Source organism: Pseudomonas arvensis, from assembly GCF_056688935.1.
Genome location: NZ_CP162038.1, coordinates 4,974,533 through 5,030,554 on the forward strand (window position 1 = coordinate 4,974,533; position 56,022 = coordinate 5,030,554).

Annotated in this window: 55 protein-coding genes, 2 tRNA genes and 1 pseudogene (2 of these 58 only partly in view); 28 read left to right on the forward strand and 30 right to left on the reverse strand. The window is 60.7% G+C overall.

Annotated elements, in window-relative coordinates:
* From AB3G88_RS22550 to AB3G88_RS22575, 6 genes and pseudogenes are all read left to right on the forward strand, one after another.
* Nucleotides 1-266 carry the end of a FecR family protein gene (locus AB3G88_RS22550; RefSeq protein WP_480451730.1) on the forward strand. Its footprint begins 703 nt before the window's first position, so the window shows 266 of its 969 coding nt (coding positions 704-969); the start codon falls outside the window, past its left edge; the stop codon is at nt 264-266.
* Nucleotides 267-381: 115 nt separating this feature from the next.
* A complete protein-coding gene (locus AB3G88_RS22555) occupies nt 382-2,946 on the forward strand; it encodes a TonB-dependent receptor (protein ID WP_480451733.1) in 2,565 nt (854 codons plus the stop codon).
* A gap of 136 nt (nt 2,947-3,082) precedes the next feature.
* Nucleotides 3,083-3,691, forward strand: coding sequence for a biliverdin-producing heme oxygenase (locus tag AB3G88_RS22560; protein ID WP_400530332.1), 609 nt, complete (start codon nt 3,083-3,085; stop codon nt 3,689-3,691).
* Between the two features lie 81 nt (nt 3,692-3,772).
* Nucleotides 3,773-4,174 (forward strand): YbaN family protein, encoded by a 402-nt coding sequence (locus AB3G88_RS22565; protein WP_099585544.1) that lies wholly within the window; start codon nt 3,773-3,775, stop codon nt 4,172-4,174.
* Nucleotides 4,175-4,451: 277 nt separating this feature from the next.
* Nucleotides 4,452-5,591: pseudogene (locus tag AB3G88_RS22570) on the forward strand (methyl-accepting chemotaxis protein); the annotation flags it as partial.
* 102 nt (nt 5,592-5,693) lie between these two features.
* Nucleotides 5,694-6,449 (forward strand): methyl-accepting chemotaxis protein, encoded by a 756-nt coding sequence (locus AB3G88_RS22575; RefSeq protein WP_371926541.1) that lies wholly within the window; start codon nt 5,694-5,696, stop codon nt 6,447-6,449.
* A 62-nt stretch (nt 6,450-6,511) separates the two neighbouring features.
* Here the strand turns inward: AB3G88_RS22575 and AB3G88_RS22580 are convergent, their stop codons facing one another.
* Nucleotides 6,512-7,075, reverse strand: a complete 564-nt coding sequence (locus tag AB3G88_RS22580; protein WP_099585546.1) for an NAD(P)H nitroreductase — start codon at nt 7,073-7,075, stop codon at nt 6,512-6,514.
* Between the two features lie 175 nt (nt 7,076-7,250).
* Here AB3G88_RS22580 and AB3G88_RS22585 point away from each other — a divergent pair, with 175 nt between their 5' ends.
* The 3 genes from AB3G88_RS22585 to AB3G88_RS22595 are packed head-to-tail and all read left to right on the forward strand — an operon-like array spanning nt 7,251 to nt 10,838.
* On the forward strand, nt 7,251-8,642 hold the full coding sequence (locus AB3G88_RS22585; RefSeq protein WP_480454468.1) for a di-heme oxidoreductase family protein: 1,392 nt from the start codon (nt 7,251-7,253) through the stop codon (nt 8,640-8,642).
* Between the two features lie 31 nt (nt 8,643-8,673).
* Complete coding sequence (locus tag AB3G88_RS22590) at nt 8,674-9,738, forward strand: imelysin family protein (RefSeq protein WP_112196626.1); 1,065 nt, start codon at nt 8,674-8,676, stop codon at nt 9,736-9,738.
* A 2-nt stretch (nt 9,739-9,740) separates the two neighbouring features.
* The gene (locus AB3G88_RS22595) at nt 9,741-10,838 is read left to right on the forward strand and encodes a DUF1513 domain-containing protein (RefSeq protein ID WP_480454470.1); all 1,098 of its coding nucleotides are present in this window, start codon (nt 9,741-9,743) and stop codon (nt 10,836-10,838) included.
* An 83-nt stretch (nt 10,839-10,921) separates the two neighbouring features.
* Here the strand turns inward: AB3G88_RS22595 and AB3G88_RS22600 are convergent, their stop codons facing one another.
* The 10 genes from AB3G88_RS22600 to AB3G88_RS22645 form a co-directional block, all read right to left on the reverse strand.
* Nucleotides 10,922-11,149 carry a hypothetical protein gene (locus tag AB3G88_RS22600; protein ID WP_099585549.1) on the reverse strand — a complete coding sequence of 76 codons (228 nt, stop codon included), beginning with the start codon at nt 11,147-11,149 and terminating at the stop codon, nt 10,922-10,924.
* Entirely contained in the window at nt 11,146-11,865 is a 720-nt protein-coding gene (locus tag AB3G88_RS22605; protein ID WP_480451736.1) for a lipopolysaccharide kinase InaA family protein, read from the reverse strand. The genes AB3G88_RS22600 and AB3G88_RS22605 overlap by 4 nt, the downstream gene beginning before the upstream one ends.
* 4 nt (nt 11,866-11,869) lie before the next feature.
* Nucleotides 11,870-12,550 carry a class I SAM-dependent methyltransferase gene (locus AB3G88_RS22610; RefSeq protein ID WP_099585551.1) on the reverse strand — a complete coding sequence of 227 codons (681 nt, stop codon included), beginning with the start codon at nt 12,548-12,550 and terminating at the stop codon, nt 11,870-11,872.
* Nucleotides 12,551-12,737: 187 nt separating this feature from the next.
* Entirely contained in the window at nt 12,738-14,018 is a 1,281-nt protein-coding gene (locus AB3G88_RS22615; protein ID WP_480451738.1) for a sensor histidine kinase, read from the reverse strand.
* Nucleotides 14,008-14,691 carry a two-component system response regulator ColR gene (gene colR / locus AB3G88_RS22620; RefSeq protein WP_027605482.1) on the reverse strand — a complete coding sequence of 228 codons (684 nt, stop codon included), beginning with the start codon at nt 14,689-14,691 and terminating at the stop codon, nt 14,008-14,010. Before colR ends, AB3G88_RS22615 begins: the two co-directional genes overlap by 11 nt.
* A gap of 262 nt (nt 14,692-14,953) precedes the next feature.
* Entirely contained in the window at nt 14,954-16,597 is a 1,644-nt protein-coding gene (gene groL / locus AB3G88_RS22625; protein ID WP_099585553.1) for a chaperonin GroEL, read from the reverse strand.
* Nucleotides 16,598-16,647: 50 nt separating this feature from the next.
* Nucleotides 16,648-16,944: a co-chaperone GroES gene (locus AB3G88_RS22630; protein ID WP_003175874.1), complete on the reverse strand. Its 297-nt coding sequence runs from the start codon at nt 16,942-16,944 to the stop codon at nt 16,648-16,650.
* A gap of 247 nt (nt 16,945-17,191) precedes the next feature.
* Complete coding sequence (locus AB3G88_RS22635; protein ID WP_480451741.1) at nt 17,192-17,668, reverse strand: FxsA family protein; 477 nt, start codon at nt 17,666-17,668, stop codon at nt 17,192-17,194.
* 66 nt (nt 17,669-17,734) lie between these two features.
* Nucleotides 17,735-18,466: a HugZ family pyridoxamine 5'-phosphate oxidase gene (locus AB3G88_RS22640; protein ID WP_480451743.1), complete on the reverse strand. Its 732-nt coding sequence runs from the start codon at nt 18,464-18,466 to the stop codon at nt 17,735-17,737.
* Between the two features lie 96 nt (nt 18,467-18,562).
* A complete protein-coding gene (locus tag AB3G88_RS22645) occupies nt 18,563-19,570 on the reverse strand; it encodes a DUF481 domain-containing protein (RefSeq protein WP_099585556.1) in 1,008 nt (335 codons plus the stop codon).
* Nucleotides 19,571-19,763: 193 nt separating this feature from the next.
* Here AB3G88_RS22645 and AB3G88_RS22650 point away from each other — a divergent pair, with 193 nt between their 5' ends.
* The 4 genes from AB3G88_RS22650 to AB3G88_RS22665 all read left to right on the forward strand — a co-directional run bounded on the left by AB3G88_RS22650 (nt 19,764) and on the right by AB3G88_RS22665 (nt 24,549).
* Nucleotides 19,764-20,078 (forward strand): MGMT family protein, encoded by a 315-nt coding sequence (locus tag AB3G88_RS22650; RefSeq protein ID WP_178117154.1) that lies wholly within the window; start codon nt 19,764-19,766, stop codon nt 20,076-20,078.
* Nucleotides 20,079-20,121: 43 nt separating this feature from the next.
* Nucleotides 20,122-21,654, forward strand: a complete 1,533-nt coding sequence (locus AB3G88_RS22655; protein ID WP_099585558.1) for an AmpG family muropeptide MFS transporter — start codon at nt 20,122-20,124, stop codon at nt 21,652-21,654.
* Between the two features lie 205 nt (nt 21,655-21,859).
* Complete coding sequence (locus tag AB3G88_RS22660) at nt 21,860-23,575, forward strand: proline--tRNA ligase (RefSeq protein WP_480451745.1); 1,716 nt, start codon at nt 21,860-21,862, stop codon at nt 23,573-23,575.
* 20 nt (nt 23,576-23,595) lie between these two features.
* A complete protein-coding gene (locus AB3G88_RS22665) occupies nt 23,596-24,549 on the forward strand; it encodes a hypothetical protein (protein WP_099585560.1) in 954 nt (317 codons plus the stop codon).
* A gap of 68 nt (nt 24,550-24,617) precedes the next feature.
* Here AB3G88_RS22665 and dinB read toward each other — a convergent pair whose 3' ends face one another.
* Nucleotides 24,618-25,676, reverse strand: coding sequence for a DNA polymerase IV (dinB, locus tag AB3G88_RS22670; protein ID WP_480451747.1), 1,059 nt, complete (start codon nt 25,674-25,676; stop codon nt 24,618-24,620).
* A 280-nt stretch (nt 25,677-25,956) separates the two neighbouring features.
* On the opposite strand from dinB, the gene AB3G88_RS22675 reads away from it, so the two are divergent.
* From AB3G88_RS22675 to AB3G88_RS22690, 4 genes are all read left to right on the forward strand, one after another.
* Nucleotides 25,957-26,033: transfer RNA gene (locus tag AB3G88_RS22675), tRNA-Met, on the forward strand.
* Between the two features lie 258 nt (nt 26,034-26,291).
* A tRNA-Met gene (locus AB3G88_RS22680) sits at nt 26,292-26,368 on the forward strand.
* 266 nt (nt 26,369-26,634) lie between these two features.
* Entirely contained in the window at nt 26,635-29,277 is a 2,643-nt protein-coding gene (gene mprF / locus AB3G88_RS22685) for a bifunctional lysylphosphatidylglycerol flippase/synthetase MprF (RefSeq protein ID WP_099585562.1), read from the forward strand.
* The gene (locus tag AB3G88_RS22690) at nt 29,277-30,557 is read left to right on the forward strand and encodes a virulence factor family protein (RefSeq protein WP_099585563.1); all 1,281 of its coding nucleotides are present in this window, start codon (nt 29,277-29,279) and stop codon (nt 30,555-30,557) included. The genes mprF and AB3G88_RS22690 overlap by 1 nt, the downstream gene beginning before the upstream one ends.
* Nucleotides 30,558-30,692: 135 nt before the next feature.
* On the opposite strand, the gene recJ is transcribed toward AB3G88_RS22690, so the two are convergent.
* Complete coding sequence (recJ, locus tag AB3G88_RS22695; protein ID WP_480451750.1) at nt 30,693-32,402, reverse strand: single-stranded-DNA-specific exonuclease RecJ; 1,710 nt, start codon at nt 32,400-32,402, stop codon at nt 30,693-30,695.
* A 98-nt stretch (nt 32,403-32,500) separates the two neighbouring features.
* On the reverse strand, nt 32,501-33,043 hold the full coding sequence (locus AB3G88_RS22700; protein ID WP_480451752.1) for a YaeQ family protein: 543 nt from the start codon (nt 33,041-33,043) through the stop codon (nt 32,501-32,503).
* 147 nt (nt 33,044-33,190) lie between these two features.
* Between AB3G88_RS22700 and AB3G88_RS22705 the strand changes: the two genes are divergently transcribed.
* Nucleotides 33,191-34,390, forward strand: coding sequence for a CaiB/BaiF CoA transferase family protein (locus tag AB3G88_RS22705; protein ID WP_480451754.1), 1,200 nt, complete (start codon nt 33,191-33,193; stop codon nt 34,388-34,390).
* Nucleotides 34,391-34,406: 16 nt separating this feature from the next.
* Nucleotides 34,407-35,276 carry a TIGR02285 family protein gene (locus tag AB3G88_RS22710; protein WP_480451756.1) on the forward strand — a complete coding sequence of 290 codons (870 nt, stop codon included), beginning with the start codon at nt 34,407-34,409 and terminating at the stop codon, nt 35,274-35,276.
* Nucleotides 35,277-35,446: 170 nt separating this feature from the next.
* On the opposite strand, the gene AB3G88_RS22715 is transcribed toward AB3G88_RS22710, so the two are convergent.
* A complete protein-coding gene (locus AB3G88_RS22715) occupies nt 35,447-35,731 on the reverse strand; it encodes a DUF3509 domain-containing protein (RefSeq protein WP_099585568.1) in 285 nt (94 codons plus the stop codon).
* Nucleotides 35,732-36,041: 310 nt separating this feature from the next.
* Here AB3G88_RS22715 and AB3G88_RS22720 point away from each other — a divergent pair, with 310 nt between their 5' ends.
* Complete coding sequence (locus AB3G88_RS22720) at nt 36,042-36,245, forward strand: hypothetical protein (protein WP_371929460.1); 204 nt, start codon at nt 36,042-36,044, stop codon at nt 36,243-36,245.
* Between the two features lie 86 nt (nt 36,246-36,331).
* Here AB3G88_RS22720 and thrC read toward each other — a convergent pair whose 3' ends face one another.
* From thrC to ffh, 10 genes are all read right to left on the reverse strand, one after another.
* Nucleotides 36,332-37,741 (reverse strand): threonine synthase, encoded by a 1,410-nt coding sequence (thrC, locus tag AB3G88_RS22725; RefSeq protein WP_480451759.1) that lies wholly within the window; start codon nt 37,739-37,741, stop codon nt 36,332-36,334.
* Between the two features lie 66 nt (nt 37,742-37,807).
* A complete protein-coding gene (locus AB3G88_RS22730) occupies nt 37,808-39,112 on the reverse strand; it encodes a homoserine dehydrogenase (RefSeq protein WP_032890791.1) in 1,305 nt (434 codons plus the stop codon).
* Between the two features lie 129 nt (nt 39,113-39,241).
* A complete protein-coding gene (locus AB3G88_RS22735; RefSeq protein WP_003175893.1) occupies nt 39,242-39,973 on the reverse strand; it encodes a thioredoxin fold domain-containing protein in 732 nt (243 codons plus the stop codon).
* A gap of 144 nt (nt 39,974-40,117) precedes the next feature.
* Complete coding sequence (gene xerD / locus AB3G88_RS22740; RefSeq protein ID WP_158877161.1) at nt 40,118-41,014, reverse strand: site-specific tyrosine recombinase XerD; 897 nt, start codon at nt 41,012-41,014, stop codon at nt 40,118-40,120.
* A 149-nt stretch (nt 41,015-41,163) separates the two neighbouring features.
* A complete protein-coding gene (locus AB3G88_RS22745) occupies nt 41,164-41,577 on the reverse strand; it encodes an acyl-CoA thioesterase (protein WP_099585573.1) in 414 nt (137 codons plus the stop codon).
* 82 nt (nt 41,578-41,659) lie between these two features.
* Nucleotides 41,660-42,010, reverse strand: coding sequence for a 50S ribosomal protein L19 (gene rplS, locus AB3G88_RS22750; RefSeq protein WP_003175895.1), 351 nt, complete (start codon nt 42,008-42,010; stop codon nt 41,660-41,662).
* Nucleotides 42,011-42,055: 45 nt separating this feature from the next.
* Nucleotides 42,056-42,829, reverse strand: coding sequence for a tRNA (guanosine(37)-N1)-methyltransferase TrmD (gene trmD / locus AB3G88_RS22755; RefSeq protein ID WP_024077235.1), 774 nt, complete (start codon nt 42,827-42,829; stop codon nt 42,056-42,058).
* Nucleotides 42,811-43,347 (reverse strand): ribosome maturation factor RimM, encoded by a 537-nt coding sequence (gene rimM / locus AB3G88_RS22760; protein WP_099585574.1) that lies wholly within the window; start codon nt 43,345-43,347, stop codon nt 42,811-42,813. Before rimM ends, trmD begins: the two co-directional genes overlap by 19 nt.
* Nucleotides 43,348-43,352: 5 nt before the next feature.
* Nucleotides 43,353-43,604, reverse strand: coding sequence for a 30S ribosomal protein S16 (gene rpsP, locus AB3G88_RS22765; protein ID WP_003238923.1), 252 nt, complete (start codon nt 43,602-43,604; stop codon nt 43,353-43,355).
* A 250-nt stretch (nt 43,605-43,854) separates the two neighbouring features.
* Nucleotides 43,855-45,231 (reverse strand): signal recognition particle protein, encoded by a 1,377-nt coding sequence (gene ffh / locus AB3G88_RS22770; protein WP_003193965.1) that lies wholly within the window; start codon nt 45,229-45,231, stop codon nt 43,855-43,857.
* A gap of 234 nt (nt 45,232-45,465) precedes the next feature.
* Here ffh and AB3G88_RS22775 point away from each other — a divergent pair, with 234 nt between their 5' ends.
* The 3 genes from AB3G88_RS22775 to AB3G88_RS22785 all read left to right on the forward strand — a co-directional run bounded on the left by AB3G88_RS22775 (nt 45,466) and on the right by AB3G88_RS22785 (nt 49,032).
* On the forward strand, nt 45,466-46,278 hold the full coding sequence (locus AB3G88_RS22775; protein WP_099585575.1) for a cytochrome C assembly family protein: 813 nt from the start codon (nt 45,466-45,468) through the stop codon (nt 46,276-46,278).
* 12 nt (nt 46,279-46,290) lie between these two features.
* Nucleotides 46,291-47,529: a transporter associated domain-containing protein gene (locus tag AB3G88_RS22780; protein ID WP_480451762.1), complete on the forward strand. Its 1,239-nt coding sequence runs from the start codon at nt 46,291-46,293 to the stop codon at nt 47,527-47,529.
* Between the two features lie 192 nt (nt 47,530-47,721).
* The gene (locus AB3G88_RS22785) at nt 47,722-49,032 is read left to right on the forward strand and encodes an MFS transporter (RefSeq protein ID WP_099585577.1); all 1,311 of its coding nucleotides are present in this window, start codon (nt 47,722-47,724) and stop codon (nt 49,030-49,032) included.
* Nucleotides 49,033-49,085: 53 nt separating this feature from the next.
* On the opposite strand, the gene purT is transcribed toward AB3G88_RS22785, so the two are convergent.
* The 5 genes from purT to AB3G88_RS22810 all read right to left on the reverse strand — a co-directional run bounded on the left by purT (nt 49,086) and on the right by AB3G88_RS22810 (nt 52,332).
* Nucleotides 49,086-50,267, reverse strand: coding sequence for a formate-dependent phosphoribosylglycinamide formyltransferase (gene purT / locus AB3G88_RS22790; protein WP_099585578.1), 1,182 nt, complete (start codon nt 50,265-50,267; stop codon nt 49,086-49,088).
* 69 nt (nt 50,268-50,336) lie between these two features.
* Nucleotides 50,337-50,804 (reverse strand): VUT family protein, encoded by a 468-nt coding sequence (locus AB3G88_RS22795; RefSeq protein WP_099585579.1) that lies wholly within the window; start codon nt 50,802-50,804, stop codon nt 50,337-50,339.
* 152 nt (nt 50,805-50,956) lie between these two features.
* Nucleotides 50,957-51,172 (reverse strand): DUF1289 domain-containing protein, encoded by a 216-nt coding sequence (locus AB3G88_RS22800; protein WP_158877165.1) that lies wholly within the window; start codon nt 51,170-51,172, stop codon nt 50,957-50,959.
* The gene (locus AB3G88_RS22805) at nt 51,169-51,693 is read right to left on the reverse strand and encodes a gamma carbonic anhydrase family protein (protein ID WP_099585581.1); all 525 of its coding nucleotides are present in this window, start codon (nt 51,691-51,693) and stop codon (nt 51,169-51,171) included. The genes AB3G88_RS22800 and AB3G88_RS22805 overlap by 4 nt, the downstream gene beginning before the upstream one ends.
* A 36-nt stretch (nt 51,694-51,729) precedes the next feature.
* A complete protein-coding gene (locus tag AB3G88_RS22810) occupies nt 51,730-52,332 on the reverse strand; it encodes a CoA pyrophosphatase (RefSeq protein ID WP_033898592.1) in 603 nt (200 codons plus the stop codon).
* 146 nt (nt 52,333-52,478) lie between these two features.
* Between AB3G88_RS22810 and AB3G88_RS22815 the strand changes: the two genes are divergently transcribed.
* The 5 genes from AB3G88_RS22815 to AB3G88_RS22835 form a co-directional block, all read left to right on the forward strand.
* A complete protein-coding gene (locus tag AB3G88_RS22815) occupies nt 52,479-53,027 on the forward strand; it encodes an NUDIX hydrolase (protein WP_099585582.1) in 549 nt (182 codons plus the stop codon).
* Between the two features lie 28 nt (nt 53,028-53,055).
* Nucleotides 53,056-53,559, forward strand: a complete 504-nt coding sequence (locus tag AB3G88_RS22820) for a L,D-transpeptidase family protein (RefSeq protein ID WP_480451766.1) — start codon at nt 53,056-53,058, stop codon at nt 53,557-53,559.
* 260 nt (nt 53,560-53,819) lie between these two features.
* Complete coding sequence (locus tag AB3G88_RS22825; RefSeq protein ID WP_099585584.1) at nt 53,820-54,578, forward strand: GntR family transcriptional regulator; 759 nt, start codon at nt 53,820-53,822, stop codon at nt 54,576-54,578.
* 10 nt (nt 54,579-54,588) lie between these two features.
* A complete protein-coding gene (gene nagA / locus AB3G88_RS22830) occupies nt 54,589-55,695 on the forward strand; it encodes an N-acetylglucosamine-6-phosphate deacetylase (RefSeq protein WP_099585585.1) in 1,107 nt (368 codons plus the stop codon).
* Nucleotides 55,688-56,022 carry the start of an SIS domain-containing protein gene (locus tag AB3G88_RS22835; RefSeq protein ID WP_480454472.1) on the forward strand. The gene runs 676 nt beyond the window's last position, so 335 of the gene's 1,011 nt are visible here — the first part of the coding sequence; it begins with the start codon at nt 55,688-55,690; its stop codon lies beyond the right edge, outside the window. The genes nagA and AB3G88_RS22835 overlap by 8 nt, the downstream gene beginning before the upstream one ends.

Consider the following 56,022-nt stretch of genomic DNA (forward strand, 5'->3'; position numbering starts at 1 on the left):
TCGGCCAGCCGGCCAAGCTGGATGCCAGCAAGGACCTGGCCTGGGTGCAGGGTCGGCTGATTTTCGAAAACTGCCCGATGAGCGAGGTGCTCGCCGAGTTGCGCCGCTATTACCCAGGCTGGATCGTCAACACCAACGACCAACTCGCCAGCGTCGCGGTCACCGGTAATTACCGGCTCGATCAACCGCTGGACGTGGTGCGCTCCCTGGCGCACATCACCTCGGCCAAGCTGTCGGAATACCCGGCGCTGGTCATCCTGAACTAAATGAGAATTATTTTTACTCGATAACCTTCGGCGGTACGTCTCGTCTTAGCCAATGCAACTGATTCCTATTTGATTCGGTTCGCAACTACAAGATTCGTACCCCGGAGCGCTCTCGATGTCCTCTCGTTTCAACCGCCGGTCTTCTTCGCCCGTCCTGTCCCTGTTGACCGCCGCCATCCTGCTGGCCAGCGCGCCGGTCATGGCCGCCACCGCCGCCGAACCGATTTCGCGCAGCCAGGGCAACTACACCTTCAGCATCGAACAGCAGCCGCTGGTCTCGGCCCTCAACGCCTTTACCGCCGTGACCGGCTGGCAAGTCGGCCTTCCAGCAGAGTTGGGCCAGGGCGTGTCGTCCCCCGGTGCACGCGGCCCGTTGTCGCCGGAAAAAGCCCTGGACCGGCTGTTGGTGGGGACCAACCTGAGCTACCGCAAACTGGGCAGCAACAACATCGTGCTGGAAAAGCGCGCAGCCGGCAGCACCCTCAATCTGCAACAGGTGACCATCAGCGCCACCCGTAACGAGCAGGACGTAAACAGCGTACCAGGCACCGTCAGCGTGCATGAGCGCGAAGAGCTCGACCGCCAGAACGTCAATAACATCCGTGAGCTGGTGCGCTACGAGCCCGGCGTCTCGGTGGGCGGCGCCGGCACCCGTGCAGGTAACGCCGGCTTCAACATCCGCGGCATCGATGGCGACCGTATCCTCACCCAGGTGGACGGCGTGGAAGTGCCGGACAACTTCTTCAACGGCCCCTACGCCAAGACCCGTCGCAACTATGTCGACCCGGAAATCGTCAAACGCGTGGAAATCCTGCGCGGCCCGGCCTCGGCGCTCTACGGCAGCAGCGCCATCGGCGGCGCCGTCAGCTACTTCACCCTCGACCCGGATGACATCATCAAGCCCGGCCAGGACGTCGGCGCGCGCCTGAAGACAGGCTACAGCTCCGCCGACGAAAGCTGGCTGACCTCCGGCACCTTCGCCGGCCGCGTACAGGACTTCGACGGTTTGTTGCACCTGAGCCAGCGCAATGGCCATGAAACCGAATCCTATAACGGCAACAACGCCACCGGCCTGGACCGCACTGGTGCCAACCCGGAAGAAGCGCGCACCACCAATGTCCTGGCGAAACTCGGCTGGAACTATGGCGATGACAACCGTCTGGGCCTGACTTATGAGAAGTACAAGGATGATCGAGACGTCAACCTGAAGAACGCGGTGGGTGGCCCGTTTATCGGTGGCAGAGGCTTTAACCTCTACCGAGACCGTCGGGGTAACGACACAATTACCCGTGAACGTTTCGGTCTGGAAAACACCTTCGCCCTTGAGTCCCCGATTGCTGACCGCATCAAGACCAGCTTCAATTACCAGATCGCCAAGACCGACCAGACCACAGCCGAGATCTATCAGTCTGGGCGTCGCGTATTGCGCACCCGCGACACGCTTTACCAGGAAAAACAGTGGATCTTCGATGCGCAGTTGGACAAAGCGTTCAGCCTCGGTGAAACCGGCCACGAAGTAACCTACGGCACCACGCTCAAGCAACAAAAAGTGACGGGGTCGCGCGAAGGCAGCGCGACCTGCGTGGCCGTCGGCAGTGGCTGCACCGCCATTGGAGCACCCAGCCCAATCGCCACCGACAGTGTGAAGAAATCCAGCGATTTCCCTGACCCGACCATCAACACGTATTCGCTGTTTGCACAGGACCAGATCACCTGGAACAAGTGGACCTTCATGCCCGCAGTACGCTACGACTACACCCAGGTCAAGCCCAAGCTCACCCAGGAATTCCTTAATACGGTGAACCCTACCGGTGCGGATTCTGTCAGCGACAAGGAAAAAACCTGGCACCGCGTAACACCCAAGTTTGGCCTGACCTACGCGCTGACCGATCAATACACCTGGTTCGGCCAATACGCCGAAGGTTTCCGCACGCCGTCCGCCAAGGCGCTGTACGGCCGATTTGAAAACCTGAACCTGGGCTACACCGTCGAACCCAATCCGGACCTCAAGCCGGAAACCAGCAAAGGCATCGAAACCGGTCTTCGTGGCAATTTCGACGAGGGCTCCTTCGAGATCGCAGTGTTCTATAACAAGTACCGCGACTTTATCGACGAAGACAACGCCGTGGTCGGCGGCACTGTCGAGCAGTTCCAGGCCGTCAATATCAAGCGCGCCACCATCAAAGGTGCCGAAGCCAAGGGCCGTCTGAACCTGGACGCATTCGGTGCGCCACACGGCCTGTACACCCAGGGTTCTGTCTCCTACGCCTACGGTCGCAACGACGAAAACGGAGAACCGCTGAACAGCGTCAACCCGCTCAAAGGCGTGTTCGGCCTGGGCTACGACCAAGACAACTACGGCGGCCTGCTGAGCTGGACCCTGGTGAAGAAACAGAATCGCGTTGACAGTTCCACCTTCCACGCTCCGGACGGCGACACCAGCGCCCCCTTCAAAACGCCCGGCTTCGGCGTCATCGACCTGACGGCCTACTACAAAGTCACCAACGACGTGACCCTCAACGGCGGCCTCTACAACCTCACCGACAAGAAGTACTGGAACTGGGACGACGTGCGCAGCTACGACAGCGTCGGCGAAGCCGCGGTGACCGGCCCGGCCAACCTCGACCGCCTGACCCAGCCCGGCCGCAACTTTGCGATCAATGTGATCTGGGACATCTGACGGCAGCCGCCTTGCCGCGCCGGAATTATTCACCGGCGGGGTGAGGATTTTTTACTGTGCCGCGTCTTCTTGTTCGTCTAGTTGATAACAGCTCTCTTTCGGGCACCAAGGCGCTCCCCTTCTCAAGGACTTTTTCATGACCGCTTCTCCTACCGCTGAACGCCCAAGCCTGCGCTCCCAGCGCCTGAACCAGATCACCAACGAGCCACACACCAAGCTCGATGCCCTGGTGAAGGCCCACGCCCCGTTCGAAACCCCGGCCAACTTTGCCCGTTTCGTGGTGGCGCAGTACCTGTTCCAGTCCGAACTGGTGGCCCTGTACAACGATGCCGAACTGATCAAGATCGTCCCTGACCTGGCCGCACGCTGCCGCGCCGAAGCCGCCAAGCTGGACCTCGCCGACCTGGACACCGACGTGCCGGCGCCGGTGGCCGGCGCCGTGAGCAACCCGAGCAAAGCCCAAGCCCTGGGCTGGCTGTTCGTGTCCGAAGGTTCCAAGCTGGGCGCCGCATTCCTGATCAAGCGTGCGGTGGGCCTGGGCCTGAGCGAAACTTTCGGGGCCCGTCACCTGGGTGAGCCGGCCGGTGGTCGTGCTGAAGGCTGGAAGAGCTTTACCCGCACCCTCGACGGCCTGCAATTGAGCGCCGAAGAAGAAGCGGCGGTGGAAAAAGGCGCGGTGGATGCGTTTGTGCGCTTCACCGTGTTGCTGGAACAGGCGTACGCTAGCGCCCCTGAAGTGGCCTGAGCCTGCCAACTTTGTGGGAGGGGCAAGGCCCCTCCTGCATTTCCCCCTCGTTCCAAACTGATTTTCTTTGATACCCGACCCATGACCGGCAAAACCCAATCCACCTCGAAAATCGCGCAGATCCTGTTCGGCCTGCTGGCCTACGTCAGCCTGGGCATTGGGCTGGTGGCGATTGTGATACCGGGTTTGCCCACCACCGAATTCATCCTGCTGGCCGCCTGGGCCGCGACCAAAAGCTCGCCGCGCCTCAGCGCCTGGCTGGAAAACCACCGCCTGTTCGGCCCCATCCTGTTCAACTGGCGCAACGGCAAGATCATTGCCCGCCGGGCCAAAGTCAGCGCCACCGTGAGCATGCTGCTGTGCGCGATCCTGATGCTGGTGATGCTCGACCATGGCTGGCCGATCTACCTGGCGATGGCCGGGATGGGCCTGGGCAACCTGTGGATCTGGTCACGCCCCGAACGGCTCGCACAGCCCGTATAACGCAGCGTGTAGGCATTTTCCTACCGCTCATCGCCTCCCTCTCATGAAACCTCCTACCGCGCCGATGCTCCGGATATAGCGCTGAATGGACTTGGCCGTGCTGTGCATTCCAACAAGTCCATTCGTGAGTGAACCTATGTTCGACACCCTCTCTATCCGCTTGAAAATCGTGCTGCTCTCCGGGCTCTGCCTACTGGGCGTGATTGCGCTGGTGGTCGGCATCAATATCTACACCACCAACCAGAACGATCAGTTGGTCAGCGATTCAAGCTCACGAATGCTCACCGCCAGCGTGGAACAGCTGCTGCAAGCCAAGGCCGCCGAACAGGCCGTGCAATTGCAGAAAACCTTCGGCGACAGCCAGGTGGCGTTGACCGCCCTGGCTGACCAGATCAAAGACCTGCGCAACCTGGGGACCCATCGCGGCCTAGACGCCGGAGCCCTGCGCGAAGAACTCAACCAAAGCGTAAAAACTGCATTCGAGCGCAACAATAAGGTGCTGGGGATCTGGCTGTCGTTCGAGCCCAACGGCCTGGATGGCAAGGACAGCGAATTCATTGATGACAAGGCCCGCGTGTCCAATGAAAAAGGCCGTTTCTCCAGCTACTGGAGCCGGGCCGGTGGCGCAGGCCTGAACACCATCATGGTCGAGGACGACCTCAACAAAACCGCCCTCAACCTCAGCGGCACGCCCTACAACATCTGGTACACCTGCCCACGCGACACCCGCAGCATTTGCCTGCTGGACCCGTATGAAGACACGGTGGCCGGCAAACCCGTGCTGATGACCACTATTTCCCTGCCGCTGATCGTGGACGGCAAGGTCATTGGCATTGTCGGCGTCGACATCGCCCTCACCGCCCTGCAAGCGACTACCGATGCCGCGCAGAAAGACCTGTTCAACGGCGCGGCACACCTGGAAATTCTCTCCAGTACCGGCTTGATCGCCGCCTACAGTGGCGAACCGGCCAAGGTCGGCAAGAACCTGATCGACACCCTTGGCGCCGAAGGCAAGGAAATCGTGCAACTGCTGGCCAGTGACAGCCGCATGATCCGCGAACAGGGCGACACCATCCGGGCCGTGTACCCGGTCAAGCCGATCAGCGATGCCAAGTCCTGGGGCGTGGTGATCGAGCTGCCAAAAGCCGTGATGCTGGCCGATAACGTCAAGCTGCAAGCCGTGCTCGACGATGCCCAGGCCGCTGGCACGCTTAAAGCGTTGCTGGTGGCGGCCGCCGCAGCGCTGCTCGGCCTGCTGCTGATCTGGCTGACCGCCACCGGCGTGACCCGCCCGATCAACAGCGTCGCCGCCATGCTCAAGGACATCGCCAGCGGCGACGGCGACCTTACCCAGCGGCTGGCTTATGCCAAGAAGGACGAACTGGGCGAACTGGTGAACTGGTTCAACCGCTTCCTCGACAAGCTGCAACCGACTATCGCGCAGATCAAGCAAAGCATCACCGAGGCCCGCGGCACAGCGGATCAATCCTCAGCCATCGCCCGTCAGACCAGCGAAGGCATGCAGGTGCAGTTCCGTGAAATCGACCAAGTGGCCACGGCGTCCAACGAAATGAGCGCCACCGCCCACGACGTGGCCAACAGCGCCTCCAATGCCGCCAGCGCGGCACGCGGCGCCGATCAGTCGGCACGTGAAGGCATGCAGATCATTGAAAAGAGTACGCGGGATATCACCACCCTCGCCGAAGAGGTCAGCAAGGCAGTGGGCGAAGTCGAAGCCCTGGCGGTCAACAGCGAGCAGATCGGTTCGGTGCTGGAAGTGATCCGCAGCATCGCCGAGCAGACCAACCTGCTGGCGCTCAACGCGGCGATTGAAGCGGCCCGCGCCGGCGAAACCGGCCGTGGGTTTGCAGTGGTGGCCGATGAAGTGCGCAACCTGGCCAAACGCACCCAGGACTCCGTGGAGGAAATCCGCCTGGTGATCGAGCGCATCCAGAGCGGCACCCGTGGCGTGGTCGCGACCATGCACTCAAGCCAAAGCCAGGCCCAGAGCAATGCCGGGCAGATCCATCACGCCGTGCAGGCGTTGGGCAAGATCAGCGATGCGGTGACGGTGATCAGCGACATGAACCTGCAAATCGCCAGCGCCGCCGAACAACAGAGCGCGGTGGCCGAAGAGGTCAACCGCAATGTCTCGGCGATTCGCACGGTGACCGAAACCCTGACCGGCCAGGCTACCGAATCGGCGGCTATCAGTAGTCAACTGAATGCGTTGGCCAGCCAACAGATGAAACTCATGGATCAGTTCAAGGTTTAAGAAACACCACAGATCAAACGTGGGAGGGGCAAGCCCTCTCCCACATTTGGATCACCTGTGTCTTAAAGACCGGTCCAGGTACTGACAAACTGCGTCAGGTCTTCTTTAGCTGCCGTACGCGGCGGGTTCTGCGGGGTGCCCAGGTAAAGGAAGCCAATCACCTCCTCATCCGCCGTCAGCCCCAAACCTTTGGCCACATGGGCCGAGTACGACAATTCTCCCGTACGCCACACCGCACCAATCCCCTGTGCATACGCCGCCAGCAATATGCCATGGGCCGCACACGCCGCCGCCAGCAGTTGCTCGGACTTGGGCACCTTGAAGTGCTCCTGCAAACGGGCTATCACCACCACCACCAGCGGGGCGCGCAACGGGCCGTTCTGGGCCTTGTCGATGGCGGCTTGCGGGGCGTCGGCGTCTTGCAGGCGTGCGGCCTCGGCCAGCAGCGTACCCATCTGCTCACGGGCGGCGCCTTCTACGGTGAGGAAACGCCAAGGACGCAGTTGACCATGGTCGGGCGCACGCATGGCAGCGGCGAACAGCACGTCGCGCTGCTCCTGGGTCGGTGCCGGCTCCAGCAAACGCGGCACGGAAACACGGTTGAGCAAAGCGTCGAGAGCCTGCATTGGCCACCTCCAGAAAAAAATGTGTGGCCATTCTAGCGGGAATGAATCGGCTACCACCAAACGATAATTGCTCTTATTCATTCCCCCCGGCCCTGTTAAACTTTGTGACCCTGTTTTTCGCCTTCGTTCAGGAAACCTGATGTTCCGTTCGCTTCTTCGTCTGTCTGTAGCATGCATGGCCCTGGGCCTGACTGCGTGCGATGACGCCCCCAGATTCACCAAGGCCGAGCCGGGTGAATCGCGGGCCGGCGGCGCGACGACGGTGAACAAGCGCGACCAGAACGCATTTTCCCTGCCGTCGGCCAACCTGTCGCCGACGCGCCGCCTGGACTTCAGCGTCGGCAACAGCTTCTTTCGCAACCCCTGGGTGATCGCGCCGTCCACCACCACCGCCCGCGATGGTCTCGGCCCGCTGTTCAACACCAACGCCTGCCAGAACTGCCATATCAAGGACGGCCGTGGCCACCCGCCGCTGCCCGATGCGGCCAATGCGGTGTCGATGCTGGTGCGCCTGTCGATTCCCGATGAGCCGATCTACGCCAAGCTCATCGAGCAGGCGGGCGTCGTGCCCGAGCCCGTCTACGGCGGGCAACTGCAAGACATGGCCGTGCCGGGCGTGGCACCGGAAGGCAAGGTGCGGGTCGACTACACGCCGGTCAACGTCACGTTCAAGGACGGCACCGTCGTCGAGTTGCGCAAGCCAAACCTGCAGATCACCCAGCTCGGCTACGGCCCAATGCACCCAGACACCCGCGTCTCGGCGCGCATCGCCCCGCCGATGATCGGCCTGGGCCTGCTCGAAGCGATCAGCGACGCGGATATCCTGCGCAACACCGATCCGAAAACCGCCGATAAAGAAGCCATCGTTGGCCGGGCCAATCAGGTCTGGGATGACGCCCGGCAAAAAACCGTCCTCGGGCGTTTTGGCTGGAAAGCCGGACAACCCAACCTCAATCAACAAAATGTTCACGCGTTTTCTGGTGATATGGGCCTCACCACGTCCCTGAGACCCTTCGATGACTGCACCGACGCCCAAGTGGCCTGCAAACAGGCGCCCAACGGCAATGGCGCCGATGGCGAGCCGGAAGTCAGCGATAACATCCTGCGCCTGGTGCTGTTCTACACCCGCAACCTTGCCGTGCCCGTGCGTCGCAACGTCAAGGAACCGCAGGTGCTGGCCGGGAAAAACCTGTTCTACCAGGCCGGTTGCCAGGGTTGCCATAAGCCGACGTTCACCACCGCCGCGAATGCCGCCGAACCTGAGTTGGCCAACCAAGTGATCCGCCCCTACAGCGATTTGCTGCTGCACGACATGGGCGATGGCCTGGCCGACAACCGCAGCGAATTCAAGGCCGGCGGCCGCGACTGGCGCACGCCGCCATTGTGGGGCATCGGCCTGACGCAAACCGTGAGTGGCCATACCCAGTTCCTGCATGACGGCCGCGCCCGCAACCTGCTCGAAGCCGTGCTCTGGCACGGCGGTGAAGCCCAAGCGGCGCAGCAGCATGTGTTGTCATTTAATGCCGAACAGCGCGCTGCGTTGCTGGCGTTCCTGAATTCTTTATAAGCTTCGCCCCACTTACCGAAGGGAGCTCGACATGTTCCGTCCCAAGTTGTTGTTCACCAGCCTGGCCGCCCTTGCTCTGGGCGCCTGCTCGCCACAAGACCCGCAAGCCGTGACCTCGGCGGCGATCGCCAAACAAGTGATCCTGCCGACCTACAGCCGCTGGGTTGAAGCCGACCGTCAGTTGGCCGTCAGCGCCCTTGCCTACTGCCAGGGCAAGGAGAGCCTGGACACCGCCCGCGCCGACTTCCTCCACGCGCAAAAAGCCTGGGCCGAGTTGCAGCCGCTGCTGATCGGCCCGCTGGCCGAGGGCAACCGTGCCTGGCAAGTGCAGTTCTGGCCGGACAAGAAAAACCTGGTCGGTCGCCAGGTCGAGCAACTGGTCACCAGCCAGCCGCAGATCGACGGCGCCGCACTGGCCAAGTCCAGCGTGGTGGTGCAAGGCCTGTCGGCCTACGAATACATCCTCTACGACGCCAAGACCGACCTCGCCGACGACGCGAACAAAGCCCGTTATTGCCCTCTGTTGGTGGCCATCGGCGACCGCCAGAAAGTCCTGGCCGAAGAGATCCTGGCCAGTTGGAACAGCACCGACGGCATGCTCGCGCAGATGACCAAGTTTCCGAACCAGCGCTACGCTGATTCCCACGAAGCCATCGCCGATCTGCTGCGTGTCCAAGTGACCGCACTGGACAGCCTGAAGAAGAAACTCGGCACGCCCATGGGTCGCCAGACCAAGGGCATCCCGCAGCCGTTCCAGGCTGATGCGTGGCGCAGCCAGTCGTCCCTGCAAAGCCTGGAGGCCAGCCTCGCCGCCGCCCAGACCGTATGGGTCGGCGTCGACAACAAAGGCCTGCGTGGCCTGTTGCCGTCGGATCAAAAGCCATTGGCCGACAAGATCGACGCCGCCTACGCCGCGTCCCTGAAACTGTTCGCCAGCAACCAGCGCACCCTCAACGAACTGTTGAACGATGACGCCGGGCGCCAGCAACTCAACGACATCTACGACAGCCTCAACGTCGTCCACCGTCTGCACGAAGGCGAACTGGCCAAGGCGCTGGGCATTCAACTGGGCTTTAACGCCAACGACGGTGACTGATGATGCTCAGGCGACAGGCTTTGGCGGTTGGCAGCGTGCTGCTCAGCGCACTCACGCTGGGTGGCTGGACGCTGTTCAAGCAAAAAGACAAGGGCCCGCTGCTGCTGTCGGCGCGCGATGATGCAGACGGCAAGCACTACGCCGTGGGTTATCACCTGGACGGCAAGCCAGTGTTTGCCACCCAGGTCGGCCAACGCTGCCACGACATCATCAACCACCCGACGCTGCCGATTGCGCTGTTCGTCGCCCGTCGTCCGGGCACCGAGAGTTACCTGATCGACCTGCGTGATGGCGCGTTGCTGCAAACCATCACCTCGAACGCCAATCGCCACTTCTACGGCCATGCGGTGATCCACAAGAGCGGCGACTGGCTGTACGCCACCGAGAACGACACGTCCGATCCCGGCCGAGGTTTGCTCGGTGTGTATAAGTTCGAAGACGAGCGGCTGGTGCACAGCGGCGAGATTTCTACCCACGGTATCGGCCCGCACCAGGTGTCGTGGATGCCCGATGGCGAAACGCTGATCGTGGCCAACGGCGGCATTCGTACCGAAGCCGAAAGCCGAGTGGAAATGAACCTCAACGCCATGGAGCCAAGCCTGGTGTTGATGCAGCGCGACGGCACGCTGATCAGCAAGGAAACCCTGGCCCAGCAGATGAACAGCGTGCGCCATATGGGCATCGCCAGCGATGGCACCATCCTTACCGGGCAACAGTTCATGGGGCCGTCACAGGAGCGTTCCGAGTTGCTGGCGATCAAGCGGCCGGGTCAGCCGTTCGTGGCGTTCCCGGTGGCGGATGAGCAGTTGCAGGCCATGGGGCATTACACCGCCAGCGTCGCGGTGCACAGCGAGTTGCGCCTGGTGGCATTGACGGCGCCGCGTGGCAATCGCTTCTTTATCTGGGACATGGACAGCGGCGAACTGCGCCTGGACGGGCCGTTGCCCGATTGCGCCGGCGTCGGTGCGGTGGCGGATGGGTTTGTCGTCACATCGGGCCAGGGCCGTTGCCGTTTCTACGATTGCCGCCAGAAGCAGTTGGTCGCGAAACCGTTGGAATTGCCGGCGGGGCTTTGGGATAACCACCTGCATCTGATCTGACTGAAGGCCGCGCCCCGCTGGAATTCATTCGCAAAAAAAAGGGCCTCGCATCGCAAGGCCCTTTCCCGGTGGTTTCAATCGCTTCAACTCTGCGGCCTCATCCCTTGAGACATGCCGAACATGAACAGGAGCAACTCATGATCAGGCTTGGCTGCCGTACTCGCCTTGGCGACACGCGGCAACAGGCATTGCGCCCCGCCCTGCGTCGCACTGAGTACCTGTGTGCGAGGCTGCTCCCATGCGGCCAGGGCCAACGCTGCAACGCCTAACGCCCCCACCAGGAACACACCTCGTGCTATTTCTAGCTTCATTTGGTTAAACCCTTGATAGCGCTGCCAAACGCCGTCTCGTAAAAGTAGCTGAGTTTTGCCCAGTCGCTATCGTTCCACGACGAATGGCGGCGCAGTTGCCGCATGTCATGGGATGCCGCCTGATGAGCGGTCATTCGCTGACGGCACTTCTCAAAGTCCAGCAGTGCCACTTCCACGTTGGCCGAGTCGCCCTCGCCCGTCACACGTACAAAGATATGCTTGATGTACAGGCAACCATGCTGCCAACGCCCCTTGTGCATGCGCGCCAGGGTGCCGGCCAATTCCTTGAGTACGCGCTCGTGAACCCGCTCGCCGTAGCGTTCACGGCCACCGACCCAGTACCAGTTTTCAATTTCGTCGAAACCGTCGAGAGACGCCGTGACCAGCAACGCCTGCCAATGATGCTCGGCATCACGGCGGGCCTCGCAGAACACCAGTTCCGGTACCCGCACATCGAGCAGGCGCAGGCCCTTGAGGGCATCACGCTCGCGCAGCACGGTGGGGCGCCCAAACGGATGCAGCCAACTGCGGTAGATATGGCCGGTCTGGCGCTTGCTATAGAGCAGGCGCCCATTGGCGCTCATCACCCGCTGCACACCGCTTTCACCGCCGCGCCGACGATTGGGTTCTTCAACCCATTCGCCTTGTTGGCGCCAGAAATAGTCAAACCTTTCTTCGGGAGTTACGTGACTGCCTGCTACGCACTCAACTGCCATCCTGTTACCTCTTGCGCAATACATACACACGCCACATGGCGTACAGCGGTATGAAGTCCAGGGACTCCTGGACACGGAAACCGGCTTGCTCAAACTCTGCTTCAACAGTAGCAGCCGGTAACACAAATCTGTTTTGGTAACCTTCCTGCTCACCCTTCTTGCGCCGCTGATCTTCGAGGCGCTTGCGTTTCCAGGCTTTGAAATTGCCATCGACCCACAGCGAAATGATCACGCTGTCGCGGGTAACACGCTGAAACTCCCGCAATATCGCCAGTCGGTGCGCCGGATCACCAATGTGGTGCAACAAGCGCATACAGAAAATGCTGTCGACCGAGTTATCCGGCAAATCGATATCAAAGGCAGATGTCTGCAAGGGTCGTACCCGTTTCACCACATCCGCAGGTTGGGCGACGGTTGCAACCTTCAACATCGATGCCGAATTGTCCGCACCGATAATCACACGGTTGGGTTTTTCCGCCAGCAACGGCCAGAAGCGCCCCGCCCCACAGGGCAAGTCCAGCACCAGGCCAGGCTCACCCGCCATCGCCAGCGCGCCACGGGCCAATTGCTCGTCGCGTTTGTGGGACAACCGGCGGGCCAGATTGTCCTGATGCTTGAGCAAATATTCGTGGGCGTGTTCGTCGTCGTACTTTTCGGAAAATTCGAGCTTGATGGGGTCAGACATCACAGGTCTCCAGTGACTGATGCCTACCACCTTAGGCAGCGAACTGTGATCAACAGGTCAACCGTGTGTGAAAAACTTGTCCTGTCCAATCCCATACATTTCAAGACTTTACAGACACATTCAGTAGCATGGGGCCATCTTCGCCGAATGACGGGAATGTCTGGCAGGATAGCGGCAGGGTGAGCGGTCAGGCCTTGACCTGACTCAACTCGACATGAAAGCGACAGCCATTGGGCTCCATGGTGCTGAGGCTGACGCTCCAGCCCTGGTTCTCGCAGATACGCTGGACCAGTGACAAACCCAACCCCAGGCCTTCACCGCGCTTTTCGCTGCCGCGCACGAACGGCTCGAACATCGCTTCGCGCTTGTCTTCGGGAATGCCGACCCCCGAGTCCTCCACCACAAAACCATTGGGTTCAAGTGTGAGCCGGATAAAACCGTGCTCGGTGTAGTGCAAGGCATTGCGCAACAGGTTGCCCATCACCGCATGCAGGAAGGTGGTGTTGTAACGCGTGTCCAGCGGGTTGCCCGGCTGGTAGATCAGCTCCAGGCCCTTGCGCTCGATTTGCTCACGCCAGATGCCGAGCAAATCGTCCGCCACTTGTGTCAGGGTGACCTGAGGCGACATGGCCGCCTCGTTATGCTGGGCACGGGCCAGCATCAGGAAGGTCTGCACCAGTTCACGCATTTCTTCACAGGCCCGAGCAATACGCAGCACCTGGTTACGCCCGCGCTGGTCGATGGCTGGGTTTTCCAACAGCAGTTCACAGGAGCTGGCCAGCACCATCAAGGGCGTGCGCAATTCGTGGCTTACGTCGCTGGTAAACATTTGCTCACGGGACAGCGCCTGGCGCAGGCGCCCCAGGGTGGCATCGAAGGCCACGGCCAGCTCACCGACTTCATCGGCGGCATAGTCCGGCGCCAGGGGCGGCGCCAGGCCCAGCAACTGGTCGCGATGCCGCACTTGGCGCGCCAGGCGCACCACCGGTGCCATCACTTTGCGCGCCAGCACCCAACCGAGGAACACTGCCAGCGCCAGGCTGAGCACAAAGCCCACCAGCACCACGGCGAACAGCACGCGCTCGCGCTCTTCGAAATCGCTTTGGTCTTGCAGCAGCACATAGCGACGGCCGTCGATCACTTCGACCATGGCGTGGTAGGACAGCGACTCGCGAAACACCTCATGAAAGCCCGGCTCCAGGTGCCGCAGGTCCTTGGGCAACTCGAAATCACCCGGACCACCGCTGAAGTAGAACAACTGGTCCGGCTCCGGCCGGTGGTTCCAGTCCTCGACGCTGTCCATCAACAGCAGCCGCTGCAGGTCACCACCCAAACCCGCCGAAATCAGCTTCTCTTCCACCAGATGCACGGTGGCGACGATGCCCATGGCGAAGGCCCCCGCCACTAACGCGCTCATCAGGGCAAAGGCAATGATGATCCGCTGGGCAAGGCTTTGCTTAAACTCCATCACGACCCTCGGCCAGGCGATAGCCGACGCCGTGCACCGTTTGCAGCAACGGCTTGGCAAAGGGTTTATCGATCACTTGGCGCAATTGGTGGACGTGGCTGCGCAGGCTGTCGCTGTCCGGGCAGTCATCGCCCCACAACGCTTCTTCGAGCACTTCCCGACGCAGCACGTGCGGGCTCTTCTGCATCAGTACCGCCAGCAGCTTGAGGCCGACCGGGTTGAGCTTGAGCAGACGCCCTTCACGGGTGACCTCCAGTGTGTCGAGGTCATAATTCAGGTCGGCCACTTGCAGGGCACGGCGTCCGCCGCCTTGGGCACGGCGCAGCACCGCTTCGATGCGCGCGGCCAGCTCCGACAGGGCAAACGGTTTGAGCAGGTAGTCATCGGCGCCGGACTTGAAGCCCTGCAGCCGGTCATCAAGTTGGTCGCGAGCGGTGAGCATGATCACCGGCGTATCGCGGCGTGCGTCTTCGCGCAGGCGTTTGCAGAGGGTGTAGCCATCGATACCGGGCAGCATGATGTCGAGCACAATCAGGTCGTAGTGCTCGGTGGCCGCCAGGTGCAGGCCCGACAAGCCGTCCTGCGCACAGTCAACGGTGTAGCCCTTCAGCCCCAGGTAATCAGCCAGGTTGGCCAGAATATCGCGGTTGTCTTCAACCAATAAAATTCGCATGGGCAGTGTCTCCGTACGCGGTAACGGCCGTGTTGGCTCGCGCAGCTTAAGGCCAAGTGTGGCCTACGGCTAGGGCGGTGCGACCACTCTATAAGTTTTTTCAACCAACTGGAGGGCTTCACGAGTTTTTCACTATCGCTTCACCCGGCACCCACACGAAGGCTGTCAGGATGTCGTCGCCACGCCTGGCAAAAAACAGGCAAAAAAAGCCCCGCCTGCATCACTGCAGGCGGGGCTTTTAGGTTAGCCGGGTAAGGCTGGCTTACATCATGCCGCCCATGCCACCCATGCCGCCCATGTCTGGCATACCGCCGCCAGCGCCTTCAGCCTTCGGCTTGTCAGCAATCGCAACTTCGGTGGTCAGCAACAGACCAGCAATCGAAGCGGCTGCCTGCAGGGCCGAACGAGTCACCTTGGTTGGATCCAGGATGCCCATTTCGACCATGTCGCCGTATTCGCTGGTTGCAGCGTTGTAACCGTAGTTACCTTTGCCGTTCTTCACTTCGTTGACCACAACACTTGGCTCGTCGCCGCTGTTGGAAGCAATCTGGCGCAGTGGGGATTCAACGGCGCGACGCAGAACAGCGATACCGACGTTCTGGTCAGCGTTGTCGCCTTTCAGGTCAACCAGGGCTTCCAGAGCACGGATCAGCGCGACGCCACCGCCAGGTACCACGCCTTCTTCAACGGCTGCACGGGTTGCGTGCAGGGCGTCTTCAACGCGGGCTTTTTTCTCTTTCATTTCAACTTCGGAACCAGCGCCAACCTTGATCACTGCTACGCCGCCGGACAGCTTGGCCAGACGCTCTTGCAGTTTTTCACGGTCGTAGTCCGAGGAAGTCTCGGCAACCTGGGCGCGGATCTGAGTGATGCGCGACTGGATGTCGCCGTCAACGCCAGCACCGTCAACGATGATGGTGTTTTCCTTGGAGATGGTCACGCGCTTGGCGCTACCCAGGTTTTCCAGGGTGGCGCTTTCCAGGCTCAGGCCGATCTCTTCGGAGATAACGGTACCGCCGGTCAGGACAGCGATGTCCTGCAGCATGGCCTTGCGACGGTCGCCGAAGCCTGGAGCCTTGACGGCTGCAACCTTGACGATGCCACGCATGTTGTTCACAACCAGCGTCGCCAGGGCTTCGCCTTCAACGTCTTCGGAAACGATCAGCAGTGGGCGGCCGGCTTTGGCAACGGCTTCCAGCACTGGCAGCATTTCGCGGATGTTGGAGATCTTTTTGTCGACCAGCAGGATCAGCGGGCTTTCCAGCTCGGCAACCATGGTTTCTGGCTTGTTGACGAAGTACGGGGACAGGTAGCCACGGTCGAACTGCATGCCTTCTACAACCGACAGTTCGTTTTCCAGGCCAGTGCCTTCTTCAACGGTGATCACGCCTTCTTTACCGACTTTTTCCATGGCTTCGGCAATGATGTCGCCGATGGAGCTGTCGGAGTTGGCGGAGATGGTGCCTACCTGAGCGATAGCCTTGGTGTCAGCGCATGGCTTGGACAGGTTTTTCAGCTCGGCAACAACAGCGATGGTCGCCTTGTCGATGCCGCGCTTGAGGTCCATCGGGTTCATGCCGGCAGCGACGGCTTTCAGGCCTTCGTTGACGATCGACTGAGCCAGGACGGTAGCGGTGGTGGTGCCGTCGCCTGCGTCATCGTTGGCACGGGAGGCAACGTCTTTGACCAGCTGCGCGCCCATGTTTTCGAAACGGTCTTCCAGTTCGATTTCTTTTGCTACGGAAACGCCGTCCTTGGTGATGGTCGGAGCGCCGAAGCTCTTCTCGATGATCACGTTACGGCCTTTAGGGCCCAGGGTCGCTTTTACTGCGTCAGCCAGGATGTTGACACCGGTGAGCATTTTTTTACGGGCGGAATCGCCGAATTTAACTTCTTTAGCAGCCATGATCGATATTCCTTAAATACTTTGTAGTAACGGGAAAATGAGCGGGGAAATCAGTCTTCCAGAACAGCGAGAATCTCGTTCTCAGCCATAACCAGCAGGTCTTCGCCATCAACTTTCACAGTGTTGCTGCCGGAGTAAGGGCCGAATACAACCTTGTCACCGACTTTAACGGCCAGCGCACGCACATCACCGTTTTCCAGAGTCTTGCCTGGGCCTGCAGCGACGATCACACCGTGGTTGGCTTTTTCAGCAGCCGAACCTGGCAGAACGATACCGCCAGCGGTTTTCTTTTCTTCTTCGCTGCGACGGATTACGACGCGGTCGTGCAGAGGACGAAGCTTGCTCATTGTCGATCTCTCCTAATTGTGTTTTTCATCGGCCGGTGTCAGTACCGGCAGGTTGTTATCCGGCGGTGCCGGTCGCGCCTCGCCAGGCAAGACGCGGAAGTCTGTCTGGTGTTGCCACCAGAAACCTTGCGGTGACCGTTACATAAGGGCGCGTAAGCTTATTACAAGGGCGCTCGGCGGAATTTTTTTGCAGCTGCCGAGCGATAAAAGCAACACGGCACCCCAGGGTGCCGTGCCAATCAAGCGGTTATTTGCTGTCGCGGTGTTCGAACTCAACTTCGATCACATCACCTTCACGCCCCAACGGCTGGCGCGGAGCCGGGCCGCCACGGGGTTGCAGGTCGTCGGCAAACGCACGCTGGCGGATCGCCGCCTCTTCGGCGCGCTGACGCATCTTGCCGGCCAGCAGCTTGCGGGTGAACGGCAAGAGCAGGAACAGCCCGAGCACATCGCTGACGAAACCCGGCAGGATCAACAGGCCACCGGCCAGGGCCATCATCAGGCCTTCAAGCATGGTCTGGGCCGGCAGTTCGCCGCGGTTCAGGCTTTCACGGGCACGCAGTGCCGTGGCCAGGCCGGCGACGCGCAGCACCAGGACGCCGAGCATCGAGCCAAGAATGATCAGCAACAGGGCCGGGAAAAAACCGATCGCACTGCTGACTTGAACGAATACGAACAGCTCCAACACCGGGAACAGCAGAAAGAGCAATAAAAAAGGGCGCATCAAAAGGTTCCTCAACGCAAGAATGCCTTGCCAGTCCACCTTAGATGACGTCGCCATTATGTGAATTCAAGCGTCAGCCGCGGCTTTTTTCGGCCAGACGTCGGCGTGAGCCAGTGAAACCAAGGCTTCGCGCACTTGTGTCGGCGTGTTGCAAGACTCGGCAAACGGCAGCCAGTGCAAGGATTGGCCGATGCGCAGGTGCATGCCTTCGCTGTCGATGCCGGCCAGTTGCGCGGGCTCGGAAGTCGGCAGGCCGGCAAGCTGAACGTAATGGGTGATAGCCTGGGTGTGATCGCTGTTCATGTGATCGATCATGCTGCGCTCGGCCTTGCCCGCGAATGGATTGGCCAGGTTCAACTGATCGACCCAGTGAATCGCGCCAAAGCCGCCGATGTAACGGTGGCGCACCGGCTTGAGCACCCAGAAGTCAAAGTCATGGGCCTTGTGGTAGTTGGCGGAATCGGGGAAGTAGCGGTAATAGCGTTCGGCGGCGGCTTCGATGGCGGCGCCCTCCTCCAGCTTCTCGGCTTCGGCCAGATAGGTCAGGCGCCCCACTGCCTGCACATCATCGGCCTCGCGTTCGCCGACCAGCAGCGAGCACTTCGGGTCTTTTTGCAGGTTGTGGGTGTGCTGGGCAATACGGCTGATCAGGATCAGCGGGCGGCCCTGCTCGTCCAGGCAGTACGGCACGACCGAGCCGAAGGGGAATCCTGGCATGGCTTTGGATTGTGTGGCGAGAGCCCCACGGTATTCCTTGAGCAACAGCTCTCGGGCGTTCTTGGCAACGTGCGCGCTCAACGTATGACTCCTCGGGTATTCCGCCGCCCACAGCATATGGGAATGGATCTCAACACAAGGTAATCAATATACGCGCAGGTTGCCAGCGGCTCTGTGTTACCAGGCCACGCCGAAGCCTGCGGTGTAGCGGGTCTTGCTCAAGCTGCTTTCCGAATCGCCACTGATGACGTCGCGCTCGGCCTTGAGATTGAGGGAGGCCCATTCGGTGACCTTGTAGCGCAGGCCCATCTCGGCATCCAGGGAATAATCCACAGGCCCGTCGATAGGACGGCCCAATTCACCGGTGGTAAAGAACTCGACTGTCTTGCCCACCAGATAGCGGTTGTAATTCCACTTCATGGCCACCGAGTAGAAATTGTCCTTGCCGCCCGTGGCGTATTCATAGTCGGTGCGGTTGACCAGCGAGCCAAGGGAGAACGCGCCCAGCTCATCATCCCAGAACTGATAGCCCGGGCCGGTACCGACTGTGCGTTGGCGCGCGAGGTCTTCAACCTTGTCGCGCTTGTAGGTCAGGCGCCCCTGCCAGAACCAGTGTTCGGTGAGGAATCGGTCCAGGTCGTATTCCAGGGCCCAGTTGTCCGTGGTGGTGACATCGTCCTGAAACTCGCGGTTGTATTCGCCCTGGCCGGTGTGACGCCATTGGCCATGACGCGCCGTGGTCTTGAAGTCGATGTCGTAGTCGTTGGTGTCGTTTTCGGCACGCTTGTAGTCCAGCGCCAGGTCGACATTACCCTTCCACACCAGGTCTTCGATCACCGGCTTTGGCTTGATGATCTGCTGGATGCTGGCCAGGTCAACGGTCTTCGGCGCCTCGCCATTGGCCAACACCACTTTGCCATCGTCTGCGGCCTTCAGGGATTTCGCCTTTTCGCCGGTGTAGGCGTCCTGCTTGACCAGCAATTCCTGGTCGCTTTCCAGGGTCTTGACCTGCTTCCAGTCCACCGGGATGGCGCCGGCATAGTCAGTCTGGATCAGTAATTTGCCACCGTCGAAGACCTTGATTTTGCCGGTCAGGCGGTCACCGTTTTTCAACCAGACCGTATCGGCAAGCAAGGGCGTGGAGGCACTGAGGACAGCGAGGCACAGCAGGGTTCTGGACAACATAAGCGGATAAGGAGCTCAGGGTTGGCGAAAAGGGGCGGTTATCGTGTTAGATAGCTAGGACTGACTCAAGGTTTTGTGTTGAGTTCAATTCTCATCGCCATGTTTACAGACGTTTCTTACAGATAGACAGACGATTTCAACGGATAGCTGCTCAGTGAACCTCTCTGCCGACACCCCGCAAAGCCCCGCCGAGATGCGCCGCACCGCGCTGTACCTGACCTTGGCGCAAGTCCCCGCCGGCTGCGTGGTGAGCTACGGCGAGCTGGCGCAACTGGCGGGCTTGGGACGCGCCGCCCGCTGGGTGGGACGCACCTTGAGCCAGCTTCCCGAAGGCACCACATTGCCCTGGCACCGCGTGCTGGGTGCCGGTGGTCGGATAAGTCTGCCGGTGGGCAGCGTCTCGGGCGACGAGCAGCGCGCGCGTTTGCGCGATGAGGGCGTGACTGTCCGCAATAATCGCGTGGATATTCAGCGCCATGGCTGGCGCCCGGTAGAGCACAGCGGTTAGAGTGCGCGCTTTGTTTCCGCGAACCTGAGGCAGACTCCAGCCCATGCCCCGTAAAACCTGGCGCGCCGCGCTCGCCGCCTATGCCAGCCCCTCGACGTTAGTCCTGTTGTTGCTCGGCTTTGCCGCCGGCCTGCCTTACATGTTGGTGTTCTCGACGCTTTCGGTGTGGTTGCGCGAGGCCGGTGTGGCCCGCGAGACCATTGGCTACGCGAGCCTGATCGGCCTGGCGTACGCCTTCAAGTGGGTCTGGTCGCCGCTGCTCGACCAATGGCGCCTGCCGCTGCTCGGCAAACTTGGACGACGTCGTTCCTGGTTGGTATTGGCCCAATCGCTGGTGATCCTCGGATTGATTGGCATGGGTTTCTGCGACCCGCAGAAACACTTGTCCTGGCTGATCGCGATTGCCGTCGTCGTTGCCTTCGCGTCCGCCACCCAGGACATCGCGGTCGACGCCTATCGCCTGGAAATCGCCGACGATAGCCGCCAGGCCGCACTGGCCGCCAGCTATATGTCCGGCTACCGCATCGCCGCCCTGCTCGCCACGGCGGGCGCGCTGTTCTTTGCCGAAGGCTTCGGCTCCACCGGTTTCAACTATAAACACTCGGCGTGGACTGGCACCTATGTGCTGTTCGGCGTGCTGATGGTCCCCGCGCTGCTGACCACCCTGTTCATGCGCGAACCGAATGTGCCACTGCGCACCCAGTTGCAGGCCGGGCGCTACAGCTTCATGCATCAACTGATGTCGGTGTTTGTGCTGATCGTGCTGCTGGTGTCCGTACCCGCCATGTTTACCCAGCTGTACAACACCGACTTCGCTAGCGTGCTGTTCCACGACACCAGCGTGTGGGACCTGCTGATGGAAGACCGCGCATTCCTGCGCGCCATTCTCTATATCACCCTCACCGCCCTGTGCCTCTCGACCATGGGCCGTCGCGGCCTGGCGCCCGTGCTCACGCCGGTCAACGACTTTATCCTGCGCTACCGCTGGCAGGCATTGCTGTTGCTCGGACTGATTGCCACCTATCGCATGTCCGACACGGTGATGGGCGTGATGGCCAACGTGTTCTATATCGACCAGGGCTTCACCAAGGACCAGATCGCCGGGGTCAGCAAGATCTTCGGCCTGATCATGACCCTGCTCGGCGCCGGCATGGGCGGCCTGCTGATTGTGCGCTTCGGCATCCTGCCGATCCTGTTCATCGGCGGCGTGGCGTCGGCCGGTACCAACCTGCTGTTCGTGATGCTCGCCGACATGGGCCCGGACCTGCAGATGCTGATCTTCACCATCTCCCTGGATAACTTCAGCTCCGGCCTTGCCACGTCGGCGTTTGTGGCCTATCTGTCGAGCCTGACCAACCTCAAGTTTTCCGCCACCCAATATGCGCTGCTCAGTTCGATCATGCTGCTGCTGCCGCGCCTGATCGGTGGGTATTCGGGGGTGATGGTTGAGAAGTTCGGGTACCACAACTTCTTCCTGATCACCTGCATGCTGGGCGTGCCGACGCTGCTGTTGATTGCGCTGCACTGGTATCAGGAAAATCGGCGGATTCGGTTGAATCCCCCGCAGGAAGACTGACACCAGCCGGACAATGTGCGAGGGGGTTTGCCACCGATGGCAGAGTGTCAGTCAGCTTATACATAGCTGACACACCGCAATCGGGGGCAAGCCCCCTCCCACATTAGCCTGCACACCCCTCTGCATTCTGATGCCTGTACTCCAGCAGTTTGCGCCCGTACAATCCCAAGTCATTTCAAGTCCAAGCAACCGACAACGGCCTACCATGCGTACCAGTCAATATTTGCTCGCCACACAGAAAGAAACGCCTTCCGACGCGGTTGTGATCAGCCATCAGCTGATGCTGCGCGCCGGCATGATCCGCAAACTGGCCTCCGGCCTGTACACCTGGCTGCCCATGGGCTTGAAGGTGATGCGCAAGGTCGAAGCCATCGTTCGTGAAGAAATGAACGCCGCCGGCTCTCTCGAAGTGTTGATGCCGAGCACCCAACCGGCTGAGCTGTGGCAGGAATCCGGGCGCTGGGAAGAGTACGGCCCTGAGTTGCTGCGCTTCAAGGACCGTCACGGCCGCGACTTCTGCGCCGGCCCGACCCACGAAGAAGTGATCACCGACCTGATGCGCAACGAGCTGAGCAGCTACAAGCAGCTGCCGCTGAACCTGTATCAGATCCAGACCAAATTCCGTGATGAAATCCGCCCACGCTTCGGTTTGATGCGCGGCCGCGAATTCATCATGAAGGACGCCTATTCGTTCCACGCTGACCAGGCATCGCTGCAGGCCACCTACGACCGCATGCACCAGGCCTACTGCAACGTGTTCACGCGCCTGGGCCTGAAGTTCCGCGCGGTTGAAGCGGACAACGGCTCCATCGGCGGTGCTGGTTCCCACGAGTTCCACGTACTGGCTGAGTCTGGCGAAGACGATATCGCGTTCAGCAACGGTTCCGACTACGCGGCGAACATCGAGAAAGCCGAAGCCGTGCCACGTGAAACCTCGCGTGCAGCACCGGCTGAAGAGCTGCGCCTGGTGGACACGCCAGAGACCAAGACCATCGCGGCCCTGGTGGAAAAATTCAATCTGCCGATTGAAAAGACCATCAAGACCCTGATCGTGCGCGCCGAGGAAGAAGGCAAGCTGATCGCCCTGGTGATCCGTGGCGACCACGAACTCAACGAAATCAAGGCTGCCCAGCAACCTGGCGTAGCCAGCCCGCTGGTCATGGCCACCGATGACGAACTGCGCAACGCCATTGGCGCCAGCGCCGGCTCCCTCGGCCCGTTGAACCTGCCGCTGCCGATCATCATCGACCGTTCGGTCGAGCTGATGAGCGACTTCGGCATCGGCGCGAACATCGACGACAAGCACTACTTCGGCGTGAACTGGGAACGTGACCTGCCGGTTCCGACCGTGGCCGACCTGCGCAACGTGGTTGCAGGGGACCCGAGCCCGGATGGCAAGGGTACCCTGGAAATCAAGCGCGGCATCGAAGTCGGGCACATCTTCCAGCTGGGTAACAAGTACAGCAAGGCGATGAAGTGCGAAGTGCTGGGCGAGAACGGCAAGCCGATCACTCTGGACATGGGCTGCTACGGCATCGGCGTATCCCGCGTGGTTGCAGCTGCCATCGAGCAGAACAACGACGAGAAAGGCATCATCTGGAGCGACACCCTGGCGCCGTTCCAGATCGCCCTGGTACCGCTGCGTTATGAAACCGAGCAAGTACGCGAAGCCACCGACAAACTGTATGCCGAACTGACGGCCGCCGGTTTTGAAGTGTTGCTCGATGACCGGGACAAGAAAACCAGCCCGGGCATCAAGTTCGCCGACATGGAGCTGATTGGCATCCCGCACCGGATCGTGGTCAGTGACCGCGGCCTGGCCGATGGCAATCTGGAATACAAGAGCCGGACCGAAGCCGAAGCCCAACCGTTGCCGGTGGCTGACGTGCTGTCTTTCCTTCAGGCGCGTATTCGTCGCTGAAAACCAGATCAAGAGAAGTCATGTTCAAGCGAAACACCAGAGCCCTGGGGGGCGCCGCCTTGTGCGGCGCCCTGCTGGTCAGCGGCTGCGCCAACCAGATGTCACAACGCAGTGAGCACGAGGAGCGGGTCGAGCGTAAGTTGCTCGACCACAGCCTGCAGATCGATGTAGGCGAGCCTAAAGTGCTGGAGCTGCCGCAACGCCGGGTTCGCATTCACGAGCAGAAGACCTTCGAGGTCACCGAGTTCGAAGTCACCCGTCGTTACGACCGCTACACGCCCTACCAGCCCTGGCGCAAACTCTATGAGCTGCCCCTGGGTGCGGTGGCTTTGGTGGCGGGCGCGGGTGCCAACGTGGCGAATATCTTCGCCCTCGGCAACTTGCCGACCAGCATGACCCACGACTGGCTGAGCTACGGCGTGGACGGCCTCAACCCGTTCATGAACGTGCAATCCCACGGCCGCGCGCAACAGAACCTGGCGGGTATCGATGAAGTCCAGCGTGATAAACGTGTGGAGTATTCGAGCTTGCCCTGGAGCGAACGACCGGTACAGGTGACTGCCGGCAAAAAGATCCACGAGCTGACCACCGACCGCAACGGCGTGCTGCGCCTGAACCTGTTGGACAGCCCGTTTGCCGAGCAAGACCTGAACCGCGTCACGACCTTGAAGATCAGCGTGGAAGATGGCCAGGACGACGTGCATTCGGACTCGACCCTGGCCATCAGCAGCACCTTGCGTGGCAAGCTGCTGGAAGCCCACGGCCTGATCTACGACGACCTGGAAGATGACGAAGTCAGCCAGTGGGTGCACCGGGTCAAGCGCCTGTCGGAGCTGGGCCTGGAAGAAGAAGCCAGTGAACTGGAACAAAGCCTGATCGAACTGACCCGCAATGATCCGGAGTTGCAGCAGGAATTTCTGCAGGCGTTGACCAAGGATGCAGGGCGGCTGGTGGCAGATCCCGGCGCACGCTAAGCCTTAGGCCATGTGAAGATCCAAATGTGGGAGCGGGCTTGCCCCCTCCCACATTTTGCTCCCGGTTTCTACCAGGAGAACTCCAGCTGTTCATTGCCATTGCTCAAATCCAGCAACCGCACCCCAATTCCCAGCAACCGCACCGGTTTCCCTCCGCGATTAAACGCCTGGGTCATCAGCTGTTGATAACTCTCCAGATCCCTCCCCGCCCCGGCCTGCTCCAAGGTCGTTTGGGTAAAGTCATGAAACTTCACCTTAACGAATGGCTTGCCCGCACGGTAACTGCTGTCGATGCGCGCCATGCGCCCCGCCAGGGTTTCCAGCAGCTCAGGGAGTTTTTCCAGGCAGCTTGAGAGATCCGGCAGGTCCACATCGTAGGTATTTTCCACACTGATCGATTGCCGACGGTTGTCGTTCTGCACAATGCGCTCGTCAATCCCACGGGCCAGGTTCCAAAGCCGTTCACCAAAACTGCCGAATTCGCGCACCAGCGCCAGCTTGTTCCACTCGCGCAGTTGCAGGCAGTCTTCAATACCCAAACGTGCCAGCTTGTCGGCCGTGACCTTGCCCACGCCGTGCAACTTGCTGACGCGCAACTGAGAGACAAAATCTTCGACCTGGTCCGGCGTAATCACGAACAGGCCGTTGGGCTTTTTCCAGTCGCTGGCGATCTTGGCCAGGAATTTGTTCGGCGCCACGCCTGCCGACACGGTGATATGCAACTGGTTGGACACGCGGCGGCGAATATCCTGGGCGATGCGCGTGGCGCTGCCGCCAAAATGTGGGCTGTCGGACACGTCCAGATAGGCCTCATCCAAGGACAATGGCTCGATCAGGTCGGTGTAGTCGCGAAAGATCGTCTGGATTTCCTTCAACGCTTCCTTATAGGCATCCATACGCGGCTTGACGATGGTCAGGTCCGGGCAGAGCTTCAACGCATGGCGCGACGACATGGCCGAACGCACGCCATACGCCCGCGCCTCGTAATTGCACGTAGCGATCACGCCCCGTCGGTCCGCCGAGCCGCCCACCGCCAGCGGTTTTTGCGCCAGGCTCGGGTTATCGCGCATCTCGATGGCGGCGTAGAAGCAATCACAGTCGACGTGGATGATTTTGCGCTGCGTCATATATAGAAGGGGTGAAATCCAACGGGCGGGCAGTATCGCACTCACCCCTGTATATAGCACCAGTAGTTTGAATCTTCCGCCTGAGCGGTAGGAAATTTCACAGATGAATTTATTTTCTCAATCGAAATCAGCATCCCGATAGAGCCAAAACCCTTGGCCCGACTGGCCCGCGCAGCCCATATACGCCCATATGGAGAGCTAACCGATTGAACAGCAAGCGCTTTTCTTCGAATCGCGGGTTGACACACTCGCGATCCTCTGTAGAATGCCGACACACAGACGCGGGATGGAGCAGTCTGGTAGCTCGTCGGGCTCATAACCCGAAGGTCGTCGGTTCAAATCCGGCTCCCGCAACCAAACATCAAAAAAGGCTACTCGAAAGAGTGGCCTTTTTTGTGCGTGGCTGTTTTTCAATCGGGGATCGCGTGAACTTCACTATGGGCTGCTTCGCAGCCCGGCGCGGGGCAAGCCCGCTCACCACAGCAAGCCCGCCGACCAAAAAGCGTTTTCAATCGTGAACTTAGGTTGCCTGGGCAGTTAATTCACACTTATTTGACTCATCGGTTGATTAACGGTTGACACCTCGCCGCTTGGCTGTAGAATGCCGCCCACAGACGCGGGATGGAGCAGTCTGGTAGCTCGTCGGGCTCATAACCCGAAGGTCGTCGGTTCAAATCCGGCTCCCGCAACCAAACATCAAAAAAGGCTACTCGAAAGAGTGGCCTTTTTTGTATCTGACGAAAAAGTTCTTCTGAAACAATGGCATGGCATCTTTCATGAAACCGTACACGGTTTGTGGAGTCCATCTCATCACACGCTATGCTTACTCCTCTACGACCAATGGCCGCTGTCGCCGCACTCGGTGATCCGCGTTAATATTTGTGATTATTTTGTCCATAGGGATTGGTAACTTGGCTGGATACCCCCATCCTGTCGCGCACAATCCACGAGGTGATTGATGCGCGCCAACTCGTCTGAACCACAAGACACCGTCACAGCAGAACATCCGATCACTCCCACCCGTTTACGTTGGCTGGATCTGTTGAGCAAATACCGGCAACCCATCGGGCTGGCGGTCACTCTGTTGCTGTTCGGCATCGCCCTGATCGCCTGCCGCCACTTGCTGCTGGAACTGGATCTCTACGCCCTCCACGACTCGATCCTGGAAGTGCCCAAACCCGCCCTGCTTGGAGCCTTTGCCGCTGCCGTTGCAGGATTCATCATTCTGCTGGGTTATGAGTTTTCCGGGGCGCGCTACGCCGGAGTGAAGTTGCCTGCCAAGACCCTGGCCCATGGTGGCTTCACCGCCTTTGCCATTGGCAACGCGATTGGCCTGTCGATGCTCTCCGGCGGTTCGGTGCGTTACCGTTTATATGCACGCCATGGCATCGGGGCTTCGGAAGTCGCCCATATGACCGTGTTCGCCAGCCTGGCCCTGGGTTGTGCCCTGCCGCCACTGGCCGCACTCGCGACGCTGAGCAACCTGCCGGCGGCGTCGACCTACTTGCACCTGTCGCAAGGTTTGCTCGGCGCGATTGCCGGTGCCGTGCTGCTGTTGTCGGCCGCGCTGTGCATCGGTATCTATCGCCGCCGCTTGCCGGAGCAACCTTACCCCGACAACCTGCTGGTCAAGGTCGGCCGTCGCACCCTGCGCCTGCCTGGCCGGCGCCTGACGTTCCTGCAACTGGTGATCACTGCACTGGATGTCGCCGCTGCCGCGACCGTCCTTTATCTGCTGCTGCCGGAAGCGCCGCCCTTCGGCCCGTTCCTGCTGGTGTACCTGCTGGCGCTCGCCGCCGGTGTGCTCAGCCACGTGCCGGGCGGTGTAGGGGTGTTCGAAGCGATCCTGCTCGCCGCGTTTGCAGACAAGCTTGGCGCAGCGCCACTGGCCGCCGCGCTGCTGCTGTATCGCATGATCTACGTGGTGCTGCCACTGCTGATCGCGTGCGTGTTCCTGCTGATCAACGAAGCGCAGCGGCTGTTCCAGACCCAGCAGAGCCTGCGCGTCGCCTCAGGCCTGGCGGCACCGGTGTTGGCCGTACTGGTTTTTTTGTCCGGCGTGGTCCTGCTGTTTTCCGGCGCCACGCCAGAGATCGACTCACGCCTGGAAAACATCGGCTTCCTGATTCCCCACCGCCTGATTGACGCCTCGCACTTTGGTGCCAGTCTGATCGGCGTGCTGTGCCTGTTGCTCGCCCAGGGCCTGCGTCGACGTCTGTCGGCGGCCTGGATGCTGACCATGGTGCTGCTGCTGGTGGGCGCCCTGCTTTCGCTGCTCAAGGGTTTCGACTGGGAAGAAGCCAGCCTGATGACCATGACCGCGATACTGCTGGCGATCTTCCGCCGCTCGTTCTACCGCGCCAGCCGCCTGACCGAACTGCCGTTTTCGCCGCTGTACCTGGTGGCCAGCGTCTGCGTGCTGGGCGCCTCGATCTGGCTGCTGCTGTTTGCCTATCAAGATGTGCCGTACAGCCATCAACTGTGGTGGCAGTTCACCCTCGACGCCAACGCCCCACGCGGCCTGCGCTCATTGCTGGGGGCCGCCGTGCTGCTGGTGATCGTGTCGCTGACCTGGCTGCTGCGCACCGCACGCCCGGTGATTCACCTGCCGACCCCGGATGAGCTGGAGCGTGCTTCCAGGATCCTGATGGCCTCGTCCCAGCCCGACGGCGGCCTGGCGCTGACCGGTGACAAGGCGCTGCTGTTCCACCCCAACGACGAAGCCTTCCTGATGTATGCCCGTCGCGGCCGCAGCCTGGTGGCCTTGTACGACCCGATCGGGCCGACACAACAACGGGCCGAGATGATCTGGCAGTTCCGCGACCTGTGCGATATCCACCATGCGCGCCCAGTGTTCTATCAGGTGCGGGCGGAGAACCTGCCGTATTACATGGACATCGGCCTCACCGCCATCAAGCTGGGCGAAGAAGCCCGCGTCGACCTGAAACGCTTTGACCTGGAAGCCAAGGGCAAAGAGATGAAGGACCTGCGCTACACCTGGAACCGTGGCACCCGGGACGGCTTGTCCCTGGAGATCCATGAACCGGGTACGGCGCCGATGGATGAATTAAAAGTCATCTCGGACGCCTGGCTGACGGGTAAGAATGTGCGCGAAAAGGGCTTTTCCCTGGGACGCTTCAGTGATGACTACCTCAAGCACTTTCGCATTGCGATCATTCGCTTCGAAGGACGCCCGGTAGCCTTCGCCAACCTGCTTGAGACGTACAATCACGACCTGGCCAGCCTTGACCTGATGCGTGCCCATCCGGAAGCACCCAAGTTGACCATGGAGTTCATGATGGTCGGCCTGATTCAACACTATAAGAGTCACGGCTACGCCCGCTTCAGCCTCGGCATGGTGCCGTTGTCCGGCCTGCAACCGCGACGCGGCGCGCCGCTGACCCAGCGCCTGGGTTCGATGGTGTTCCGGCGCGGTGAGCAACTGTATAACTTCCAAGGTTTGCGCCGCTTCAAAGACAAGTTCCAGCCCGACTGGGAACCCCGTTACATGGCCGTGCCCGCAGGACTTGATCCGCTGGTGGCACTGGCCGATACCGCCGCCCTGATCGCGGGCGGCTTGACTGGATTGGTGAAACGCTGATGATTCGACGCTCCTGGCGGTATGTATTGGCCTTTGTAGTGCTGCTGGCCCTGGTCCTGGGTGGCAGCTTTTGGTACTTGAAACGCCCTGCCCCGCAGCCGACGCTGGAGCAACTGCCCCAGGCCGACGGCTCGGTGATGACCCGCGTCACCCCAGCCGGCACGTCCAAAGCCCGCGTCGCCGTGGCGGTGATGGCCGACGAAACCCTGACCGACAGCCAGTTGATCACCCTCAGCCAGGGTGGCAAGGCGCAGATCGTCCAGGTGATCCTGCCAAAAGATGACTGCAAGCTGCAGGAACAAGCGCTGCAAAGCGCCCTGGGCCAGCTCAAAGGCCCGGCGACCCTGGTCAGTGGCATCGGCCCTGGCGCGGCGCTGGCCTGGCGCTGGCTGGCCGCACAGAACGACGACAACGCCAACGCCATCTCCGTCGGCTTCGCTCTGGTGCAGGAAGGCTGCAAGGACCCACTGCCGAAAACGGCCGCACACGGCAACTGGCTGGTCGCGTGGAACGATAACCCTGACGACGAAAGCGCCAGTTTCGTACGCGACACACCGCGCGCCACCACCAGCATCAGCGACTACGACATTCACTACCCGCAGGTGCTGAACAACGAATTGCGCAAGCAACTGGTGGGTTCGGACAACGGCGGCCTGGCGATTCCCGTAGTAGAAGTCCCGGCGGGCCAGGCCAAGGACACTGTAACCCTGTTCCTCTCCGGTGATGGCGGCTGGCGTGATCTGGACCGTGACGTCGCGGGCGAAATGGCCAAGATCGGCTACCCGGTGGTCGGCATCGACACCCTGCGCTACTACTGGCAGCACAAGACCCCGGAACAAAGCGCCAAAGACCTGACCGAGCTGATGCAGCACTACCGCCAGAAATGGGGCACCAAGCGCTTCGTGCTGACCGGTTATTCGTTCGGCGCCGACGTGCTGCCGGCGATCTACAACCGCATGCCGGAAAACGAGCAGCAGCGCGTCGACGCGATCATCCTCCTGGCCTTCGCCCGCACCGGCAGCTTTGAGATCGAAGTGGAAGGTTGGCTGGGCAACGCCGGCAAAGAAGCCGCGACCGGCCCGGAAATGGCCAAGCTGCCGCCGGAGAAAGTGGTGTGCATCTATGGCGCCGAAGAAGTCGACGAGAGTGGCTGCACCGACAAGACAGCCGTAGGTGAGGCGCTGAAGCTGCCCGGTGGGCATCACTTCGACGAGAACTACCCGGCGCTGGCCCAGCGGTTGGTGGATATCATTGTGAAGCATCAGGCCAAGGCCGAGTAATTCCAGGCCTATTCAAAACCAAATGTGGGAGGGGGCTTGCCCCCGATGACGGTGGGTCAGCTAGAGGTAAGCTGACTGAAACACCGCTATCGGGGGCAAGCCCCCTCCCACAGTTGTTTGTGATGTCAGTGAGATTCAGCGCGGTTCGATATGCGCGATCATCAATTGCACGGTTTCATTCCCACGAAACTCGTTCACATCCAGCTTGTAGGCCAGTTCCACCCAGCGCACGGTCGGGTTCGGCCAGACCTCACGGTCCACCCCAAAGGCAATGCCATCGAGCTTCACTGAGCCACATTCGCTCTTGAGCACCACCTTCAGGTGCCGCTCACCCACCACCCGCTGTTCTACCAGCTGGAACACACCGTGAAACAACGGCTCGGGAAAGTGTTGCCCCCACGGCCCGGCATGCCGCAGGGCGCGGGCCAGCTCCAGGTGGAACTCCTCGACCGCCAGGGTGCCGTCGGACAGCAGGCGTCCGGTGAGGTCTTCTTCACGCAATTGCCGACGTACTTCGGCATCAAAGGCTTCGGCAAACAGTGGGAAATTCGCCTCGGGCAACGTCAGACCCGCCGCCATGGCGTGGCCGCCGTATTTGGCGATCAGGGTGGGATGCTGGCTGGCGACCACCGCCAGGGCATCACGGATGTGAAAACCCGGCACAGAGCGCCCAGAGCCCTTGAGCAAGCCATCGCCGGCGTCGGCGAAGGCGATGGTCGGGCGGAAATAGCGCTCTTTCATGCGCGAAGCCAGGATGCCGATCACGCCCTGGTGCCATTCGGGGTCGAACAGGCACAGACCGTAGGGCATCGATTCCACCGGCAGGTCCTTGAGCTGGGCCAGGGCCTCGCGCTGCATGCCTTGCTCGATGGATTTACGGTCCTGGTTCATGCCGTCCAGTTGCGCTGCCATTTCCCGCGCCGCCGCGAAATCCTTGGTGAGCAGGCATTCGATACCCAGGCTCATGTCGTCCAGGCGCCCGGCGGCATTGAGCCGTGGCCCCACGATAAAGCCCAGGTCGGTAGAGGTGATGCGCGCGGCGTCACGCTTGGCCACTTCCAGGATCGCCTTGATCCCCGGCCGAGCGCGACCAGCACGAATGCGCTCCAGGCCCTGATGCACCAGGATGCGGTTGTTGGCGTCCAGCGGCACCACGTCGGCGACGCTGCCCAGGGCGACCAGATCAAGCAGATCGCCGATGTTCGGTTGCGGCTTGTTCGCATACCAGCCCATATCGCGCAGGCGTGCGCGCAGGGCCATCAACACATAAAAGATCACGCCCACGCCAGCCAAGGCCTTGCTGGGAAACTCACAACCTGGCTGATTCGGGTTGACGATGGCATCGGCCGCCGGCAACTCATCACCCGGCAAGTGGTGATCGGTGACCAACACCTGCAACCCCGCCGCCTTCGCCGCCGCCACGCCTTCGACGCTGGAGATGCCGTTGTCCACGGTGATCAGCAACTGCGGCTCGCGCTGCAACGCCACGGCGACAATCTCCGGGGTCAGGCCATAGCCGTATTCGAAGCGGTTGGGCACCAGGTAATCCACATGGGCCGCACCGAGCAAACGCAGGCCCAAAGTGCCCACGGTGCTGGCGGTGGCGCCATCGGCGTCGAAGTCGCCAACGATCAGGATGCGCTGGCGCTGCTCCAGGGCCGTCACCAGCAGATCAACCGCCGCGTCGATACCCTTGAGCTGCTGATAGGGAATCAACCGCGCGAGGCCTTTATCCAGCTCGGCCTCGGACTGCACACCGCGTGCGGCGTAGAGACGGGTCAACAGCGGCGGCAGATCGCCGAGGAATGGCAGGACGGCGGGCAACGGGCGAGGATCGATACGCATACGGGGGTGATGACTTCTCTGCGGATACAACGGTTAAACGACAATTCTTCATACAACACAAATCACTGTGGGAGGGGGCTTGCTCGCTCCCACATTTTTCAATCGCGTCCGCCAACCAGCCATTGCAGTTGCACTTCATGCTGGCCACGGTCATCGGTGACGAAGATCGTGCCTTCGCTGATCATCACGTCCCACTTGATCACGCGGGGCATGTCCTTGGCCAGGACCTCCAGAATCTCCTGAGGCACCGCGGCGATGTGCACGTTCTTCAGGTTTTTCGCCACCGGCACCACTTTGCCTTCCCACACACGCAGGCTGCCATACGCCAGCAGGCTGGTGCGTTCGGTGCGACGCGAACACCAGGTCAGGCGATCAGCATCGGGTTGGCCGACTTCAATCCAGTGCAGAACCCGATCATCCAGGCTTTTTTCCCACAGGGCTGGTTCGTCTACATCTGACAAGCCACGACCGAACGCCAATTGCTCGTTGTAAAACAGGGCATAGGCCAGCAGGCGCACGGTCATGCGCTCTTCGGTTTCCGAAGGGTGACGGGCGATGGTCTGTTTGACGCTCTCGTACACCGAACGATCAAGGTCGGTGAGGTTGAGTTCGAATTTGTAGGTCGTGGACGGCTGGGCCATGAACGGGCTTCTAGAGACAGGGAAAGGCGGCCAGTCTAACCGATGGCGGGGCCATTCAACGAATCCTGCGCTGCATCATGCTTATCCCTGGCCGCCCGCCTATGTTAAAAGGCTTCACACACCCGCTCTGCGTAGCCAAGGATCCTCATGTCGTTTAATGCCAAACCGCTTGCCGGCCTGAAAGTCATCGAACTCGGCACCCTGATCGCCGGCCCGTTCGCTTCGCGTATCTGCGCGGAATTCGGCGCCGAGGTGATCAAGGTCGAATCCCCGGATGGCGGCGACCCGCTGCGCAAATGGCGGAAGCTGTACGAGGGCACCTCGCTGTGGTGGTTCGTACAAGCGCGCAACAAGAAATCCCTGACGCTGAACCTCAAGCACCCGGACGGGCTGGCGATTCTCAAGCAACTGCTGGCGGACGCCGACATCCTCATCGAGAACTTTCGCCCCGGCGTGCTGGAAAAGCTCGGCCTGAGCTGGGAAACCCTGCACGCGCTGAACCCGAAACTGGTGATGGTGCGCCTCTCGGGCTTTGGCCAGACCGGGCCGATGAAGGATCAGCCGGGCTTTGGCGCCGTGGGCGAATCCATGGGCGGGCTGCGTTACATCACCGGTTTCGAGGACCGCCCGCCGGTGCGCACCGGGATTTCCATTGGCGACTCTATCGCTGCTTTGTGGGCAGTGATCGGGGCGCTGATGGCGCTGCGTCATCGCGAAGTGCATGGCGGCGAGGGGCAAGTGGTGGATGTAGCACTGTATGAAGCCATCTTCGCCATGATGGAAAGCATGATCCCCGAGTTCGACGTGTTCGGCTTTATCCGCGAGCGCACCGGCAACATCATGCCCGGCATTACGCCGTCGTCGATCCATACCAGCGCGGACGGCAAGCATGTGCAGATCGGCGCCAATGGGGATGCGATCTTCAAACGGTTCATGAGCGCCATCGGCCGTGAAGACCTGGCGAACGACCCGCAGTTGGCGAGCAATGACGGCCGCGATGGCCGCCGTGATGAGCTGTATGGCGTGATTGATCGCTGGGTCAGCTCACTGTCACTGGAGCAGGTGGTGGAGCGACTGAACAAGGCCGAGGTGCCCGCCAGTCGGATCTACAGTGCCGAGGACATGCTGGGTGACCCGCAATTCCTGGCGCGAGAGATGTTCCTCAAGGCCCGGTTGCCAGGCGGCAAGGACTTCAAAATGCCAGGCATCGTGCCCAAGCTGTCAGATACTCCCGGCAGTTGCGAGTGGGTCGGGCCGCAGTTGGGCGAACACAACAGTGTGTTGCTCAACGAACTGGGCTACGACGCCGCGGCCATTACCCGTTTACGTGAGCAAGGGGCGATCTGATGGCCAACTCAAGATAATGGCGCATCGTTGGCTGCTGGGCCTTTGTGCACCGTTGTTCGGACTTCTGCCATTGCCAGCCCAGGCGGCGGACACCTTGACCTGGCTGATCCGCGACTTGCCGCCGATGATCATCTTCGACGGCCCGCAAAAGGGTCAGGGCGCCATCGACGAATTGCTGCCGATGCTGATGGATCGCCTGCCCGAGTACCAGCACAAGATTCTGCACGTCAACCGCGCGCGCGGCCTGCAAATGCTGCAGACAACCGCCCTGACCTGCGACCCCACCATGCTGTGGACGCCGGAGCGGGCCAAGTGGGTGGTGTATTCGCGTCCGGCTTTTTCCATCGTCAGCAACGGCGTGGTGGTACGCCAGGACCACCGTGAAGTGCTCGCGCCGTTTATCGCACAGCAGCGGGTCGACCTCTCGGCGCTCCTGCTGGATAAACACGCACGCCTGGGCGTAGTGGCCGAGCGCAGCTACGGGGCGTTCATCGACGACGTGCTGGAGCACGCGGACGCACACAACCGCGTACTGCACTACGGAAACGACGCACTGGGCAGCCTGCTGCAAATGCAGCGCTTGGGGCGTCTGGAAGCGGTGCTGGGCTACTGGACTGAAATTCGCTATCACGCCCTGCGCCAGGGTATTGATCCGCTGACATTGGCGTTCTATCCCATTGCCGGCTCCATGCCCTACCAGCGTGTTCACATCGGTTGCTCCAATACGCCCCAGGGCCACCAGGCGATTGAACACATCAACCAAGTGTTGAGCGAACTGCCCCAAGCTCAACTGCTGCACTCCTACGCGGCCTGGCTCGACCCGACGCTACGCGCGCAATACCTGATCGACCACCCCCGGTTCTACCAGGACACGCCCACGCCCTGACAAATCGCGGGCAAAAAGAAACCCCGAAGCGTGGGGAGACACTTCGGGGTTAAACGTGGCCAACAAAGACCAGTACAGCAAGCCACAAACACCGGAGCACAATGTTTGCTCTTGCTGTTACAAAATCTGACCGGCCATGCTGTAGGAAGTTTCCATCAGTGAACAATTCTTCATGCGCGGGCAGCGCTGCGGGTCTGGGCAGCGTTGCGCAAGGCCGCGATGACCGAGGGCTCCACGCGCCCTTCCGCGATTTTGATATCGCGCAGCAAGCAGTCCACTACGTCCACCAGCACGCGCTTATCCATCAATTGGGCGCGGTCGACTTCACGCTCGACGACGATAGCGCCAGCAGGATTCTTCACCGTCACCAAGCACTCGTCCTGAACACCCGCGGTGGTCAGCGTAACCTGATAAGGGCTCAGTGCTTCTTCGAGCAATAGGCTGATACTTTCCATCTCGATCACCACTCAATAGTTCGGGAACAATCGTTTCAACGGGAGCTGCATCTATCCTAAGTGACTGGTTGTTACGTAGGAAAGTTCGCTTTTTCGTCTTTATAGGCCCGTCAGGGGATGACGAGAACCAGCATGCGCTTGCAACATGACAACGAAAAAACGGCCGCACATAAGTGCTTACGCAATGAGTGGCTGTTTTGGCGTTTGCCGACGCCGGGGCGCAGAGCGAATCCTATACGCGTTGAGTGTTTTTCACTGTGCCGCGCAGGCGAGAGCGCATATCAAAAGGCCCTTATTGCGAAGGATGAACATGATGCTGGAACACAATGAACAACAAGCCTCGATCGAGAAAATTCACGCAGACATATCACGTATCTATGCTGAACAGCGCAAGTTCAACGCTGAAGTCCACAAGATAACCCGTGAAGTATTCTGGTACCCCGTAGGCATCGCGATAGGCTTCTTCACAGCCGTAGGTACGGTAATGGCCCTGGCACATAAGCTGCTTACGTAGACCGTCGTTTAATCGGGCCTGCCAAAAACAAAAAACGCCGCTGCCCCAAGGAAGGGACAGCGGCGTTTTTGTATACGCGGTTTGCCTTACAACGGCTTGCCCCGGTTGCCATGCTGGCTGACAAACGCCTGCACGGCTTTCAAGTCATTGGCCAACACCGTGCAACGCTCTTCACGTTCGAACAGGTCGGTCAGGTGCACCGGCAGCTCCAGCGCTTTGCCAACACCAGCCTTCTCCACCGCTTCGGGGAATTTGACCGGGTGGGCAGTGCCCAGGATCACCATCGGGATATCCAGGCTGCGACGACATTCGCGGGCGGCCTTCACACCGATGGCGGTGTGCGGGTCGAGCAGCTCGCCGGTCTGGGCATAGACTTCGGCAATGGTCTCGCAGGTCTGAGCATCGTCCACGGCCAGGGAGTCGAAGAGCTTGCGGGTTTCGGTCCAGCGCTCTTCATCCACGCTGAAACCGCCACCGCTCTTGAAGGTGTCCATCAAGCCGGCAATCGCCGAGCCGTTGCGACCGTGCATGTCGAACAGCAGACGCTCGAAGTTCGACGAAACCATGATGTCCATGGACGGCGACAGGGTCGCGTGCAGGGTTTCCTTGACGTACTGATTGCCGCTCATGAAGCGGTGCAGGATGTCGTTGCGGTTGGTGGCGACGATCAACTGGTTGATCGGCAGGCCCATGTTGCGCGCCAGGTAGCCGGCGAAGATGTCGCCGAAGTTGCCGGTCGGCACCGAGAACGACACCGAGCGCGCCGGGCCGCCCAACTGCAGGGAGGCGTGGAAGTAGTAGACGATCTGGGCCATGATCCGCGCCCAGTTGATCGAGTTCACCGCAACCAGGCGTGTGCCTTTCAGGAAGCTCTGGTCAGCGAAGCTGTTCTTGACCATTTCCTGGCAGTCGTCGAAGTTGCCTTCGATGGCGATGTTGTGGATGTTCTCACCCAAGATGGTGGTCATCTGGCGACGCTGCACTTCGGACACACGCTTATGCGGGTGCAGGATGAAGATGTCGACGTTTTCGCAGTGCTTGCAGCCTTCAATCGCCGCCGAGCCGGTGTCACCGGAGGTCGCGCCGATGATCACCACGCGCTCGCCGCGCTTCTCCAGCACGTAGTCCAGCAAACGACCGAGCAGTTGCAGGGCGAAGTCCTTGAACGCCAGGGTCGGGCCGTGGAACAGCTCCAATACCCACTCGTTGCCGTTCAGTTGGCGCAACGGCGCGATGGCGCTGTGGGAAAACACACCGTAGGTTTCTTCCAGGATCTTCTTGAAATCCGCATCCGGAATGCTGCCGGTGACGAACGGGCGCATCACCCGGAACGCCAGCTCGTGGTACGGCAGGCCGGCCCAGGAGGCGATTTCTTCCTGGGTGAAGCGTGGCAGGTTTTCCGGCACATACAGGCCGCCGTCGGTGGCAAGGCCTGCCAGCAGGACGTCTTCGAAATTCAGGGCCGGTGCCTGGCCGCGGGTACTGATATAACGCATGACTGGCTCCTCTAAAACATTCTCGAACAGAGGCCGCCGAACGCGCGGGGCCCCTGGAACAATCGGTTAGTTCAGGTGTTCGACACGAATACGCACGACCGGGCCGACGACGCCTTGCAAGGCTTCCAACGCGGTGATGGCATCGTTGATGTGCTGCTCAAGCACGCGGTGGGTCAGCAGGATCATCGGCACCTGGCCGTTTTGCTCCTCGACTTCCTTCTGCATGATCGACTCGATGTTGATACCGCGCTCGGACAGGATGCTGGCGACCTGGGCCAACACGCCCGGATGATCCTTGGCCTGGATGCGCAGGTAGTAGGCGCTTTCGCACGCTTCGATCGGCAGGATCGGGTGGGCCGACAGCGAATCCGGCTGAAAGGCCAGGTGCGGTACGCGGTTTTCCGGGTCGCTGGTCATGGCGCGAACCACGTCCACCAGGTCGGCGATCACCGAAGAAGCGGTCGGCTCCATGCCGGCGCCGGCGCCGTAGAACAACGTGGAACCGGCAGCATCACCATTGACCATCACCGCGTTCATCACGCCGTTGACGTTGGCGATCAGGCGATCAGCCGGGATCAGCGTCGGGTGCACACGCAGCTCGATACCGGCCGGGGTGCTGCGCGCTACACCGAGGTGCTTGATGCGATAGCCCAGGGCTTCGGCATAGTTCACGTCGGCGGTAGTCAGCTTGGTGATGCCTTCGGTGTAGGCCTTGTCGAACTGCAGCGGGATACCAAAGGCGATGGACGCCAGGATGGTCAGCTTGTGGGCGGCGTCGATACCTTCCACGTCGAATGTCGGGTCGGCTTCGGCGTAGCCCAGCGCCTGGGCTTCGGCCAGCACGTCTTCGAAGGTACGGCCCTTCTCGCGCATTTCGGTAAGGATGAAGTTACCGGTGCCGTTGATGATGCCGGCCACCCAGTTGATACGGTTGGCGGACAGGCCTTCACGGATCGCCTTGATTACCGGGATACCACCGGCCACGGCGGCTTCGAACGCCACGATCACGCCCTTCTCGCGGGCCTTGGCGAAGATCTCGTTGCCGTGCACGGCGATCAGCGCCTTGTTGGCAGTGACCACGTGCTTGCCGTTCTCGATGGCCTTGAGCACCAGCTCACGGGCTACGGTGTAGCCGCCCACCAGCTCAATGACGATATCGATCTCAGGGTTGGTGGCCACGGCGAAGACATCGTTGGTAATCGCAATACCGGTCGTTTCGAACTGAGGCTTTGGCGAACGCGTGGCAATTTGCGCCACTTCAATCCCACGCCCTGCACGGCGGGAAATTTCTTCAGCATTACGCTGAAGTACGTTGAAGGTGCCGCCACCGACGGTCCCTAACCCACAGATGCCTACTTTGACCGGTTTCACTGAAGAACTCCCCATGAAACGGCCGACGCAAGGTCGGCCGTGGAAAACAGCCGCACGACTGCGGCTTTCAATTGATGGCCCGTCGACTTATCAACGGGCCATGATCGTCAAAGGTTCGACGATGCTGGTTTATTTGGCACTCAGCGCCAGTTTGGCAACTTGTGGTGCCGGCTGGTAGCCCGGAATCACCTGGCCGTCAGCCAAAACGATGGCCGGCGTACCGTTGACACCGATGGACTGGCCCAGGGCGAATTGCTTGGAGACCGGATTGGCGCACTTGGCAGCCTTGATTTCCTTGCCGTCGACCATCTTGTCCATGGCCGCTTTCTTGTCGGCCGAGCACCATACGGCTTGCAACTGCTCGTCACCCGGCGAACCCAGGCCCTGGCGCGGGAACGCAACGTAGCGAACTTCCACACCGAGCTTGTTCAGCGCCGGCACTTCGGCGTGCAGCTTGTGGCAGTACGGGCAGGTGGTGTCGGTGAACACCGTGATGTGGGTCTTGGTCTCGCCAATGGCCGGGTAAACCACGGTTTCAGCCACTGGGATACCGTTGATCAGCTTGGACACGCCCAGACGCTCGGCTTTCTCGGTCAGGTTGACCGGCTTGCCGTCCTTGAGCTGAAACAGGTAGCCCTGAACGATGTACTGGCCGTCGGCACTGGCGTACAGCACGCGGCTGCCCTTGAGCTTGACTTCATACAGGCCGGCCATCGGGCTGGCGCTGATGCTTTCGATCGGGGTGTCGAGTTGCAGGTTGGCCAGGCTCTTGCGGATGGTCTGCTCGGCAGCGTCATCAGCGACGGCAAAGGTGGAAACCAACGCAATGGCTGCGGCGGCAATAATCTGGGTCAAGCGCATGGGAACTCCTGAAGGCAGATGCAGGGACGGGAAGGAACACCGCGATCTCAGTAGACACGGGCCGGCACCGTCACCTTTGCTAACCGGCAAAGCCTACCACAGTTGGGCCGCAGGGCAGCCCGTGGCGGTATAAATTGGCGGTTTTCAGCCTCGTGGGTGGTGCTTGGCGTGCATATCCTGCAATCGCGCGCGCGCCACATGGGTGTAGATCTGGGTGGTGGATAAGTCGCTGTGCCCGAGCAGCATTTGCACCACGCGCAAATCCGCGCCGTGGTTGAGCAAATGGGTGGCAAATGCATGGCGTAACGTATGGGGCGACAGGCTCTTGCCAATCCCCGCGACCTTGGCCTGGTGCTTGATGCGATGCCAGAACGTCTGGCGGGTCATTTGCTCACCGCGCTGGCTGGGGAACAACACATCACTGGGACGGCCGCCGAGCAACTCGCCACGGGCATCGCGCATATAGCGCTCGACCCACACAATCGCCTCCTCCCCCATCGGCACCAGCCGCTCCTTGCTGCCCTTGCCCATCACCCGCAGTACGCCCTGACGCAGATTGACCTGCTCCAGCGTCAGGCTGATCAACTCGGTGACCCGCAGGCCACAGGCATACAAGACTTCCAGCATGGCGCGGTCGCGCTGGCCGATAGCCTCGCTGAGGTCGGGCGCGGCAAGCAGAGCATCAACGTCGGCTTCCGACAAGGACTTGGGCAAAGGCCTACCGAGCTGCGGCATATCGACCTGCAGGGTCGGGTCCAGAGCGATGAGTTTTTCCCGCAGCAGATAGCGATAAAAGCCACGCACACCGGAGAGAAATCGCGCAGTGGAACGCGGCTTGTAATTCTGCTCCAGGCGCCAAGCCAAGTGATCGAGGATCAGCTCGCGGCCAGCATTGACCAATTCAAGGTTTTTATCCTGCAACCAGCCGTTGAACAGGGCAAGGTCGCTGCGGTAGGCCTGACGGGTGTTGTCCGACAGGCCCTTTTCCAGCCAGAGGGCGTCGAGGAAGCGGTCGATCAGGGGGTGGTCAATGGCAGGCATGAGGGCTCGGGCAAAAATAATGTGGCGTCTGTTAGATCCTATCGTGGGCAAGCCCACTCCCACACTTGTTTTGTATCGCCCCCGCTATTTTGTGTCCGATAAAGATCAAATGTGGGAGGGGCTTGCCCCGATGGCCGCGACGGTCTGAATCAGTCAACAAACCCTGGCAACACTGGCACCGGGCGCTTGTCGGCATCAATCGCGACAAAGCTGAATACGCCCTGGATCGCCTTCTCGCGGCCATCGGCACTCATGCTCTCAACGAACACCTCAACCTCCACCTTGAGGCTGGTGTTCCCTACCTTGATAACCCGCCCGATGAGTTCAACGATAGAGCCCGCCGGGATCGCGTGATTGAAGTCGATGCGGTCAGTGGAGACCGTCACCAACGGCAAACGACAGAAGCGCGTGGCGGTGATGAACGACACTTCATCCATCCAGGCCAACGCGGTGCCGCCGAACAGGGTGTTGTGGTGGTTGGTGGTGGGCGGGAATACGGCCTTGGTCACGTGGGTCACGGACAGATCGGTGCGACGCTGGATTTCTTCGGGGCGGGTGGTCATGGACAAATACCGGGGAATGGACAAATTTCAGGCACAAAAAAGCAGCCCGTAGGCTGCTTCTTTCTGCATCGGGAAGCTGGACTTAAGCCAGTTTTTCCTTGATGCGAGCTGCTTTACCGGACAGGTCACGCAGGTAGTACAGCTTGGCTTTACGTACGTCACCGCGACGCTTGACGGCCATGCTGTCGATTTGCGGGCTGTAGGTCTGGAAAGTACGCTCTACGCCAACACCGTTGGAGATTTTACGAACAGTGAAAGCACTGTTCACACCACGGTTACGCTTGGCAATTACCACGCCTTCGAACGCTTGCAGACGCGAACGGTCGCCTTCCTTCACTTTCACCTGAACGACAATAGTGTCGCCCGGGGCAAAGGTAGGGATCTCTTTGGTCATCTGCTCTGCTTCGAGTGCAAGGATGATTTTGTTAGTCATGCTGTGCTCCTAAGGTAAGTCAATGGACCTACCATCGATACGTTGTTAACTATCGTCCCGCGCGAGGATGTATTCCTCGAGCAGCTTCTTCTCTTCTCCAGAAAGCGAGCGGCTTTCCAGAAGATCGGCGCGTCGTTCATAGGTCCGACCAAGGGACTGCTGTAAACGCCAACGCCGGATGTGTGCGTGATTGCCACTTAGCAATACGTCGGGAACACGCTGATCCGCATACACCTCCGGTCGGGTGTAGTGCGGGCAATCCAGCAAACCGTCCGTGAAGGAATCTTCCTCCGCGGAGTCCGCATGCCCTAAAGCTCCAGGCAGCAGTCGTGTAACCGCATCTATCAGGACCATCGCCGGCAGCTCACCGCCAGACAGAACATAGTCCCCAATCGACCACTCTTCATCGACATGAGCTTCAATAAATCGCTCGTCAATGCCTTCATAGCGACCGGCAATCAGGATTAATGCTTCCTCATTCGCCAGTTCGCGCACCGCCGCCTGTTTCAGCTGACGGCCTTGAGGGGACAGGTAAATTACCTTCGCCTTCTCCCCGGCAGCTGCCTTGGCCTGAACCAACGCGTCTTCCAGGGGCTTGATCTTCATCACCATGCCCGGGCCACCGCCAAATGGGCGATCGTCCACAGTGTGATGTCGATCCGTCGTGTAGTCTCGCGGGTTCCAACAGGTAAGCTGCAAGAGCCCCTGTTTCACCGCCCGACTGGTGATGCCGTACTCGCTGATGGCGGAAAACATCTCGGGAAACAAACTGATCACTTCAATGCGCAAATTAGCCACGCTTAGAAGTCCGCGTCCCATTCCACCTTCATCTCGCCCGCTACCAGGTCGATAGCCAACACACACTGCTCCGTATAGGGCAGCAGGCGTTCGCGATCATCCAGGCTGCCAGCGCAAGGCTTGACCACCATTACATCATTGGCGCCGGTTTCCAGAAGATGATCGATTTTCCCGAACAATTGCCCGAGTTGATCAATAACCTTCAGACCTTCCAGCTGGTACCAGTAGTACTCGCCGTCGGTCAATTCAGGGAACAGGTTGCGCGGCACGCAGATCTCATAACCAGCCAGAAGACGAGCTTCTTCACGATCATCAAGACCCTTGAGCTTCGCGACCAGGAACTTATCGCTCCCGCGTCCGCTGACCAGCTCGACCTGTTTCACACTCCCTTCGCGCCTGAGCGTCCAGGTTTTGTACTGCAACAGGTTTTCAGTCGGATCAGTAAAGGAATACACCTTCACTTCGCCGCGAACGCCATGAACAGAATAAATCTTGCCGATAACGATCAAATCATCAGCAACAGCTGGCGTCGCGTTCATATTGCTCAGGCTGCGGCCTTAGCCGAGTCCTTCAACAACTTAGCAACACGCTCAGACGGTTGTGCACCAACGCTCAGCCAGTAGGCTACGCGCTCTTGGTTCACGGACAGACGGACTTCTTGACCACGAGCGATCGGGTTGAAGAAGCCTACTTGTTCCTTGTGAGAGCCGTCACGTGGGTTGCGGCTGTCAGTTACGGTCAAGTGGTAAAACGGGCGCTTTTTGGAGCCGCCAAGGGCAAGACGGATTGTTAGCATGTGAACATCGTTCCTGTAGTCGGTGCTGCAAATCTAAATGCACAGCGGGCATAGGTGCCCGAAAGGCCGCATATTCTAAGGAATATCCGGACTTTTGCAAATGTCTTTTTCTGGCGCCTATCAGCGTGCCATTCAGATCTGCTAGAGAGCCGTCGGTTAAAACGGCAGGTCAGCCCCCGCCAACGGCGGGTTTGCTGGAGATCCCACATCCCTGTGGGTCGGAGCAGGGGCACGCCCCCGCTCGAATTCTTTACATTTTCGGCATGCCGCCGCCGGGCAACATACCGCCCATGCCGCGCATCATCTTGGCCATTCCGCCTTTGGCGGAGAATTTCTTCATCATCTTCTGCATCTGCTTGTGCTGCTTGATCAAGCGACCGATGTCCTGCACCTGGGTGCCGGAGCCCATGGCGATCCGACGTTTGCGCGAACCGCTGATCAGCTCAGGGTCGCGGCGCTCGGCCGGGGTCATGGAGTTGATGATGGCTTCCATCTGTTTGAACTGCTTCTCTGCCGCGCCCTGGGCATTGCCCATTTGCGCCAGGTTCACACCGCCGATATTCGGCAGCTTGTCCATCAGGCCGCCGAGGCCGCCCATGTTCTTCATTTGTTGCAGCTGGTCACGGAAGTCTTCGAGATCGAAGCCCTTGCCCTTCTTCAGCTTCTTGGCCAGTTTATCGGCCTTGTCCTTGTCGAGGGTCGCTTCGGCCTGCTCGATCAGGCTGAGTACGTCGCCCATGCCAAGGATACGCGAGGCGATACGCTCAGGATGGAACGGTTCGAGCGCTTCGCTCTTCTCGCCCATACCGATGAACTTGATCGGCTTGCCAGTGATGGCACGCACCGACAGCGCAGCACCGCCACGGGCGTCGCCGTCGACCTTGGTGAGGATCACGCCGGTCAGCGGCAGTGCATCACCGAAAGCCTTGGCGGTGTTGGCCGCATCCTGACCGGTCATGGCGTCGACCACGAACAGCGTCTCGACCGGGTTGATCGCGGCATGCAACGCCTTGATCTCGCCCATCATCTCTTCGTCGATGTGCAGGCGACCGGCGGTATCGACGATCACGACATCAATGAACTTGAGCTTGGCTTCTTTAATAGCCGCGTTGGCAATGTCGACCGGCTTCTGGCTCAGGTCGGACGGGAAGAAGGTCACGCCGACTTCGCCCGCCAGCATTTCCAACTGTTTAATGGCCGCCGGACGGTATACGTCGGCCGACACCACCATGACAGACTTCTTCTTGCGCTCTTTAAGGAAGCGCGCCAGCTTGCCGGCGGTGGTGGTTTTACCCGCACCCTGCAGGCCCGCCATCAGCACGACGGCCGGTGGCACGGCGCTGAGGTTCAGGTCTTCGTTGGCAGCGCCCATCAGGCTTTCGAGTTCGGCCTGGACGATCTTCACAAAAGCCTGGCCCGGCGTCAGGCTGCGGGACACTTCGGTGCCCACTGCGCGCTCTTTGACCGAGTTGACGAAGTCCTTGACCACAGGCAAGGCCACGTCGGCTTCCAGCAACGCCATGCGTACTTCACGCAGGGTGTCTTTAATATTGTCCTCGGTCAGCTTGGCCTTGCCGGTTACGTGGCGCAGCGTCTGCGAGAGACGGTCAGTCAAGTTTTCAAACATGCGCGATCCTTTCAGGCCCCATTCATCGAAATGCATTGGTAGACCGAGGTAATGACGGCCCAGGCTGTGGTAAATCGCTATTAAAAACAGCGCTCGGCGAGCCTGCGGCGTGGGCAGGTCGCGGATTATAGCGAAGACTGCGCCCATGCACACCCGCTGTCTGGTCCTGGAGTCTTTCGTGGAACGCAGGTGTATGCCAAACTCAGCGCCTTTCGGGCTTGTCTATCAGGATTTATGGTCCCCTTGTCACCCAGTTTGCTACCCAGCCTCGCCGCCGCCATTTTGTATGCCGCTGCGACCCTCTATCAGGGCACTCGTCTTGCCCAAGGCACCAAGGCAGACAAACGCCTGCTGGTCGGCCTCGGCGTCCTCGCCCTGCTGGCCCATGCCGCGAGCCTGTTTACCCACCTGATGACGCCGGTTGGCCTGGGCCTGGACTTTTTCAGCGCCGCCAGCCTGATCGCTGCTGCGGTCATTGCCCTGACGCTGATGGCCTGTTATCGGATTCCCGTCGAGAACCTGTTGGTCCTGCTCTTCCCGTTGGGCGTGCTGACGGTGCTGCTGGCACAATTCGCCCCCACCGGCACCGTGCAGGTGATCGACGAAGAACCCGGCATTCTCGCGCATATCCTGTTATCGATCCTGGCCTACGGCATGTTCACCATCGCGGTGTTCCAGGCCCTGCTCCTGCTGTTGCAAGACCATCAGCTCAAACACAAGCACCCTTCCGGCCTGATCAAGAATTTCCCGCCGCTGCAAACCATGGAAAGCCTGCTGTTCGGTTTCCTGTGGGCCGGCTGGACACTCCTCTCGCTGTCGCTGATTTCCGGCTGGCTGTTCGTGGAGAACCTGTTTGCCCAGCATCTGGTGCACAAAACCCTGCTGGCGTGCCTGGCCTGGGTGGTGTTCAGCGTGTTGCTGTGGGGCCGCAACCGCCTCGGCTGGCGTGGGCACAAGGCGATCCGCTGGACCCTGGCCGGTTTCTGCCTGCTGATGCTGGCCTATTTCGGCAGCAAGCTGGTTCGCGAATACATCCTGCATATCTGACGGGCAGCAATCATGGATAACCTGCCCTTAGGGCCGATGCTCGCAGTAATCGCCTTGCTGGTGTTATGGGCCGGGCTGTTTACCGCCATTGAAGCGGCACAACACCACTTGCTCGCCCTGCGCCCCGGTACACGCCAGGGTGATAAAGCGGCCGCCCGCCTGAACTTCCCGCGTAACAGCCTGATCCTGTGCAACAGCCTGTGTCGCGCCGCCGTGGTGATTCTCTGCACGCTGCTGGCGATCTATGCCTGGGCGCTGAATGGTCCTTGGCTCGGCTGGCTGATTTCCTGCGTACTCCTGCTGGTGCTGGCCGATTACCTGCCTCGCGCCCTGGCTATCCGCCATCCGCACGCGGTGCTGGGCTTTGGCAATACGTTGCTGGGCGTGCCGTTGAAAATCCTCTACCCCGCAGCCTGGCTGCTCAATGGCATCAGCATGCTGTTATTGCGCCCGTTTGCACGAAAATCCGGCGCGGTGAAAAAGAGCGACGAGCCTCTGCCCGGTCACGATCACGATGACGAACCCGAGCCCGATGCCGACCACACCCCTCGCATGCCCGGCATCCACGCCTTGGACAACATCACCGTCAATGACATCCTGGTGCCCCGCAGCGAAGTGGACGGCATCAACCTCGACGACTCGATCGAAGCCATCATCGAACAGCTGCGCATCTCGCCACGCACACGCCTGCCGGTGTTTCACAGTGATATCAACCAGGTCCAGGCCGTGCTCAATACCCGGCAGGTCAAGCATCTGCTGCCCGACGCCAGCCTGACCAAAGAGGCGCTGCTCGCCGCCTGCCACGAACCCTATTTCGTCCCGGAAAGCACGCCTCTGCAACTGCAACTGCTGAACTTCCACAAACAGCAGCGACGTCTGGGCATGGTGGTGGATGAGTATGGCGAAGTGCTGGGCATCGTGACCCTTGAGGACATCCTCGAAGAAATCGTCGGTGAATTCGAAAGTGAACAGGGCACGGACAACCCGCATATCGAAGCGCAACCCGATGGCCGCTACATCATTGATGGCGCCGCCTCGATCCGCGAACTGAACAAGAGCCTGGGCTGGCACCTGCCCAGCGACGGCCCCAAGACCCTCAACGGCCTGGTGACCGAAGCGCTGGAGACCATTCCGGATTGCGCGGTGTGCCTGAAAATCGGCCGCTACCGCCTGGAAATCCTTGAAACCGAGGACAACCGCGTGGCCAAGGTGCTGATCTGGCACACCAGCCGGATACCCGTCGCCGCGTAACTGCCTGACGGTGAACAGCCCCCTCCCACATTTTGATTTGCGGCGTGTCGGCTCTTGTTGTAATTCCAGACCCCTTCCTATAATCCCTGCGGCTTACTCAAGCTTCGCCCGACCGCGCACAACCCTGATCCACGGGTGTTCGACCAATAATAATCCGCGTCCAAACGCGCAATGACTGTCAGGGATAACTCAATGAGCACCACCTATAACGAGGCCGCGACCGCCGCCCCGACCAATTCGACTGCACGGGTCGCCACGGCGAGCATCGTCGGCACCGCCATCGAGTTCTACGACTTCTATATCTACGCCACCGCCGCAGCCCTGGTGATCGGCCCGGTGTTCTTCCCGCAGACCTCCGGCACCGCGCAGATGCTGGCGTCGTTCCTGACTTTCGGCATCGCCTTCATCGCCCGCCCACTGGGCTCGGCGCTGTTCGGCCACTTTGGTGACCGTATCGGCCGCAAGTCCACGTTGGTGGCCTCGCTGCTGCTGATGGGCGTGTGCACGACGCTGATCGGCTTGCTGCCGGGCTACGACACCATCGGGGCCTGGGCACCGATCCTGTTGTGCGTGCTGCGCTTCGGCCAAGGCCTTGGGCTGGGCGGGGAATGGGGCGGCGCGGCACTGCTGGCCACCGAGAACGCTCCGAAAGGCAAACGCGCCTGGTTCGGCATGTTCCCGCAGCTTGGCCCATCGATCGGGTTTCTGGCGGCCAACGGCCTGTTCCTGATCCTGGCCATGAGCCTTGACGACGAGCAATTCCGCAGTTGGGGTTGGCGCATCCCGTTCATTCTCAGCGCCGCGCTGGTGATGGTCGGCCTGTATGCACGGTTGAAGCTGCATGAAACCCCGGTGTTCGCCAACGCCGTGGCCAAGGAAAAACCGGTCAAGGTGCCGCTGGTGGAATTGTTCAGCCAGCATTGGCTGCCCGTACTGCTGGGCGCCGCGTCGATGGTGGTGTGCTATGCGCTGTTCTATATCACCACGGCGTTTTCCCTGAGCTACGGCGTGTCGACCTTGGGCTACAGCCGCGAAACCTTCCTTGGCCTGCTGTGCTTCGCGGTGCTGTTCATGGGGTTGGCCACACCGCTGGCGGCCTTGGCCAGTGATCGCTATGGACGCAGGCCGGTGCTGATCGTCGGCGCGATTCTCGCCATCCTGTCCGGCTTCACCATGGAACCCTTGCTGACCCACGGTTCGACCTGGGCCGTGGCGCTGTTCCTGGCGCTGGAGCTGTTCCTGATGGGTGTGACCTTCGCGCCGATGGGCGCGATGCTGCCGGAACTGTTCCCGACACGCGTGCGTTATACCGGGGCTTCGGCGGCGTATAACCTGGGCGGGATCGTGGGCGCTTCGGCTGCACCGTTTTTCGCGACCAAACTGGTGGCGATGGGCGGGCTGAGTTATGTCGGCGGGTATGTGTCGGCGGCAGCGTTGCTCAGCTTGATTGCTGTGCTGTGCCTGAAAGAGACGCGGGATAATGATTTGAACAAGGTGGCCTGATAGACCGCTATCGGGGGGGGGCAAGTCGAATCGTCGCACCGCCCCCGATGCTTTTAGAGCTCTACCACAACAGCCTGGGAAGCCCGGGTGGCCTTGGCCCGAGCCGCTTCAATCGACTCATCCCGCGCCAACGCCACGCCCATGCGGCGCTGGCCATTCACTTCTGGCTTACCAAACAGACGCAACGCCGTGTCCGGCTCGCTCAGTGCCGCGCCGAGGTTGGCAAAGGCGGTCTGGGTCGATTGCCCTTCCACCAGAATCACCGCTGACGCCGAAGGCCCGAACTGACGGATCAGCGGGATTGGCAGGCCCAGGATGGCGCGTGCGTGCAGGGCAAACTGCGACAGATCCTGAGAAATCAAGGTCACCAGACCGGTGTCGTGCGGGCGCGGCGACACTTCGCTGAACCACACCTGATCACCCTTGATGAACAATTCCACACCAAACAGACCGCGACCACCCAAGGCCTCGGTCACGGCTTTGGCAACCCGCTCGGACTCAGCCAAGGCAACCGGGCTCATGGCCTGAGGCTGCCAGGACTCTTGATAATCGCCCTTCTCCTGACGGTGACCGACCGGCGCGCAGAAGGTGGTGCCGCCGACGTGACGCACGGTCAGCAGAGTGATTTCGTAGTCGAAGTCGATAAACCCTTCGATGATCACGCGGCCTTTGCCAGCACGCCCGCCTTCCTGGGCGTAATCCCAGGCTTTCTGCACGTCGTCAGCGCTGCGCAGCAGGCTCTGGCCCTTGCCCGACGAACTCATCACCGGCTTGACCACACACGGGAAGCCCAGGTCCTGGACAGCCTTGCTGTAGTCTTCGAAGGTGTCGGCGAAGTGGTACGGCGAGGTCGGCAGATCCAGCTCTTCAGCAGCCAGGCGACGAATGCCCTCACGGTTCATGGTCAGCAGCGCTGCACGGGCGGTAGGGATCACGGTGAAACCTTCGGCTTCCAGTTCCACCAGCGTACCGGTGGCGATGGCTTCGATTTCCGGCACGATGAAGTGCGGCTTCTCGGCTTCGATCACTGCACGCAGGGCAGCGCCGTCGAGCATGTTGATCACATGGCTGCGATGCGCCACTTGCATGGCCGGGGCGTTGGCGTAGCGATCCACGGCAATCACTTCAACGCCCAGGCGTTGCAGCTCGATTACCACTTCCTTGCCCAGCTCACCGCAGCCACACATCAATACGCGGGTCGCGGTTGGCGACAATGGAGTTCCGATTCGGGTCATCTCAGGTCCTCAGGGGAGCGGATCATGGGGAGAAAGGCCGGCATTTTACATGAACTGTAAAAATTGGCCTCAGTTGGCGACGGCGCGCTTGCGAATGCGCCAGGCCATGATCAACCAGACCGCCGTCACACCGGCGAATTTCGAGGCCAGGGCGGTGCCCACCACTGCGGGCGTCAGGGCACCGATCAGGCCGAAGAAGATAAACGTATCGAGGGGAATGCTCAGCGCCGAACTTATCCACAGGCGATCGTGGAGTGGGCGCTTGGTGATGCTGAACACCAGCCAGTCGATGCATTCGGACACCGCGAAAGCCGTGGCACTGGCCAGTGCGATGGCCGGGTCGGAAGTGACATAGGACAGCACAAGCGCCGCCAGCATGGCGACGATCGCACCATGGCCGAAGCGGGTTTGCACCATGTCGCGCAGGATGAAGACCAGCCCACCCCAGGCGGACCAGATTACGTCCAGGTGCGGGGCGGTGGAGAAGGCGAAGTTGATCAGCACGACGCTGCTGATGTAGGCGATCAGGAAGAGCATGGGGCGAGGGACCTGTGAACAAGGGGCACAGGGTACTTCACATTTGGAAATATGTCGTCTGGGAGGGCCTCATCGGGGGCAAGCCCCCTCCCACATTTTGATCTGTGAATACATTCAATTGTGGGAGGGGGCTTGCCCCCGATGGCGATCTATCAGGCGCCGGATTTACCAGAAACCATAAACACCAATCCACCCGCCACCGCCCGCTCATGGCACAACCCCAGCACCACCCGGCGCTCGGTGTTATCCATACGACTCCAACGGGTAATCTCATCCACCGTCCGCTGGCAGCCAGTGCAGATATCGTCATCGTCCAGCGCGCAAATGCTCACGCACGGCGAGGCGACGGGGCGTTCAGTCGGGTTCATTCTGACTGCTCGGCCAGGTCACGGGCATACCGCTGCGAGTTATGCACATAGTGCGCGGCGCTGGCTTCGAGCATGCGCTTCTGCGCGTCCGTCAACTCGCGCACCACTTTGCCCGGCGAGCCCATTACCAGCGAACCGTCGGGAATTTCCTTGCCTTCGCCGATCAGCGAATTGGCGCCGATGATGCAGTGCTTGCCGATTTTCGCGCCGTTGAGGATCACCGCATTGATGCCGATCAGGCTGTAATCGTCCACGGTGCAGCCGTGCAGCATGGCGTTATGGCCAATGGTCACGCCGGTGCCCAAGGTCAGCGGGAAGCCCATGTCCGTGTGCATCACGCTGCCGTCCTGCACGTTGCTGTTCTTGCCGATCAGGATCAGTTCGTTGTCGCCACGCAATACCGCGTTGAACCAGACATTGGCGCCCTCCTCCAGCTTGACCTTGCCCACCAGCGTGGCATTGGGTGCCACCCAGCTGTTGGGGTGCGTCTCGACGCGGGCGTCGCCCAAGCGGTATTTCATGGTGTGTCCTCACGGCTCGCCATTCAAACGATGGCTTTAGATATTGATGAAGCTTTTAGGCGGCTGGTGCAGACTAATCTGGGCATCGTCATAGAGCAGATTGATCAGCTCGACGATCATGATCGCCGTCAGCCCCCAGATCTTGTACTCGCCAAACCGATAGCTGGGCACGTACCAACTGCGCCCCTGGTAATCGATTCTGTGGGTATGTTCACGCGGATCCTGTCGGAAAAAATCCAGGGGCACGCTGAACACGGCGGCGATTTCGGCATCGTTGGCCAGGTACTCGACGTAATCGGGGATCACACCGACATAAGGCGTGACGCGAATACCGTGCAGGGAAATCAGGGGGCTCAACGGGCCAATCACTTCGACCAGGCCGGGCGGCAGGCCGATTTCCTCTTCGGCCTCACGCAGGGCGGTGAAAATCAGGTCCGGGTCTTCGGGGTCGCGGCGACCGCCGGGAAACGCCACTTCGCCACCGTGGGTCGACAGGCCGCTGGCGCGCAGGGTCAGGATCAGCTCAGGTTCGTCACTGCGGGTAATCGGCACCAGCACCGCGGCCTCGGGGAAACGCCCGTCGGTTTCCAGCGTGTGGGGGGTGTGGTTGCTTACCCGGCGAAGTAGCTCGTCCAGCATGAGTCATCTCGGTCTGTTGGCTACCAAGCATCATGCACCAAAGCGGGCGGGCGCCCAACCCCAAAACCCGGCGGGTGTCGCTAAACGACAACTTGCAGGCCCCCGCCCGCCACGCCAAGATAGGCGCACTTTCCAGGAACCCCAGCATGAAATTCTGCAGCCAGTGCGGCAAACCGGTGTCCCAACGCATTCCCGAAGGCGACGGGCGCCTGCGTTTTGTGTGTGATCACTGCTCGACCATTCACTACCAGAATCCCAATATCGTCGCCGGGACCGTACCGGTGTGGGGCGACAAGGTGCTGTTGTGCCGCCGCGCCATCGAGCCGCGCCTGGGTTACTGGACCTTGCCCGCAGGCTTTATGGAAAACGGCGAGACCGTCGAACAGGCCGCCACCCGCGAAACCCTGGAAGAAGCCTGCGCCCGCGTGCGCAACCTGGCGATCTACACCCTCATCGACGTGCCGCACATCAACCAGGTGCATATCTTCTACCGCGCCGAGCTGGTCGACCTGGACTACGCTGCAGGTCCCGAAAGCCTTGAAGTGCAGCTGTTCGACGAAGCCGACATCCCTTGGTCCGAGCTGGCTTTCCGCACGGTGGCACGTACCTTAGAATGCTTTTTCGCTGACCGCCGCGAACAGTCCTACCCGGTGCGCAGCGAGGCTGTGCCGCCGATGGGCAAGCCCGCCCAATAATAATCCGGCATCAAGGGAAATCGTTTCAATGCGTTGGTTGCTTGCTCTGCTCTGCCTGTCGTTCGCCACGCTGTCGCCGGCTTCCACCGTGGAGACCCTGGGCGGCAAAACCGTCGAAAAAGTCCTGGTGCTCAAGTCCGCCCATCAGTTGCAACTGATCAACGACGGCAAACCCTTCAAGACCTACCGCATTTCCCTGGGCAAAAACCCCAAGGGCCACAAGCTGATCGAGGGCGACCGCCGCACTCCGGAAGGCCTGTACTGGATCGACTGGCGCAAGACCAGCGAGCGCTTCAACCTGGCCATGCACATCTCCTACCCCAATATCAGCGACGCCGCCCGCGTACGCCGCGAAGGGGTGAAGCCCGGCAGCATGATCATGATCCACGGCACCCCCGACACCGAAGACTACCCGGAACAGTGGTTCCACACCCTGGACTGGACCGACGGCTGCATCGGCATGCGCAACGTGGACATGCGTGAAGTCTGGACCCTGGTCAAAGACGGCACCCTGATCGAGATCCGGCCGTAATCAGCGACCGCTCGTAAAATAATTCAAAAAAATCCCCGCCTCTCACAACGCCTGCCGGTGAATACCAGTTCACCGCGCGGGCTGCGCTTTTCTGCGCGCCATAAAGACCTCTCTAATACCACTTGAGACCAAGCCCCGTTACAGGGCCAAGAAAGCCGTATCTGCACCCTTTTGGCAGGATTGACATGGTATTTAAGTGGTATTAATTTTCGGCCAATGCCGGGCGACAACACTCCAATAACGCATCGGAAACCTGACAGATGAATCCCATCCTGGCCCTACGCCCAGACGACAAGCAATCCACCCCGCTGTACCTGCAATTGGCCCGCAAGCTCGAAGCCGCCATTCATGCCGGCGAGTGGAAGTCCGAACAGGCACTGCCGTCGGAACGCGTCCTCAGCGAGCAGTTGAGCATCTCGCGGGTCACCGCCCGCAAGGCGCTGGAAGTGTTGTTTGCCCAAGGCCTGATCCGCCGCAGCCAGGGCTCCGGCACCTTTATCACCCCACGCCTGGAACAGCCGCTGTCGCGCCTGTCGGGCTTCAGCGAGATGTTGCGCCTCAAGGGCTTTGTGCCCAGCTCACAATGGCTGGAACGCGACATCACCCCGCCGACCCACGAAGAACTGATCCGCCTGGCCCTGTCGCCCACCGACAAAGTGGCGCGCCTCAAGCGTTTGCGTAAAGCCGACGACACCGTCATGGCCATTGAGATGACCACCCTGCCCGCCTCGGTGCTGCCGCAACCGCAAGCCATCGGCAGCTCGCTGTACGAGTACCTGGAAAGTATCGGCAAGCCCATCGTGCGTGCCCTGCAGCATATCCAGGCGGTCAACGCCTCGGACGAGTTCGCCGCCCTGGTGGGCATCGCCCCCGGCACCGCCATGCTGCTGATGACCCGCGTGGGCTACACCGCCGACAACACGCCGATCGAGATCACCGACACCTACTGCCGCAACGATTACTACGACTTTGTCGCAGAGCTGCGTCGATACGACTTTGCCGCCGAGTTGCGGCCTTAGAGAACTGCCCATGTCCGAAGACAATATCCTCACGCCCCACGGCTGGATTCGCGGCCGCCTGGTGCACCACGAAGGCAAGGTCAGCGCCGTCGAAGGTGTGCCTTGCGATCCGGCCGACAACGACCTGCCCTACTTGCTGCCGGGTTTTATCGACCTGCATGTGCACGGTGGCGGCGGCAAGGACATCATGGAAGGCATCGACGCCTTCGAGACCATCACCCGCACCCATGTGCGCTTCGGCACCACCTCGCTGCTGGCCACCACCATGACTGCCCCGGTCGAGGAAATCTCCCGGGTGCTCGGTGAACTCGGCCAGTTCTGCGAACACCGCCCGGCCGGCAGCGCCCGTGTGCTGGGCGTACACCTGGAAGGTCCCTACATCAATCCCGGCAAACTTGGCGCGCAACCCAACTTCGCCCACACCGCATTGATGGCCGAGGTCGAGGAATATTTGCGCCTGGCACCGATCCGGGTGATCACCATAGCCCCGGAAATCGCCGGCCATGACGGCCTGATCCGCGCCCTCAGCCAACGCGGCGTGCGCATGCAAATCGGCCACACCCTGGGCAGCTATGAAGAAGGCGTCGCCGCCCTGGCTGCCGGCGCGACCAGTTTCACCCATTTGTACAACGCCATGAGCCCGCTGCATCACCGCGAGCCAGGCATCGTCGGCGCGGCATTGGCCCATGCGACCTACGCAGAACTGATCCCGGACCTGCTGCACGTGCACCCCGGCGCCATGCGCGTGGCCCTGCGCTCGATCCCGTGCCTGTACTGCGTCACCGACTCCACCGCCGCCGCCGGCATGCCCGACGGTGAGTACAAGCTGGGCAGCCACACCGTGACCAAATGCCTGGGCGGCGTACGCCTGGCCGACGGCACCCTGGCCGGCAGCACCCTGACCATGGATCAGGCGCTGCGCAACCTGGTGAAGATCGGCCTGCCGGTCAACGAAGCCTCACAGCGCCTGTCGCAATTTCCGGCGGACTATCTGGGCCTGGAACAACGCGGCCGCCTGCAACCCGGCAGCTTTGCCGACTGCGTACGCCTGGACCGCTCCCTGCACCTCACCGACGTAATGGTCGAAGGAGAAACCATTGACTTCAAAAATGCTTGAAGAGGCCCTGGCCTCCTGTGAGGCCGTCGCGGCGCAACTGCAACGCCTGAACCCGATACTCGAAGAGATCGCCGGACGCCTGCGCCGCCAGCCGCCGCAAGTGGCGATGACCATCGCCCGTGGCAGCTCGGACCACGCCGCCAGCTACTTCGCCTACCTGGCCATGCAGCACATGGGCGTTCCGGTGGCGTCGTTGCCGATGTCCGTGGTGACGCTGTCCCAGGCGCCGCTGAAGGTCAGCGGTCAGGTGGCTTTCGGGTTCTCCCAGTCGGGGCAGAGCCCGGACCTGGTCAACAGCCTGCGCCTGCTGCGCAAGCGCGGGGCCTT

What these genes read in the sequence shown, in the direction of transcription:
- AB3G88_RS22555 (WP_480451733.1), top strand. Translation starts at nt 382, where the DNA reads ATGTCCTCTCGTTTCAACCGCCGGTCTTCTTCGCCCGTCCTGTCCCTG.
- AB3G88_RS22560 (WP_400530332.1), top strand. Translation starts at nt 3,083, where the DNA reads ATGACCGCTTCTCCTACCGCTGAACGCCCAAGCCTGCGCTCCCAGCGC.
- AB3G88_RS22565 (WP_099585544.1), top strand. Translation starts at nt 3,773, where the DNA reads ATGACCGGCAAAACCCAATCCACCTCGAAAATCGCGCAGATCCTGTTC.
- AB3G88_RS22575 (WP_371926541.1), top strand. Translation starts at nt 5,694, where the DNA reads ATGCAGGTGCAGTTCCGTGAAATCGACCAAGTGGCCACGGCGTCCAAC.
- AB3G88_RS22580 (WP_099585546.1), bottom strand. Translation starts at nt 7,075, where the DNA reads ATGCAGGCTCTCGACGCTTTGCTCAACCGTGTTTCCGTGCCGCGTTTG.
- AB3G88_RS22585 (WP_480454468.1), top strand. Translation starts at nt 7,251, where the DNA reads ATGGCCCTGGGCCTGACTGCGTGCGATGACGCCCCCAGATTCACCAAG.
- AB3G88_RS22590 (WP_112196626.1), top strand. Translation starts at nt 8,674, where the DNA reads ATGTTCCGTCCCAAGTTGTTGTTCACCAGCCTGGCCGCCCTTGCTCTG.
- AB3G88_RS22595 (WP_480454470.1), top strand. Translation starts at nt 9,741, where the DNA reads ATGCTCAGGCGACAGGCTTTGGCGGTTGGCAGCGTGCTGCTCAGCGCA.
- AB3G88_RS22600 (WP_099585549.1), bottom strand. Translation starts at nt 11,149, where the DNA reads ATGAAGCTAGAAATAGCACGAGGTGTGTTCCTGGTGGGGGCGTTAGGC.
- AB3G88_RS22605 (WP_480451736.1), bottom strand. Translation starts at nt 11,865, where the DNA reads ATGGCAGTTGAGTGCGTAGCAGGCAGTCACGTAACTCCCGAAGAAAGG.
- AB3G88_RS22610 (WP_099585551.1), bottom strand. Translation starts at nt 12,550, where the DNA reads ATGTCTGACCCCATCAAGCTCGAATTTTCCGAAAAGTACGACGACGAA.
- AB3G88_RS22615 (WP_480451738.1), bottom strand. Translation starts at nt 14,018, where the DNA reads ATGGAGTTTAAGCAAAGCCTTGCCCAGCGGATCATCATTGCCTTTGCC.
- colR (WP_027605482.1), bottom strand. Translation starts at nt 14,691, where the DNA reads ATGCGAATTTTATTGGTTGAAGACAACCGCGATATTCTGGCCAACCTG.
- groL (WP_099585553.1), bottom strand. Translation starts at nt 16,597, where the DNA reads ATGGCTGCTAAAGAAGTTAAATTCGGCGATTCCGCCCGTAAAAAAATG.
- AB3G88_RS22630 (WP_003175874.1), bottom strand. Translation starts at nt 16,944, where the DNA reads ATGAGCAAGCTTCGTCCTCTGCACGACCGCGTCGTAATCCGTCGCAGC.
- AB3G88_RS22635 (WP_480451741.1), bottom strand. Translation starts at nt 17,668, where the DNA reads ATGCGCCCTTTTTTATTGCTCTTTCTGCTGTTCCCGGTGTTGGAGCTG.
- AB3G88_RS22645 (WP_099585556.1), bottom strand. Translation starts at nt 19,570, where the DNA reads ATGTTGTCCAGAACCCTGCTGTGCCTCGCTGTCCTCAGTGCCTCCACG.
- AB3G88_RS22650 (WP_178117154.1), top strand. Translation starts at nt 19,764, where the DNA reads ATGCGCCGCACCGCGCTGTACCTGACCTTGGCGCAAGTCCCCGCCGGC.
- AB3G88_RS22655 (WP_099585558.1), top strand. Translation starts at nt 20,122, where the DNA reads ATGCCCCGTAAAACCTGGCGCGCCGCGCTCGCCGCCTATGCCAGCCCC.
- AB3G88_RS22660 (WP_480451745.1), top strand. Translation starts at nt 21,860, where the DNA reads ATGCGTACCAGTCAATATTTGCTCGCCACACAGAAAGAAACGCCTTCC.
- AB3G88_RS22665 (WP_099585560.1), top strand. Translation starts at nt 23,596, where the DNA reads ATGTTCAAGCGAAACACCAGAGCCCTGGGGGGCGCCGCCTTGTGCGGC.
- dinB (WP_480451747.1), bottom strand. Translation starts at nt 25,676, where the DNA reads ATGACGCAGCGCAAAATCATCCACGTCGACTGTGATTGCTTCTACGCC.
- mprF (WP_099585562.1), top strand. Translation starts at nt 26,635, where the DNA reads ATGCGCGCCAACTCGTCTGAACCACAAGACACCGTCACAGCAGAACAT.
- AB3G88_RS22690 (WP_099585563.1), top strand. Translation starts at nt 29,277, where the DNA reads ATGATTCGACGCTCCTGGCGGTATGTATTGGCCTTTGTAGTGCTGCTG.
- recJ (WP_480451750.1), bottom strand. Translation starts at nt 32,402, where the DNA reads ATGCGTATCGATCCTCGCCCGTTGCCCGCCGTCCTGCCATTCCTCGGC.
- AB3G88_RS22700 (WP_480451752.1), bottom strand. Translation starts at nt 33,043, where the DNA reads ATGGCCCAGCCGTCCACGACCTACAAATTCGAACTCAACCTCACCGAC.
- AB3G88_RS22705 (WP_480451754.1), top strand. Translation starts at nt 33,191, where the DNA reads ATGTCGTTTAATGCCAAACCGCTTGCCGGCCTGAAAGTCATCGAACTC.
- AB3G88_RS22710 (WP_480451756.1), top strand. Translation starts at nt 34,407, where the DNA reads ATGGCGCATCGTTGGCTGCTGGGCCTTTGTGCACCGTTGTTCGGACTT.
- AB3G88_RS22715 (WP_099585568.1), bottom strand. Translation starts at nt 35,731, where the DNA reads ATGGAAAGTATCAGCCTATTGCTCGAAGAAGCACTGAGCCCTTATCAG.
- AB3G88_RS22720 (WP_371929460.1), top strand. Translation starts at nt 36,042, where the DNA reads ATGATGCTGGAACACAATGAACAACAAGCCTCGATCGAGAAAATTCAC.
- thrC (WP_480451759.1), bottom strand. Translation starts at nt 37,741, where the DNA reads ATGCGTTATATCAGTACCCGCGGCCAGGCACCGGCCCTGAATTTCGAA.
- AB3G88_RS22735 (WP_003175893.1), bottom strand. Translation starts at nt 39,973, where the DNA reads ATGCGCTTGACCCAGATTATTGCCGCCGCAGCCATTGCGTTGGTTTCC.
- xerD (WP_158877161.1), bottom strand. Translation starts at nt 41,014, where the DNA reads ATGCCTGCCATTGACCACCCCCTGATCGACCGCTTCCTCGACGCCCTC.
- AB3G88_RS22745 (WP_099585573.1), bottom strand. Translation starts at nt 41,577, where the DNA reads ATGACCACCCGCCCCGAAGAAATCCAGCGTCGCACCGATCTGTCCGTG.
- rplS (WP_003175895.1), bottom strand. Translation starts at nt 42,010, where the DNA reads ATGACTAACAAAATCATCCTTGCACTCGAAGCAGAGCAGATGACCAAA.
- trmD (WP_024077235.1), bottom strand. Translation starts at nt 42,829, where the DNA reads ATGGGACGCGGACTTCTAAGCGTGGCTAATTTGCGCATTGAAGTGATC.
- rimM (WP_099585574.1), bottom strand. Translation starts at nt 43,347, where the DNA reads ATGAACGCGACGCCAGCTGTTGCTGATGATTTGATCGTTATCGGCAAG.
- rpsP (WP_003238923.1), bottom strand. Translation starts at nt 43,604, where the DNA reads ATGCTAACAATCCGTCTTGCCCTTGGCGGCTCCAAAAAGCGCCCGTTT.
- ffh (WP_003193965.1), bottom strand. Translation starts at nt 45,231, where the DNA reads ATGTTTGAAAACTTGACTGACCGTCTCTCGCAGACGCTGCGCCACGTA.
- AB3G88_RS22775 (WP_099585575.1), top strand. Translation starts at nt 45,466, where the DNA reads ATGGTCCCCTTGTCACCCAGTTTGCTACCCAGCCTCGCCGCCGCCATT.
- AB3G88_RS22780 (WP_480451762.1), top strand. Translation starts at nt 46,291, where the DNA reads ATGGATAACCTGCCCTTAGGGCCGATGCTCGCAGTAATCGCCTTGCTG.
- AB3G88_RS22785 (WP_099585577.1), top strand. Translation starts at nt 47,722, where the DNA reads ATGAGCACCACCTATAACGAGGCCGCGACCGCCGCCCCGACCAATTCG.
- purT (WP_099585578.1), bottom strand. Translation starts at nt 50,267, where the DNA reads ATGACCCGAATCGGAACTCCATTGTCGCCAACCGCGACCCGCGTATTG.
- AB3G88_RS22795 (WP_099585579.1), bottom strand. Translation starts at nt 50,804, where the DNA reads ATGCTCTTCCTGATCGCCTACATCAGCAGCGTCGTGCTGATCAACTTC.
- AB3G88_RS22800 (WP_158877165.1), bottom strand. Translation starts at nt 51,172, where the DNA reads ATGAACCCGACTGAACGCCCCGTCGCCTCGCCGTGCGTGAGCATTTGC.
- AB3G88_RS22805 (WP_099585581.1), bottom strand. Translation starts at nt 51,693, where the DNA reads ATGAAATACCGCTTGGGCGACGCCCGCGTCGAGACGCACCCCAACAGC.
- AB3G88_RS22810 (WP_033898592.1), bottom strand. Translation starts at nt 52,332, where the DNA reads ATGCTGGACGAGCTACTTCGCCGGGTAAGCAACCACACCCCCCACACG.
- AB3G88_RS22815 (WP_099585582.1), top strand. Translation starts at nt 52,479, where the DNA reads ATGAAATTCTGCAGCCAGTGCGGCAAACCGGTGTCCCAACGCATTCCC.
- AB3G88_RS22820 (WP_480451766.1), top strand. Translation starts at nt 53,056, where the DNA reads ATGCGTTGGTTGCTTGCTCTGCTCTGCCTGTCGTTCGCCACGCTGTCG.
- AB3G88_RS22825 (WP_099585584.1), top strand. Translation starts at nt 53,820, where the DNA reads ATGAATCCCATCCTGGCCCTACGCCCAGACGACAAGCAATCCACCCCG.
- nagA (WP_099585585.1), top strand. Translation starts at nt 54,589, where the DNA reads ATGTCCGAAGACAATATCCTCACGCCCCACGGCTGGATTCGCGGCCGC.